The sequence below is a fragment of the Pseudoduganella albidiflava genome (genome assembly GCF_004322755.1).
Lineage (GTDB): Bacteria > Pseudomonadota > Gammaproteobacteria > Burkholderiales > Burkholderiaceae_D > Rugamonas > Rugamonas albidiflava.
Genome location: NZ_CP036401.1, coordinates 2,573,534 through 2,631,204, shown reverse-complemented (window position 1 = coordinate 2,631,204; position 57,671 = coordinate 2,573,534). Strand labels below are relative to the sequence as shown.

45 protein-coding genes and 1 pseudogene (1 of these 46 cut by a window edge) are annotated in these 57,671 nt (G+C 67.1%); 12 read left to right on the top strand and 34 right to left on the bottom strand.

What is annotated here, in order from left to right:
* From EYF70_RS11030 to EYF70_RS11005, 6 genes are all read right to left on the bottom strand, one after another.
* Nucleotides 1-490 carry the 5' end (the start) of a PEP-CTERM sorting domain-containing protein gene (locus tag EYF70_RS11030; protein ID WP_131145440.1) on the bottom strand. It extends 701 nt beyond the left edge of the window, so the window shows 490 of its 1,191 coding nt (coding positions 1-490); its start codon is at nt 488-490; the stop codon falls past the left edge of the window.
* A 38-nt stretch (nt 491-528) separates the two neighbouring features.
* Nucleotides 529-3,240, bottom strand: a complete 2,712-nt coding sequence (locus EYF70_RS11025) for a TonB-dependent receptor (RefSeq protein ID WP_131145439.1) — start codon at nt 3,238-3,240, stop codon at nt 529-531.
* 714 nt (nt 3,241-3,954) lie between these two features.
* Nucleotides 3,955-5,190: a cyanophycinase gene (locus EYF70_RS11020; protein WP_131145438.1), complete on the bottom strand. Its 1,236-nt coding sequence runs from the start codon at nt 5,188-5,190 to the stop codon at nt 3,955-3,957.
* A gap of 63 nt (nt 5,191-5,253) precedes the next feature.
* Nucleotides 5,254-5,871, bottom strand: a complete 618-nt coding sequence (locus tag EYF70_RS11015) for a PEP-CTERM sorting domain-containing protein (RefSeq protein ID WP_131145437.1) — start codon at nt 5,869-5,871, stop codon at nt 5,254-5,256.
* A gap of 393 nt (nt 5,872-6,264) precedes the next feature.
* The gene (locus EYF70_RS11010) at nt 6,265-6,828 is read right to left on the bottom strand and encodes an FxDxF family PEP-CTERM protein (protein WP_131145436.1); all 564 of its coding nucleotides are present in this window, start codon (nt 6,826-6,828) and stop codon (nt 6,265-6,267) included.
* A 12-nt stretch (nt 6,829-6,840) separates the two neighbouring features.
* Nucleotides 6,841-7,419, bottom strand: coding sequence for a PEP-CTERM sorting domain-containing protein (locus tag EYF70_RS11005; RefSeq protein WP_131145435.1), 579 nt, complete (start codon nt 7,417-7,419; stop codon nt 6,841-6,843).
* A gap of 462 nt (nt 7,420-7,881) precedes the next feature.
* On the opposite strand from EYF70_RS11005, the gene EYF70_RS11000 reads away from it, so the two are divergent.
* Nucleotides 7,882-8,484, top strand: coding sequence for a M23 family metallopeptidase (locus EYF70_RS11000; RefSeq protein ID WP_131145434.1), 603 nt, complete (start codon nt 7,882-7,884; stop codon nt 8,482-8,484).
* 102 nt (nt 8,485-8,586) lie between these two features.
* Here EYF70_RS11000 and EYF70_RS10995 read toward each other — a convergent pair whose 3' ends face one another.
* On the bottom strand, nt 8,587-9,480 hold the full coding sequence (locus EYF70_RS10995) for a LysR family transcriptional regulator (RefSeq protein WP_131145433.1): 894 nt from the start codon (nt 9,478-9,480) through the stop codon (nt 8,587-8,589).
* An 88-nt stretch (nt 9,481-9,568) separates the two neighbouring features.
* Here EYF70_RS10995 and EYF70_RS10990 point away from each other — a divergent pair, with 88 nt between their 5' ends.
* Nucleotides 9,569-10,369, top strand: a complete 801-nt coding sequence (locus EYF70_RS10990) for an NAD(P)H-dependent oxidoreductase (protein WP_131145432.1) — start codon at nt 9,569-9,571, stop codon at nt 10,367-10,369.
* 106 nt (nt 10,370-10,475) lie between these two features.
* A complete protein-coding gene (locus tag EYF70_RS10985; protein WP_131145431.1) occupies nt 10,476-10,697 on the top strand; it encodes a nuclear transport factor 2-like protein in 222 nt (73 codons plus the stop codon).
* Between the two features lie 214 nt (nt 10,698-10,911).
* Here EYF70_RS10985 and EYF70_RS31600 read toward each other — a convergent pair.
* Nucleotides 10,912-11,073, bottom strand: a pseudogene (locus EYF70_RS31600) (IS5/IS1182 family transposase); the annotation flags it as partial.
* A gap of 107 nt (nt 11,074-11,180) precedes the next feature.
* Between EYF70_RS31600 and EYF70_RS10980 the strand changes: the two are divergent.
* Nucleotides 11,181-11,636 (top strand): hypothetical protein, encoded by a 456-nt coding sequence (locus tag EYF70_RS10980; protein ID WP_131145430.1) that lies wholly within the window; start codon nt 11,181-11,183, stop codon nt 11,634-11,636.
* 695 nt (nt 11,637-12,331) lie between these two features.
* On the opposite strand, the gene EYF70_RS10970 is transcribed toward EYF70_RS10980, so the two are convergent.
* Genes EYF70_RS10970 through EYF70_RS10960 form a run of 3 tightly spaced genes read right to left on the bottom strand, consistent with a single transcriptional unit; the run spans nt 12,332 to nt 15,904 of the window.
* Entirely contained in the window at nt 12,332-12,949 is a 618-nt protein-coding gene (locus tag EYF70_RS10970) for a PqiC family protein (protein ID WP_131145428.1), read from the bottom strand.
* Nucleotides 12,946-14,562: a PqiB family protein gene (locus tag EYF70_RS10965; RefSeq protein WP_131145427.1), complete on the bottom strand. Its 1,617-nt coding sequence runs from the start codon at nt 14,560-14,562 to the stop codon at nt 12,946-12,948. The genes EYF70_RS10970 and EYF70_RS10965 overlap by 4 nt, the downstream gene beginning before the upstream one ends.
* Entirely contained in the window at nt 14,555-15,904 is a 1,350-nt protein-coding gene (locus EYF70_RS10960) for a paraquat-inducible protein A (RefSeq protein WP_229420812.1), read from the bottom strand. Before EYF70_RS10960 ends, EYF70_RS10965 begins: the two co-directional genes overlap by 8 nt.
* Nucleotides 15,905-16,161: 257 nt before the next feature.
* Here EYF70_RS10960 and EYF70_RS10955 point away from each other — a divergent pair, with 257 nt between their 5' ends.
* The 8 genes from EYF70_RS10955 to EYF70_RS10920 all read left to right on the top strand — a co-directional run bounded on the left by EYF70_RS10955 (nt 16,162) and on the right by EYF70_RS10920 (nt 31,345).
* Nucleotides 16,162-17,220: an AI-2E family transporter gene (locus tag EYF70_RS10955; RefSeq protein WP_131145425.1), complete on the top strand. Its 1,059-nt coding sequence runs from the start codon at nt 16,162-16,164 to the stop codon at nt 17,218-17,220.
* Between the two features lie 12 nt (nt 17,221-17,232).
* Complete coding sequence (locus EYF70_RS10950; RefSeq protein WP_131145424.1) at nt 17,233-21,627, top strand: DEAD/DEAH box helicase; 4,395 nt, start codon at nt 17,233-17,235, stop codon at nt 21,625-21,627.
* A gap of 217 nt (nt 21,628-21,844) precedes the next feature.
* Complete coding sequence (gene tssJ / locus EYF70_RS10945; protein WP_131145423.1) at nt 21,845-22,411, top strand: type VI secretion system lipoprotein TssJ; 567 nt, start codon at nt 21,845-21,847, stop codon at nt 22,409-22,411.
* Nucleotides 22,412-22,465: 54 nt separating this feature from the next.
* On the top strand, nt 22,466-23,851 hold the full coding sequence (tssK, locus tag EYF70_RS10940) for a type VI secretion system baseplate subunit TssK (protein ID WP_131145422.1): 1,386 nt from the start codon (nt 22,466-22,468) through the stop codon (nt 23,849-23,851).
* Nucleotides 23,848-25,182: a DotU family type VI secretion system protein gene (locus tag EYF70_RS10935; protein WP_131145421.1), complete on the top strand. Its 1,335-nt coding sequence runs from the start codon at nt 23,848-23,850 to the stop codon at nt 25,180-25,182. The genes tssK and EYF70_RS10935 overlap by 4 nt, the downstream gene beginning before the upstream one ends.
* A 3-nt stretch (nt 25,183-25,185) precedes the next feature.
* Entirely contained in the window at nt 25,186-28,857 is a 3,672-nt protein-coding gene (tssM, locus tag EYF70_RS10930; protein WP_131145420.1) for a type VI secretion system membrane subunit TssM, read from the top strand.
* Nucleotides 28,854-29,636, top strand: a complete 783-nt coding sequence (gene tagF / locus EYF70_RS31595; protein WP_229420811.1) for a type VI secretion system-associated protein TagF — start codon at nt 28,854-28,856, stop codon at nt 29,634-29,636. The genes tssM and tagF overlap by 4 nt, the downstream gene beginning before the upstream one ends.
* Nucleotides 29,633-31,345 (top strand): serine/threonine protein kinase, encoded by a 1,713-nt coding sequence (locus EYF70_RS10920; RefSeq protein ID WP_229420810.1) that lies wholly within the window; start codon nt 29,633-29,635, stop codon nt 31,343-31,345. The genes tagF and EYF70_RS10920 overlap by 4 nt, the downstream gene beginning before the upstream one ends.
* 449 nt (nt 31,346-31,794) lie before the next feature.
* On the opposite strand, the gene EYF70_RS10915 is transcribed toward EYF70_RS10920, so the two are convergent.
* The 23 genes from EYF70_RS10915 to tssA all read right to left on the bottom strand — a co-directional run bounded on the left by EYF70_RS10915 (nt 31,795) and on the right by tssA (nt 57,410).
* Nucleotides 31,795-32,841, bottom strand: coding sequence for an IS110 family RNA-guided transposase (locus tag EYF70_RS10915; protein ID WP_131145418.1), 1,047 nt, complete (start codon nt 32,839-32,841; stop codon nt 31,795-31,797).
* A gap of 227 nt (nt 32,842-33,068) precedes the next feature.
* Nucleotides 33,069-33,620: an OmpA family protein gene (locus tag EYF70_RS10910; protein WP_131145417.1), complete on the bottom strand. Its 552-nt coding sequence runs from the start codon at nt 33,618-33,620 to the stop codon at nt 33,069-33,071.
* A gap of 21 nt (nt 33,621-33,641) precedes the next feature.
* A complete protein-coding gene (locus EYF70_RS10905) occupies nt 33,642-34,433 on the bottom strand; it encodes a PP2C family protein-serine/threonine phosphatase (RefSeq protein WP_165497624.1) in 792 nt (263 codons plus the stop codon).
* Nucleotides 34,434-34,446: 13 nt separating this feature from the next.
* Complete coding sequence (tagH, locus tag EYF70_RS10900) at nt 34,447-36,507, bottom strand: type VI secretion system-associated FHA domain protein TagH (protein WP_131145415.1); 2,061 nt, start codon at nt 36,505-36,507, stop codon at nt 34,447-34,449.
* A 164-nt stretch (nt 36,508-36,671) separates the two neighbouring features.
* Complete coding sequence (locus EYF70_RS31045) at nt 36,672-36,830, bottom strand: hypothetical protein (RefSeq protein WP_165497623.1); 159 nt, start codon at nt 36,828-36,830, stop codon at nt 36,672-36,674.
* A 3-nt stretch (nt 36,831-36,833) separates the two neighbouring features.
* Nucleotides 36,834-38,099 carry a TIGR02270 family protein gene (locus EYF70_RS10895; protein WP_131145414.1) on the bottom strand — a complete coding sequence of 422 codons (1,266 nt, stop codon included), beginning with the start codon at nt 38,097-38,099 and terminating at the stop codon, nt 36,834-36,836.
* A 25-nt stretch (nt 38,100-38,124) separates the two neighbouring features.
* Nucleotides 38,125-38,940, bottom strand: a complete 816-nt coding sequence (locus EYF70_RS10890; protein WP_131145413.1) for a hypothetical protein — start codon at nt 38,938-38,940, stop codon at nt 38,125-38,127.
* Nucleotides 38,894-39,865, bottom strand: coding sequence for a type VI immunity family protein (locus EYF70_RS10885; protein ID WP_165497622.1), 972 nt, complete (start codon nt 39,863-39,865; stop codon nt 38,894-38,896). Before EYF70_RS10885 ends, EYF70_RS10890 begins: the two co-directional genes overlap by 47 nt.
* A 7-nt stretch (nt 39,866-39,872) precedes the next feature.
* Complete coding sequence (locus tag EYF70_RS10880; RefSeq protein ID WP_131145411.1) at nt 39,873-40,757, bottom strand: DUF4150 domain-containing protein; 885 nt, start codon at nt 40,755-40,757, stop codon at nt 39,873-39,875.
* 10 nt (nt 40,758-40,767) lie between these two features.
* Nucleotides 40,768-41,832 (bottom strand): beta-ketoacyl synthase N-terminal-like domain-containing protein, encoded by a 1,065-nt coding sequence (locus EYF70_RS10875; RefSeq protein ID WP_131145410.1) that lies wholly within the window; start codon nt 41,830-41,832, stop codon nt 40,768-40,770.
* 1 nt (nt 41,833) lies between these two features.
* Entirely contained in the window at nt 41,834-42,886 is a 1,053-nt protein-coding gene (locus EYF70_RS10870) for a DUF2169 family type VI secretion system accessory protein (protein ID WP_131145409.1), read from the bottom strand.
* A 9-nt stretch (nt 42,887-42,895) separates the two neighbouring features.
* Entirely contained in the window at nt 42,896-43,447 is a 552-nt protein-coding gene (locus tag EYF70_RS10865) for a DUF6484 domain-containing protein (protein WP_131145408.1), read from the bottom strand.
* A 13-nt stretch (nt 43,448-43,460) separates the two neighbouring features.
* Nucleotides 43,461-45,701, bottom strand: a complete 2,241-nt coding sequence (locus tag EYF70_RS10860) for a type VI secretion system Vgr family protein (RefSeq protein ID WP_131145407.1) — start codon at nt 45,699-45,701, stop codon at nt 43,461-43,463.
* 27 nt (nt 45,702-45,728) lie between these two features.
* Complete coding sequence (tssH, locus tag EYF70_RS10855; protein WP_131145406.1) at nt 45,729-48,572, bottom strand: type VI secretion system ATPase TssH; 2,844 nt, start codon at nt 48,570-48,572, stop codon at nt 45,729-45,731.
* Between the two features lie 14 nt (nt 48,573-48,586).
* The gene (gene tssG, locus EYF70_RS10850; protein WP_131145405.1) at nt 48,587-49,645 is read right to left on the bottom strand and encodes a type VI secretion system baseplate subunit TssG; all 1,059 of its coding nucleotides are present in this window, start codon (nt 49,643-49,645) and stop codon (nt 48,587-48,589) included.
* A complete protein-coding gene (tssF, locus tag EYF70_RS10845) occupies nt 49,621-51,537 on the bottom strand; it encodes a type VI secretion system baseplate subunit TssF (RefSeq protein ID WP_131145404.1) in 1,917 nt (638 codons plus the stop codon). The genes tssG and tssF overlap by 25 nt, the downstream gene beginning before the upstream one ends.
* Nucleotides 51,538-51,547: 10 nt before the next feature.
* Entirely contained in the window at nt 51,548-52,057 is a 510-nt protein-coding gene (gene tssE / locus EYF70_RS10840) for a type VI secretion system baseplate subunit TssE (protein WP_131145403.1), read from the bottom strand.
* A 3-nt stretch (nt 52,058-52,060) separates the two neighbouring features.
* Nucleotides 52,061-52,882 carry a type VI secretion system accessory protein TagJ gene (locus tag EYF70_RS10835; protein WP_131145402.1) on the bottom strand — a complete coding sequence of 274 codons (822 nt, stop codon included), beginning with the start codon at nt 52,880-52,882 and terminating at the stop codon, nt 52,061-52,063.
* A 115-nt stretch (nt 52,883-52,997) separates the two neighbouring features.
* The gene (locus tag EYF70_RS10830) at nt 52,998-53,489 is read right to left on the bottom strand and encodes an Hcp family type VI secretion system effector (protein ID WP_131145401.1); all 492 of its coding nucleotides are present in this window, start codon (nt 53,487-53,489) and stop codon (nt 52,998-53,000) included.
* Nucleotides 53,490-53,493: 4 nt separating this feature from the next.
* Entirely contained in the window at nt 53,494-53,979 is a 486-nt protein-coding gene (locus EYF70_RS10825; RefSeq protein WP_131145400.1) for an Hcp family type VI secretion system effector, read from the bottom strand.
* A gap of 45 nt (nt 53,980-54,024) precedes the next feature.
* Nucleotides 54,025-55,524 (bottom strand): type VI secretion system contractile sheath large subunit, encoded by a 1,500-nt coding sequence (gene tssC / locus EYF70_RS10820; protein ID WP_131145399.1) that lies wholly within the window; start codon nt 55,522-55,524, stop codon nt 54,025-54,027.
* A gap of 185 nt (nt 55,525-55,709) precedes the next feature.
* The gene (tssB, locus tag EYF70_RS10815; protein WP_131145398.1) at nt 55,710-56,249 is read right to left on the bottom strand and encodes a type VI secretion system contractile sheath small subunit; all 540 of its coding nucleotides are present in this window, start codon (nt 56,247-56,249) and stop codon (nt 55,710-55,712) included.
* Nucleotides 56,250-56,336: 87 nt separating this feature from the next.
* Entirely contained in the window at nt 56,337-57,410 is a 1,074-nt protein-coding gene (tssA, locus tag EYF70_RS10810; RefSeq protein ID WP_165497621.1) for a type VI secretion system protein TssA, read from the bottom strand.
* Nucleotides 57,411-57,671: the final 261 nt, after the last annotated feature.

Genomic DNA, 57,671 nt, shown 5'->3' with positions numbered 1-57,671 from the left:
CGGTCTTGCCATCGCCGGAGATATTCCAGCCGGAGCTGGCCGAGTTATCCAGGGTGCCGCCGATGCCGCCCAGTGTCGTCCACTGGCCGGTGCCGACCGAGTAGTAGCCCGCGTAGTTCAGGCCGTCGCTTCCGAAGGCAGAGCCGGAGATGCGTGATCCATCGGCCGACACGCTGGCCACCCCGCCTTGCCATGCCCCGCCGATGGACGTCACGCCGGTGGCAGCGGTCCACATGTAGTAAGAATCGTTGGCGACATAAGCGCCGATCACGCTGCCGTCGGCCGATGAACCCGAAACCGTGATGCCATACCCGAGATCCCAGAACTTCCCTGCCGCGTGAGCGCAAGGTGCGGTAACGCTACCAACAACAGCGGCTGCCGCGAGAGCAAAACGAACTGAAGCCTTCATGTGGTGAACCTCCATATCGATCGAGTCATGCTGGAATCGCCAGCTCGGGTAGGACAGCCAGACCCACTGCTGCTCGTGCAAATTCGCAACGAGCGACAGCGGGGCTGACCTGGTGCGGATTATTTGAACGAGTAGTCCAACGCGGCGTAGAACTGGCGTCCACGCGGATCGGTATAGCTGGGATCGTAGCCGACCGAGAAACTGAACAACTGGTTCGAGCGCGGTGGATTCTTGTCGAGCAGGTTCTTGATACCAGCCCGCAGCCTGAGCCCGGTGGTGATCCGATACGCGCCGGTCAGGTCCAGCAGGGAATAGTCCTTGACGCGATGGACCGACCCGTCGGCCAGCAGGTTCTGGTCGCGATAGCCGCTCAGGTAGGTTTGCTGCAAGGTGAGGTTGAGGGGCCCGCGTTCATAGTCCAGGCTCACCGTATGGCGCCAGCGCTGGACGATCTGGTCGTTGGTGTACACGCCCAGCGCGCTGATGTCGGGGCCGTCGTTCGCCTCGCGTGTCTTGTATTCGAAGACATACGTGCCGTTGAACCCGATGCCGAACCTGCCCACGTCGGTGGCCGGCAGGCGCCAGTTGATGCCCAGGTCGGCACCCGAGGTTTCCAGCGCGCCGATATTGCGCAGCCGCGAATCGATCGACAGGATCGGTCCCGGGATACCCGGCAAGGCCGGGTCGGGCTCGCCGCGGATGATGTAGGCGGCATTGCGCACCGGGTCGGTGAAGTACGAGCCTTCCGGCGAGACGATCACATCGGTCTTCTTGATGCGCCAGTAGTCCAGCGTGGTCGTGAGATCGCGGTACGGTTCGAGCACCAGCCCCACCGAAAACTGCTTCGATTCCTCGGGGCGCAGCGACGCCGAGCCGCCCCGGAGCTTATCCGGCTGCAAGCCGCAGTAATCGGGGTTGTCGGTGTTGTCGATCGCCCCGACCTGGATGCAGCCGAGCGGGTCGTTGTAGATGCCGTTGGCCTGGCCCAGCCGCACCGGTCCGTACAGGTCGGCAAGGGATGGCGCGCGGAAGCCGGTGCCGTACGAGCCGCGCAGTACCACCTGCTTCGTCGGATTCCAGCGGACCCCGATCTTGGGGTTGGTGGTCGAGCCCACGTCGTTGTAGCGGTCATGGCGCAGCGCCAGCTGCGCTTCCAGGCTTGCCAGCACAGGCAGGTTGAACTCGGCATACACGGCCTTGACATTGCGCCCGCCCGAGAACGGCGTGGCCTCGCCCTCGCCGCGGATTTCCCCGGCCGCCAGCAATGCCGAGGGCGTGAAGGCCATCTTCTCGCGGCGGTATTCAGCGCCGACCGCGACGGCAGCGTTGCCGCCAGCCATCGCGAACAGGTCGCGCGTGGCCTTGATATCGAACGAGTCGGTGGTGCCGCGCGAATGGCGTGCCAGGTCGTTGATCTTGGCCGCCGCCAGCAAGGCCTGGCCGTCGGGACCGGAGGGTCCGAAAGGATTGATGTTGCCGCTCGCGAACGCCGCGTCGAACAGCGAGGTCTTCACGTAACCGTCGACATATTTGTCGTCGACCTCGTTGACGCTGTGGTTGAGCGCCATGTCGTAGTCCCATCCCAGCGCGACGCCCTTGACGCCAGCGACCATGCGGGTGGCCGTCGCATCGATCTCGTTGGTGCGCGGCCCCCCTTCGGTCAGGCGCATGTTGACGACGAGCGGCGTCTTGTCGGTGGTGATCAGCGCATGGGGATAGTACTGCCCGGCCAGCGGATAGATCTCGCCCGAGACCGTCAATGCGCTGATGCGGTAGATGGTCGATGTCCTGTTGACGAGCAACTCGCCGTACAGGGTGGTGTCCTTGTCGAGCGCGAACTGGCCCCGGGTGAGCAGCGACGCGCGCTTCGACTCCGGGAAGAGTTCGGTGTCCTGCATGTAGTCGTACATGCAGGCCGCGGGCCCGACGAAGCTGTCCGGCGCATACACGGTGGCCGGCGGATTGCAGGTCGGCGCGCTGGGATTCAACCGCGGACCGGTGGCGGTGGTGCCATTCGCGCGCGTGCGGCGAACGTTCGCGGGAAAGGTATTCGAGCTGCCAGAGTCGAGATTGATATCGGGCTGGAAGGCCGAACCGATCCAGCTGCGCTGCGACGAGCGCAGGCTGCTGGTGTCCTGGTAATCGAGCACGGCCAGCACGTTGTAGCGATCGGTCGCCAGGTCGCCGATGCCGCCCGACAGGGTCGCCATCGCCTTGCGCGCGCCGCCGTGTTCGGTGTCGGCGTAGTAGGCGCTGGCGTCGACACCTTCGTAATTCCGGCGCGTAATGAAATTGATCACGCCGCCGATCGCATCGGTGCCGTAGATCGCCGAGGCACCGTCCTTGAGCACTTCGACCCGGTCGATCGCCGCCGACGGGATCGCGTTCAGGTCGACGCCGGCGTTGCCGCCAGGGGAGGCAAAGTTCGCCAGGCGCCGGCCATTGAGCAATACCAGCGTCGACGACACGCCGATGCCGCGCAAGTTGGCGCCATTGAAACCGCGCTGCCCGGCAATGTCGCTGAAACTGGCGCCGTCGGTCAGCGCGGCCGTGTTGGCGGACACTTTCGACAGCAGTTCGGCCGCCGTGGTGACGCCGCTCTTGTCGATATCGGCACGGGTAATCAGTTGCACCGGCAATGCGGTTTCGGCGTTGAGGCGCTTGATCGAAGAACCGGTGATTTCGACCCTTTGCATCGGTTGAACTTCCTGCGCGGCGGCCGGCAAGCCCAGGGAAGCCAGCAAGCCGGCGGTGGCGGTGACGCCGAAAGCCTGCAAAATACCGGCGGCGATACGCGTTGGAACCGGGCGGTTTCCGTACTGATATGACATTCAATCCCTCCAGGTGATTTCAATCGTAATGTTCTTGGATTTCCATTGCCTGCCACGAGTACCTTGACTGCCGGCGCGGGTCTTCGCCTCCACGGCGGCTCGCGGTTCCGGCGGCAATTAAAAGAAATATGTTCGCGACTAAAACGGGATTTGGCGAAGGCGGTCTCAAACGATGCGGGATCGGCCGCCGTTACCGGTGGCGATATATTCGCGAACGCTGGCGTCATGCGCGGTCATTCTCCGTGTCGATGTACAGGGATTCGCATCGATGTAGCCGATGAGCAGAGTTCCCGCTTTTACACTAGCGCGGACGGGACGAATGAGCAACGGATTTGGCGCGGATTGCCCCATCTTGCAAGCGATGTGTAAAAAATAATACATCTATGGAACGATACAGGTGGTGGATGAACGCTTCAGAATAAGCGCCCATGCGTGACCGAACCGTGGCGCGGCCTGGCATTTAATCGCGGTAATACGGACAGCCGCCAGGGTATTCAGAGCGCCAGCCAACGGTAATGCCGTTAAAATACGGCCACCCAAAGGCAAATTCCGGGGTCAGGAAGGAATGCCGGCATGCATGCCGGCATCGTTCCGCAGGCGCGAAGCAGGCTTCGCGAAACCCCTGCTACACCCCGCCGGGTCTGACCCCAGATCTTCGCTGTAGGGGTGAATGCATGCGCCTTCACATGCCAGCGTCGGTTTTCAAAGGAATTATTAATACCAGTCCGCAGGGGATAACACGCCGGAATTGACATCCAGATGTTTGTACAACGGCACGCCGGTCCAGTCGGTAAGATTGAAGACACCAGCCGGGTCGTCCAGCTTCCGTACCTCGACGGTGGAGACGGTCAGCGGTGTCTTGGGCTCGCATACACTTGGCGGAACGGAGGGGCGAACAAAGTACACGGCGCTTTCCGTCGTTGTCGAAGGGTTGGTGACCCGTTTCGCCGTGACAGGCTTGCCATCGCCATTCCCTTGCACCAGTAATGCGGTTTCGACGCTGATGCCGATTCCGCGCGCGGTCGCATTACCGCTGGAGGATGCGGGGAGGACACCGCCGGCGCAGCCGAAGGTTCCGCTCGCACTTTCTTTCGGTGCCACGATCCGTGAAATGAAGGTAATGAAGCGGCCCATGCGATCGCGGCTGTCGAAATGCGAATCGAAGATCAGGCTTGCCAGTGCAGGGGGTGCGATGAAGCCGCCTTGCAGGCTCAGGGGAGCCGGGTCGAAGGTTATATCCTTGTAGTACGGGTCCATCATCGACAGCTCCGACGTGGCGGACTTGTAGAGTGCGGAATAATCGAACTGGCCCAGCACCGCCAGCCCGGCGCTGGTACCGCCCAGCGGGACGTTTTTCGCCATCAGCGATTTCAAGGTCTGTTCGAGTGCCGTGCCTTTCCAGAAACGGATGTAATGACTCTGGTCGCCACCGGCGATAAAGACGACGTTGGCCCGGGCCAGGATGGCATTCACGGCCGGACTGTTGGCGGCCTTGATACTGGGGATCACCAGCGTTTCAACGGAGCTCAGGCCCAGCGAAGCGCCGCCCACCCACAGCTCGGCGATCGTCGTGGACGTCGTCAGGTTTTCGTCGCTGTAATAGATGTAGGGGTTGTAAGCTTCCGTGCCAGTGGCGCGGATCACCACGAACCGCCCACCTGTTCCCGGCTTGATGCCGGCCCGCTGGATCAGCCATCGAAAGGCGGGATCCACGTCGGGGCCGCCGCCCATGAGCACGAATGATGGCGTGGGAAGGACCGACGGTGCCGTGACCGGCGCATCGACATCACCCGTTGCGAAATAGGAATACAGCGGAATAGGTTGCGCGGTTTCGAATTTCGGCGCTGCCGATGCGGGAGCGGCAGGTAAAACCGCCGCCATCGCGAGCACGATGCCGCCGAGACTTGCAATGACCGGCTTGAGCGACTGGGAGAGAAGGCGTGTCAACATGATTCGAGCTCCGGTAATGGCTGATTGAGGGATTGCGCATGTTTTCAGCAACTGGCTCCAGGATCAGGCCAAAGCTGTTTTTACAGCGTGGCGCCGCTTGAGAGCGCTTGACACCACCAGCAAACCGCCCAGCACCATCGCATACGTGGAAGGCTCGGGTACTGGAGCAATACCGAAGGTCAGCGTGCCGGAGTTCCACACGCCTTCGGGCTCGTCGAATGCCAGATCCTTGAAGCCGTCGTGAAACTCCAGACGCAAGATGCCATCGGCACCCACGGCAAACACCTGGCCGATCTCTGCCAGATCCTGGAATCCGGCGTAATCCGTTGTGCCATCAAAATCGTCGCCATCACCGGGCGTGAATGTGACCCCGTATCCCGATGTGTCGCTGAAAGTGACCTGCATTTCGGACAGGTAGCTTCCGGCATAACTCGTCACGTTGACGTTCCATTCGAGACTGGTAATGGACGCTCCGGCTCCCACGTAGAAGTCACGGATAACGTTGCTCGTTGCGCCCCTCTCGTCGTTATTCAGGATGCCCGTGACATCCACCTGCAATTCTTGCATGGCAATACTCTGGCCAGCCACGGTGTCCGTATTGGCACTCATTGCTTGCGCCATACCAAAAATCATTGCCGCAGAGATTAGTAGTGAGTGCCGCACAGCCGTCATTTTTGTCATGATATTTTTCCACAAGTAAATACCACTGCACGCAGGAAAACACTCGACGGGAATATCGGCATCGAGCGTTCGAAAGGGTCAGCCTTAATCCGTTGCATGAGACAAGGCCAGTGTATCGCTAACTCGTGCTGGCGAATCGCTGAAGCCAAAGAAAATCCGGCAGCGATTTTCATTGCAGTGCAAAGCGAATCCTGAAGGCTCGTGAAAACTGCTTTAAGGTGGGAAATAACACGTAGCGGAACACAATGAGCATCTTCGGAAGCCGTGTAGAAACGGCGGCATAGGAAACCGCGCACGGCGGACATTGCGCCCGCCCTGTACAACACCATCATCGCCGCCACGGGCCAGTGAAACGCAGGCTGTTCGTGGCGGCTTCGCTGTGGACCGCCTGGGTTACGAAAGCTGCGCGGTGCGGCGGGCGCGGCGCCTTGCCAGCGCGCCAATGCCCGCCAGGCCACCCAGCAGCATCAGGCCGGCCGACGGTTCGGGCACGGGGCTGATATTGATGGCCCCCGGACCGCCGGCCGTGATGCTGAACTCCCCGAATTCGCCCATATAGCCGGTCACCACGAAGGTATAGTGCTTGCCGGGCTCCAGGAACGTCTGCATCGCGGAGAAATGGTAGAGATTGTCCGAGATGGTCATCAGGTTCGTACCCGGGTTAGCTGGGTCGAGCGAGCCGTTGTAGAGGAAGGTGATGCAGCTGAATTCGCAGCTCGTCAGGAACGAGTTTTCCCAATTGAACGGGCTTGGCCCGGGGCCGGTGACGACGTCGAAAGCCTGGTAAGCCACGGGCGTGGCCGATGGGTCGGGAGGGGTGCCCCACGGGGTGGGAGAAATGAACGTCGGGCCGAAACTCGTGTCGCCGGTGACCGTCACGATCTCGGCGGACGCGTGCTGGACGACGCCGGCCAGCAGCAGCGTGGCGGCGATCGTATTGCGGAGCATGTTTTTCATCGGTTCTCCTGGTCAGGCTGCGGTGTGGATGGATGCTCCGGCGCGGCGGCGCGCGGCGACACCGAGGCCGGCCAGGCCTGCGCCGAGCATCAGCCACGTCGATGGTTCCGGCACGGGATTGAGCGGGGTGATCTCGTACGCGCCGATGGCGGACACGGTCGTGCTGAAAAAGCCGAAGGTCGTGGCATCCTCGCCCGTGACGAGGATCGTGTAGTGCCCCTCTTCCAGCGGGCCGTGGAAGTATGCCGAGCTGTCGGACGCTCCATAGCCGTTCGCGAAGAGGAAATTGGCCGTGGGATCTGCCGGGTCGAACGTGCCGGTGTAGATGTACATCGAACAATCGAAGGCGCACGTGGTGGCGAAATTGATGTCGTCCAGGTACTCGAGGGCATGAACGTCGTAGGCCCGGTAGGTGGTGTCCGGAACCGGCTCGAAGAAGGGCCAGTTGCCGGGGCTCTCGTTGATCCGGTCCCAGGTCGGTCCGCCGGTCGTGTCGCCGGTGAAGGTGGTGATGGTGGCGCCGGCCTGTTGCGCGAAGCCGGCCAGCAAAGCGGCGCCGAGCAGCACGCGGCGCAGGATGGGTAGTGGCATTGAAGAAGTGCTCCTATCGTAAAGCCCGTGCTGGTCTCACGCTGGGCCGGCGATGCGTGGCTCGTGGCCATGCTGCCGGGCACAGACATGCCAGGACGAGATGGATCGATCGATGATAGCGCTAACACATTTAGCCCGACACCGGGTGAATTGCTGGCGGCGGCACGTCGCATCGAGCCGGTGCGACGTGCCGCCGCCTTCGTCCTCAAGGGTCGGAACCCCTGCACCGGCGGGGTCCTGATGAATTGCCGGCGCATGGTAAATAGTAAATCGGGATGCATGGATGAGGTTGAAGGATGATAGCGTTATCAAACAATCCATGTTCCCAGCCGCTTTTTCGTGTCTTTTTTGTCACAGTAGCGCACGCGTAACCGCCGGCCCGGCGGTAACCGGGCACGAAAACCCTGGGAACGCGGCGGCGCACCCCAATCTGGCGGTTATCTTCGACCAGACAAACGCCACATGCGAACGCTCCTGCTGACCCTCCTCGCTGCCGTGCTCCTCATGCTGGGCTACGAACTGGCGGCGCCGGCCATCGAGCGGGCCCTGTATCCGGTGCGCCTGGTGGCGATGCCGAAGCCGCGCACGCTCCCGGTACCGGTCGAGGGAGTACGGGCGCGTGCCTTGCGCGACACCTGGGGTGGCGCGCGGGGCGCGGGCCGCAAGCATGAAGGCATCGATATCTTTGCGCGGCGCGGCACGCCCGTGCTGTCGAGTACCGAGGGGATCGTCACCCAGGTGGGCACCAATAGCCTCGGCGGCCTGGTGGTGTGGGTGATAGGGCCGGGCGGCCAGCGCCATTACTACGCCCACCTCGACCGCTATGCGGACGTAAAAGAAGGCATGCGCATCCAGGCCGGGCGGGTGCTGGGCTATGTCGGCGATTCGGGCAACGCGAAAGGCACCCCGCCGCACCTGCACTACGGCGTGTACGACATCGGCGGCGCGATCAATCCCTATCCGCTGCTGCGCTGCGCACCAGCCGACATCGCGGCGGCGAGCGCGCAGGCGCCTGCCGAGGCACCGGATTGCCAGCGGCTGCCCGGCGGGCCAGGCAAAGCCTAGAGCGCGTGACAGAACTTCGGCCAGGGCGCGGCATGAGTCGCTCCGGCAGTGCGCGGTTTGAGTCGAGAAGTTTTCTCTGGGGGCTGCAGGCTACCCATCCCTTCATGCCAGCGTTGCGATGATTTCCCGCAACCACTGATGCGCAGGATCCCGATGAGAACGCTCATGCCAGCGCATGACCATGTCATAGCCGGGAACATCCAACGGCGGTTCGATAACCTGCAGTGCTTGCGTATTGCGCACCAGACGCGAGGGCAACATCGCCACGAGGTCGGTACTGGCCAGGACGGACAGCATGAGTAAAAAGTGTGGAACGGAAAGGACCACCTTGCGCTTCAAGCCGGCGTTGGCCAGCACATCGTCAGTCGCACCATGGAAGCCGCCGCGATCCGGAGACATCATGACATGCTCCAGTTCGCAGAACTCCGCTAGCGTCAGTCCCGGGCGTAAATGCGGATGCCCCACTCTACCGGCAAGCACATAGCGCTCTGCGAAGAGCTTGCGACGGCGCAGTCCGGGAGGAGAGCCTTCTTCAGTGTGGAAGGCGAGATCCACCTCCCCCTGTTCAGCTTGCTTAGCAATGTGTGACGGTACCAGGTCCAGTACTGCAAGCCGGGTTCCGGGCGCTGCCGCCCGGATAGCGGTCATCGCCGGTAGAAGGATGGTCGCCCCACTGGAGTCTGAAGCAGCGACGCGCCAGGTGTGTTCGGACTCGGCCGGGTTGAACGGGCGGCCCGGCGTCACTGCGCGCTCCAGCGATTCCAGCGCTTCGCGCAATGGCTGGCGCAACTCCTCAGCTCTCGCCGTGGCCTGCATTCCACGCGGACCAGGCAGCAGGAGCGGATCACCAAACATATCCCTGAGCTTAGCAAGGTGAACGCTGACGGAGGGCTGTGAATAGTTGAGGCGCCGGGCTGCGCGCGTGACATTCCGTTCAGTCAACAGCACGTCGAGCGTGACCAGCAGGTTCAAGTCGAGGCTCCTCAAATTAATCATCTTAATAGCTCGTATGTTGACAATTCATTTTCAATATACCTGAATCGAAATTAGTCTGTCCCCTTCTGCTTATGTTGAAAGACCAGTCATGAACATTCTTCTCATCCATGCACATCCGGAATCCAGGTCCCTGAACGGTGCGCTGAAAGATTTCGCCGTACAGCGCCTGCAAAGCGCTGGACACCACGTGCAATTGTCGGATTTGTACGGTATGCAATGGAAAGCCATTGTCGATGCCGCGGACACCACCCAACGGCTGTCCACGACCCGGTTCGATGTTGCCATGGAATCCAGGCATGCTTTCGAAAACGGCTTTCAAAGTGAAGACATCACCCGCGAGCAAGAGAAGCTGTTGTGGGCCGATGCGGTAATTTTTCAGTTCCCGCTTTGGTGGTATTCCATGCCGGCGATTTTGAAAGGCTGGATAGACCGGGTATATGCGTTCGGCTTCGCCTATGGCGTTGGCGAGCATTCCGTCACACACTGGGGAGATCGTTTTGGCGAGGGCACTTTAGCTGGAAAGCGGGCCATGCTCATGGTGACAGCAGGTGGTTGGGAATCACACTACGGTCCGCGTGGCATCAACGGTCCGATCAACGACATGCTCTACCCGATCCAGCACGGCATTCTGTTCTATCCGGGCTTCGACGTCCTGCCGCCGTTCGTGGTGTACCGAACCGGCAGCACCGATGAGAGCAGGTTTGCTCGCATCTGCGACGAACTCGGACAACGTCTCGATACTCTCTTCAGCGCGGATCCCATCGCGTTCCGTCCTCAGAACAAGGGCGATTACGATATCCCGGCGCTTACATTGCGGAGCGACATTCTCCCTGGGCAAACTGGTCTTTCAATACACCTCTCAGGCCGCAATGACAGGAATCTGAAGTAGCCACATAAGCTGCAGTGGACAACGCTCTGCCAATTCCGGGCAGGCAGAACACGCCCGACCGGCGAGCACCAGCCGTCCTGGCCCATCTTGCATCGAGGAAGTACTCATGAATATCACAGCAAACAAGAATCTCGTCAAACGCTTCCTCAGCCACTTTCAAAAAGGTGGCGTGAACGAGATTCTTGACATGATGAGTGATGACGCGACCTGGTGGGTCAACGGGAAACCGAACCGTCCGCTTTTTCCGGATTGCGCACGAAAGCAGAAATGCGGCCCGTATTCAACGATCTCTTTGCCTTTTTCGACGGCCGGCTCGCAATGCAGTTAAAGAGCTCAATTGGGGAGGGTGATATCGTCGCTGCGTAAGCTCGCTCGCTTGGAGAAACAAGAAGCGGGAGAGTATATGAGAACGAGTACCACATTCTGTTCCGGATTCGAGGCGGAAAAATCGCCGAAGTTCGGGAGTACACTGACCTGTTGCATACGGCAGAAGTCATGAATGGACAATATTCATCGACGCGGAGTACTGGTCAGCGCTCCAGTCACTCTTGGTACGCCTGACAAAACCTCTCAACGTATCTCCAACAGATGAGTAAGCACGCAAGCGAAAGAAAGGCCTGGTGAATGTCGGCCCGCTGTTCATGACGGATGCGCAGTCTGCGAAAACGGTGCAGCCATCCGTGGGCGCGTCCAACGATCCAACGCCATCGTGAAAAATTCACGGACTGCCATGACCGCCCATTGTCGATAAAAGCCGCCGATCCTATACTTAGGGTCCATACGACCCCGTTCATATAAGGCGCGTTCCCCCATGGCGTATCAGTTCGAATTCCGTCCCCATCACGGTTGGGGTCCTGTGGCCCTTGGTGCCAGTCGAGAGGAAGTGCGTGAGGCGATGCACGCTGCCGGATTTCCGTTGCGGTCGGTTCGCAGGGAACTTGATTATTACTGCACCAACTCGATTCAGGTTGAGTACACGGAAGGCCGCGCCAGCTTCATCGGTGTTTCCTATTCAGCTGAATATGACGCGTGTTACCGCGGTCGCCACGTTTTCGATATGCCAGCCAAGGAATTGTTCAAGTTGATAGCCTCCGGGGAGGAAGCGCCACACCGCTTCGACATTTCCAGTTACTTTTTCCCTGATCAGGTGATGACGCTCTGGGATGCTGATAGGCAATATGACCGGATCGGTGGTGAGAAACGTGTTGTGTGGGCGCAGGTCGGCATTGGCAATGCGGACTACGCCGCGTTCTGTATGGCTCGATGACTTTCAGCGGCGTCGTCCGTTGAAGCGGTGTCCGCAATTGGGGAGGATCCTTGGTGCAAGGCAAGGCAAACAGAGCAGTATCTTCTAGAAATCCGCTGGTTGGGGCCGATCTCTACTGACTCCGACGGACCGCTCCTGGCAGTAACTGGCCTACCGCGACCGGCCGGTTCCGCCCCATTGCAGACGTTGAGCGGCATCATTCAAGCAACCCAATCTCCAGCCGCGTTGTTCAGGTGCCAAACCAGTGATCTCGCATTTCGCTCAAGAATTCGGTCGTGATCGGAAATCCTTAGATTGATCCAATCACGGAGTCTATTCCGCAGACTGGGCAAAGCGCTGTCGTCCCCGAATCAAGCTGACCAGACTCTGGCGTTCCTTTTGGCCAATCAACCCAGTCCAGTATTTCGCTTGGCTCAAACCTCGCCAAGCAATGGAAACAGCCGCACTGGCTACTACGTGAAAGTTCTGCGCGATGCTGCGAGCTATGTTTGTGTGCGGCGATAACGTCAGGCATGGCAGACCTGTAAAAAAGGAGCATCAGAGGAGATTTGCAACGTCTGCTTCTGGCCGAAAGCAGCCGGTCGCAATGGCTCAGTGTACGAAGTTGTTGCTCTCAGGACAAGCGAGCGGTTTGTCAGGCGTTCTTGGTCAATGAGCGAGACGGCCGCACAGCGCGTTATGCGCGCCTTTATCCCTCAGCAACCGCCCTGCCCGCCGCCTTGCCCGCCACTCTCCCGATCCCGCACGCCGGCGGCGATCGCGTCCGCCAGCTTGCCAAGCGCCGCCCGGTGCGCCGCCACCACTCCCTCGTAGCCGGCGCCGGCCTCCTCGCGCAGCACGCTGCGGCAGGTCAGCACGGTAGCGCTGCCCACCTGCCGCACGCTCCACACGGCGTCGACCAGGGCGTAGCTGCCCGGCACGGATTCGAAGCGCTGCACGTTGGTGCTGATCCGGTACACCGCCGCGCCATCGGGCGCCGGCGTGCGGTAGACATCGATCGCGCCGAGCCGGGCCGTGACGCCCAGCGACAGCGCGCCGCCGATCTCGTCGGCCAGCGGGCCGGCCCAGCGGTGCTGGTCCAGCACCTCGACCCGCCCTTCCCCGCCGGCGCCGACGACGAGCTGGTTGCGCTGCACCTGCGCCGGGATGTTCACGGCCAGCATTTCGATGTACACCCTGGCCGCGGCAGGTGCCGGCGCTGGCGCTGGCGTGGCGCCGCCGGACAGCGTATAGAAATGGTCGGCCGGCGGTGCCGCGCAGCCGGCCAGCAATCCGGCCGCCAGCGCCAGGCAGGAAGCGAGGGGACGGTTCATTTTTTCTTCTCCTGCGGTTTGCCGCGAATCAGCGATTCCGGGTGGCGTTCGAGGTACTCGGCCAGCGCATCGATGGATTCCATCGTGCGCGTCACTTCCTGCAAGGTGCGGCGCAGGTCGGACTGCAGCGGCGCATCCTGCGCCAGCAGGCTTTCCGCGCTGGCAAAGGTTTTACGGGCCGAGGCCAGCGTCTCCGTCACTTCCGGCAGCACCTCGCCGTCGACGCGCTCGATCGTCGTTCCCAGCTTCTCGAGCGTAGTGTTGGCCTGCGCCAGCGTGCGGTTCAGGTTCGCGCCGATCTCGTCGAAGGGCACCTTGTCGAGCTTGCGGGCAATGCTCAGCAGCTGGCTTTGCAGCTCGTCCAGCGAGCCGGGCACGGTGGGCAGCACGAGCCGGTCCGGTTCCACCACCAGCGCCGCCTTCGGCGCGTTGGGGAAGAAGTCCAGCGCGATGTACAGCTGGTTGGTCAGCAGGCTGCCGGTGCGCAGCTGGCCGCGCAGCCCCCGTCCGATCATGCGCGCCATGGTGTCGTGGCCGGCCTGTACGTCGCCCGAGTAAGCATCCAGGAAGCGCTTGCCCAGCCGGCCCGGATACAGGTCGATCGTCACCGGCATGCGGAATACCCTGCGCACGCGGTCGAATTCCACGCCGACCGCGCGCACCTCGCCCAGCACGATGCCGCGGAAGTCGACCGGCGCGCCCGGCACCAGGCCACGCAGCGACTGGTCGAAGTACAGCACCGCCGCCACGGCCGGGCCATCGGGCGCGCGCAGTGCCGCGGCGCGGTCCTCGGCGAGGATGAAGCGGGTACCGGCTGGCGCCGCCGCCGCGGGCTTGCGCCCGTTGCCGGACTCGAAGGCGATGCCGCCCGTGGCCAGCGCGGCCAGCGATTGCGTATTCAGCTTGAAGCCGGCGGCGTCCAGCCGCAGGTCGACGCCGCTGGCATGCCACCAGCGCGTGTCCGTCCCGACGAACCCCACGTAGCGGTCTTCGACGAAGACGGACATGTCGATGCCGTCGCCTTCCCGGTCCAGTTCGAAGGCGGCCACCTGGCCCACGCGCAGGCGGCGGTAGTAGACGGGCGAACCGATGCCGACCGAACCCAGGCTGTCCGCATGCAGCCGGTATTCGCGCCCCTTCAGGCCGGGCGGCACGGCCGGCGGCGTGTCGAGCCCCTTGAAGACGCTGGTGGTGGTTTCCCTGCTGCCGGGCGCGGCGCCGATGTAGGGGCCGGACAGCAGCGTGCCCAGGCCCGACACGCCGCTGGCGCCGATCTGCGGGCGCACCACCCAGAAACGGGTGTCCTCGGCGGTGAAGCGCCGCGCCTCGCGCGCCATCTGGATCTTCGCGTCGACCCGGTTGGCATCCTCGCCCAGCGTGACGGCGACCACTTCGCCGATGTCGACATCCTTGTACTTGACCTTGGTCTTGCCCGCCTCCAGGCCTTCGCCGGTGGCGAAGCTGACGGTGATCGTCGGCCCGCGGCTGGTCATCCAGTTGACCACCTGCGTGGCGCCGATGACGGCCGCCAGCACCGGGATAAGCCAGATCAGCGAGGGCAGCCAGCGGCTGGGCCGGTCGACGGCGGGTGGCGGCAGGTCTTGCTCAGGCATGTAGTTCTCCGTTACTTTCTCCGTTATTTTCTCCGTCGGTTTCTCCGCCGATGCGGCCGCGGGGTACCTCGCTGTCGAGCGGGTCCCAGATCAGCCGCGGGTCGAAGCGGCTGGAAGCGATCATCGTCAGGATCACCACGCAGCCGAACGCCAGTGCGCCCGGGCCGGCCGTGATCACGGCCAGCGCCTGGAAGCGCACCAGCGCCACGGTCAGCGTGACGACAAAGATATCGAGCATCGACCAGCGGCCGATGAATTCCACCACCCGGTAGAGGCGGGTGCGGCCGGCCGGCGCCCAGCGCGATCCCCACTGCGCGGTGCCGGCCAGCAGCGCCAGCGCCAGCAGCTTCGACACCGGCACCAGCACGCTGGCCACGAAGATCACGATGGCCAGCCCGGGCGAGCCGGTGTTCCAGAACAGCGCCACGCCGCTCATGATCGTGTCGCCGCCGGTGCCGCCGAGCGATTCCGTGTACATCACGGGCAGGATGTTGGCCGGCACGTACAGCAGCGCGGCCGCGGCCAGCAGCGCCCAGGTCCACGTGATGCTGTTGGGGATGCGCCGGTGCAGCACGGCGCCGCAGCGGCGGCAATGGCGTCCCTCGCAGGCGCCGCCATTGAGCAGGCCGCACGCGTGGCAGTCGATCGGCTGGCGCGGGGCGGAGGCAGGTGCGGAAGCAGAAGCAGGGGCAGGAACGGAAGCCGGGGCCGTGTAACCATGCCGCGTGCCGAGCCGCTCGCCCAGCGCCCACAAGGCGCGCGGTTCGTAGCGCAGCGCCACCGCGCCCAGGATCGTCAGCGCGCCGAACGCGAACAGGCCGGGATGGGGTATCACCCGCGCCATGCTGGTCATCTTGATGGCGGTGACGAGGATGCCGATCATCAGCACTTCCGTCATCGCCCAGTGGCGCGCGCCCTGCACCACCCGCAGCAGCAGGTGAAAGCCGGGTACGCGGCGCCCGCGCAGCAGCCCGGCCGACACGTACAGCAGCGCGCCCAGTTCCAGCGCGGGAAACGCCACCACGAAAAAGAACACCATGGCGGCGATCACCTCCATCCGTTCGTTCCACAGCACGCCGATGGCCTGCAGCAGCGTGGCGCCCGAGGTCAGGCCATTCATTTCCAGTTCGACGATGGGAAAGCACTGCGCGATCAGGTACACCAGCACGGCGCCGAGCGTGACGGCCACCATCGATGCGGGCGTCGGTGCCGGCCCGGTCGCGTACCAGCGGTACAGCACGTTGCCGCAACGGGTGCAGCGGGCCCGCTGGCCATCGGCCAGTGGCCGCCAGCAGTGCAGCGCGCCGCAATCGTGACAGCTGACCGGCTCCCCTTCCGTCACGGCCGCCTCCATGCGGCGGCCGCGCCGGACGGCGAGGGGGCAAGCGGTGTGTCGTCACATGGCAGCATCGGTTCTCCGGGCACGGCGGACAGTCGCATCTTGTCATTATGACCAGAGGAAGGGAAGCCAATGCGCACGATTGGCGCGCCCGTCGCATGCCGCCGACGGAAAGCTTGTCCGTTCGGCTATGATGGGGCCACCCCGCATTCAGCTCGCGCGAAACTTCCAAAAAAAATAATCAGCCATCAATACAAGTCATGAAGCGATACACTCTGCCGCAATCCTCGTTCCTGCTCCTCCTCGGCATCGTCACGCTGGCGTTCTTCTGGATCCTGCTGCCGTTCTCCGGCGCCGTGTTCTGGGGCGTGGTGTTCGCGATCGTCTTCGCGCCGCTGTATGCCGCGCTGCTGAACGCGCTAGGCAACCGGCCCAATTCCGCCGCGCTGCTGGCACTGCTGCTGATCGTCCTGATGGTGATCATGCCGCTGGCGATGATCGCCGCCTCGATGGTGGACCAGGCATCGGCCGTGTACACCATGATCAACACGGGCCAGATCGATTTCAACGTGATGTTCCAGCGCGTGATCGCCGCCCTGCCCACCTGGGCCATCTCGGTGCTCGAGCGCTTCGAGCTGACCAATATCGCCATGCTGCAGGAGAAGCTGACGGCCGGTGCCGCGCAGATCAGCCAGGCGACGGCGCGCTATGCGATCAATTTCGGCAGCAAGGCCTTGGACTTCCTGGTCAGCATCACGGTGATGCTGTACCTGCTGTTCTTCCTGTTCCGCGACGGGCGCACGCTGTCGGCCCGCATCAAGCGCGCGGTGCCGCTGGCTTCGCGCTACAAGAAGCCCCTGTTCGACAATTTCATCACCGTGATCCGCGCCACCGTCAAGGGCAACGTGCTGGTGGCCATGGCGCAGGGCGCGCTGGGCGGCGCGATCTTCTGGTTCCTCGACGTGCCGGGCCCGCTGCTGTGGGCCGTGGTGATGGCCTTCCTGTCGCTGCTGCCGGCGGTCGGCGCCGCCATCATCTGGGGCCCGGTGGCGATCTATTTCCTGATCACCGGCTCGCTGTGGCAAGGCATCGTGCTGGCGCTGTACGGCGTGCTGGTGATCGGCCTGGTCGACAACGTGCTGCGCCCGATCCTGGTCGGCAAGGATACCAAGCTGCCCGACTACATCGTGCTGCTGTCGACCATCGGCGGCATGGCGCTGTTCGGCCTGAACGGCTTCGTGATCGGTCCCGTGATCGCGGCGCTGTTCATCGCCGCGTGGGACCTGTTCGCGAACGCGGACGAATTCCACGGCGAGTAAGCCGGCACGCCGATGGCATCGAGGTCGCGCACGCGCCACGACTTCCACCCCGCGGTCGCCGCGTGGTTCGCCGCGGCTTTTCCGAACGGCGCCACCGAGGCGCAGCGGCGCGCCTGGCCGCTGATCGCCGCCGGCAAGACCACGCTCATCGCCGCGCCCACGGGGTCCGGGAAGACGCTCACCGCGTTCCTGGCCGCGATCGATGCGCTGGTGCGCGAAAGCAGCGAAACCCCGCTGCCGGATGAAACCCGGGTGCTGTACGTCTCGCCGCTGAAAGCGCTGTCGAACGATATCCGCGTCAACCTGCTGGCGCCGCTGGAAGGCATCGACCGCGAACTCGCGGCGCTGGGCCTGCCGCCGCACGGCATCCGCAGCGCCGTGCGCACCGGCGATACGCCGCAGGCCGAACGCAATGCCGCGCGCAAGCGGCCGCCGCACATCCTCGTCTCCACCCCCGAGTCGCTGTACGTGCTGCTGGGTTCGGACAGCGGCCGGGCCATGCTGTCGACCGTGCGCACGGTGATCGTCGACGAGATCCACGCGGTGGCCGGCAGCAAGCGGGGCAGCCACCTGTCGCTGAGTCTGGAGCGGTTGGCCGCGTTGCGCGCAGAAGGGCCCGGGGCGGCGCATGCCGTGCCGCCGGTGCGGGTCGGCCTGTCGGCCACGCAGAAGCCCCTGCACACCGTGGCGCAATTCCTGGCCGGCGCCGGCCGCCCCTGCGCGGTGGTCGACGTGGGCCACGTGCGGGCGCGCGACCTGGGCCTGGAACTGCCGCCCGTGCCGCTCGAAGCGGTCATGCCGAACGACGTGTGGGAGCGCGTCTACGACCGGCTGGCCGAACTGTCGGTGCTGCACCGGACCACGCTGGTCTTCGTCAACACGCGGCGCATGGCCGAACGGATGGCGCGCCACCTGGCCGACCGGCTGGGTGCGGGGCACGTGGCGGCCCACCACGGCAGCCTGGCCAAGGAATTCCGCCTGGACGCCGAGCAGCGGCTGAAACGGGGCGAGTTGCGCATGCTGGTGGCCACCGCTTCGCTGGAACTGGGCATCGACATCGGCGACGTCGACCTGGTCTGCCAGATCGGCTCGCCGCGCAGCATCGCCGCCTTCCTGCAGCGGGTCGGGCGCTCCGGCCACCACGTGGGCGGCTTGCCGAAAGGCCGGCTGTTCCCCACCTCGCGCGACGACCTGGTCGAGTGCACCGCCCTGCTCGATTGCGTGCGGCGCGACGAACTCGATACGCTGCACGTGCCGCTCTCCCCGCTGGACGTGCTGGCCCAGCAGGTCGTGGCCGAGGTGGGCGGCCGCGAGTGGCACGAGGATGCCCTGTTCGCCCTGGTGCGGGGGGCGATGCCGTATGCGGCGCTGGCGCGGGAAAGTTTCGACGCCGTGCTGCGCATGCTCACCGAAGGCTTCCACAGCCGCCAGGGCGTGCGCGGCGCCTACCTGCACCGCGACGCCGTCAGCGGCACGGTGCGGGCCCGGCGCGGCGGGCGGCTGACGGCCGTCACCTCCGGCGGCGCGATCCCCGACAATGCCGACTTCACGGTGCTGCTGGAACCAGGCGGCCAGAATGTCGGCACGGTGCACGAGGACTTCGCCGTGGAAAGCCTGGCCGGCGACGTGTTCCAGCTCGGCAATACGTCCTACCGGATCGTGCGGGTGGAGGCCGGCAAGGTGCGCGTGGAGGATGCCCATGGCGCCGCGCCCAACATCCCGTTCTGGCTGGGCGAGGCGCCGGGCCGCAGCGATGAGCTGTCGATCGGCGTGGCGCGGCTGCGCGGCGAGATCGATCGCCTGCTGGGAGAGCGCGACGACGGCGACGAAGCGCTGGCGCACGCCATCGGCTGGCTGGTCGAACACCTGGGCCTGGGCGACGACGCGGCGCGCCAGGTGGTCGAATACCTGGCCCGTGCCCGCGCGGCGCTGACGGCGCTGCCCACCCGCGACACGCTAGTGATGGAACGCTTCTTCGACGAATCGGGCGGCATGCAGCTGGTGCTGCATGCGCCGTACGGCAGCCGCATCAACCGGGCCTGGGGGCTGGCCCTGCGCAAGCGCTTCTGCCGCACCTTCAACTTCGAATTGCAGGCCGCGGCCACCGAGGATGCGATCGTGCTGTCGCTGTCCGAAAGCCACAGTTTTCCGCTGGAGGAAGTGTGGCGCTACCTGCGTCCGGCGACGGCCGAGCATGTGCTCGTGCAGGCGCTGCTCGATGCGCCGCTGTTCAACGTGCGCTGGCGCTGGAACGCGACGACGGCGCTGGCCCTGCCCCGCTTCGCCGGCGGGCGCAAGGTGGCGCCGCAGCTGATGCGGATGAAGAGCGACGACATGCTGGCCGCCGTGTTCCCGGACGGCGCCGCGTGCCTGGAAAACATCGTCGGCGAGCGTGAACTGCCCAGCCACCCGCTGGTCGACCAGACGCTGGACGACTGCCTGCACGAAGCGATGGACAGCGAAGGCTGGCTGGCGCTGCTGCGGCGGATCGAGGCGGGCGAGGTGCGGCTGCTGTCGCGCGACCTGCCGGCGCCGTCGCCGCTGGCAATGGAAATCCTCAACGCCCGCCCCTATGCCTTCCTCGACGATGCGCCGCTGGAAGAGCGCCGTACCCAGGCGGTGCTGAACCGCCGCTGGACCGATCCGGCGTCCACCGACGACCTGGGCGCCCTCGATGCCGGCGCCATCGACGCGGTGGCGCAGGAAGCCTGGCCGCGGGTGCGCGACAGCGACAAGGCGGGCGACGAGATGCACGAGGCGCTGGTGGCGCTGGCCTGCGTCACGCGTGCGGAGGCGGCCGCCAACGAAGGCTGGGAAGCATGGCTGGCGGCGCTGGTGGCCGGCGGGCGTGCCACCCGGCTGCAAGGCGGCGGCGCCGACTTTTATGTGGCGCTGGAACGGCTGGCCTGCCTGCGGGCCGCCTATCCGGAAGCCGTGGCGACGCCGCCGCTGGCGATGCCGGAGCGCCTGGCGCGCAACGGCGACGACGCGTGGACGCGCGATGCGGCGCTGGTGGAACTGCTGCGCGCCCGCCTGTCCGGCTTCGGGCCGCAACCGGTGGCCGCCATCGCCGCGTCGCTGGCCCTGCCGGACAGCACGGTGGCGGTGGCGCTGGCGGAGCTGGAGAGCGAAGGCTACGTGATGCGCGGCCGCTTCACGCCCGGCGCGGCGGGCGAGGAATGGTGCGAACGGCACCTGCTGGCACGCATCCACCGCTATACCATCAAGAGCCTGCGGCGCGAGATCGAACCGGTGGAGCGGCAGGATTTCATGCGTTTCCTGTTCGAGTGGCAGCATGTGAGCGACGACACGCGCCTGCAGGGCAGCGACGCGCTGCCGCAGGCGCTGGCCCAGCTGGAAGGATTCGAGGCGGCGGCCGGCGCCTGGGAAAGCGAGCTGCTGGCGACGCGGGTGAAGGATTATCCGATGACCTGGCTCGACGATCTGTGCCGCGCCGGCCGCATCGTGTGGACGCGTGTCGGCGCGCCGTCCAGCGCCAGCGGCGGCCCGGTGCGCGGCACGCCGCTGGTGCTGCTGCCGCGGCGGCAACTGGCGCTGTGGCACGCGCTGCCGGCGGTGGCCAGCGAGGTGCAGGTGTCCTCGCGCGCCATGCGCGTGCTCGATGCGCTGCGCGGCCATGGCGCGATGTTCTTCGATGAGCTGGCCCACGATGCGCGGCTGCTGCCGGCCGAACTGGAGGATGCGCTGGGCGAACTGGTGGCCACCGGCCTTGTCAACGCCGACAGCTATGCCGGCCTGCGCGCGATGCTGGCGCCGGCCAGCAAACGCAACACGCTGGACCGGCGGCGCCGCCGCGGCGCCGGGCCGACCATGGAAGAAGCGGGCCGCTGGGCGCTGGTGCGCCGCGCCGACGGCGTGACGGTCACCGAGCGCGGCTCCACCGCCGCGCCGGCGCCGCGGCCGGCACCGTCACGCCGCCCGCGCACGGAACCGGCCACGCTGGAACACATCGCGATGACGCTGCTGCGCCGCTACGGCGTGATGTTCTGGCACCTGCTGGAACGCGAACCGGGATGGCTGCCGGCGTGGCGCGAGCTGCTGCCGGTCTACCACCGGCTCGAAGCGCGCGGCGAGATCCGCGGCGGGCGCTTCGTGGCCGGCCTGTCCGGCGAACAGTTCGCGCTGCCCGAGGCGATCCCGCTGCTGCGCGAGATGCGGCGCCGGCCGCACGACGGCGGCCTGGTACTGGTGTCGGGTGCCGATCCACTGAACCTGTGCGGCATCCTGCTGCCCGGCGACAAAGTGCCCGCGCTGGCCGGCAACCGCGTGCTGTTCCGCGATGGCTTGCCGGTGGCGACGCTGGTGGCCGGCAAGTTCGCTTACCGGGAATCGCCCGCGCCGGCGGAACGCGAACTGCTGCACACCCGGCTGCTCGGCCGCAACTGAGCGGCGCTGCCCGCCGGTGTGGCATTTCCGGCCACACCCCGATCCGCAACGGGCATTCCGCTCGTATAATCATTCACGGGCTGGATCTCTGCAAGCCCTCATGACCTCATGTGCCGCCAGGTGCCTCCCAGGTGCCGCCATGCGCGCCCATGCGCATGCATGCGTCCCTTGCGGCTTCCATGAGCGCAGTTCCTGATGTCGGCGACAGGAGAACACGATGGCCAGGCACCCGCATCTCCCCACTGCCGCGCCCGGCGCGCCGCCCGGGCGGCGACGTGATTCGCAACGCGGCTCGCTCTTCAATTCGCTGACTCGTGCGTTGCCTGCATTCTCCGCCGCGCTGCTGGCCGTTCTCCTGTCCGCCTGCGCGGGCGCGCCGAAGGCCGAGCCGCCGGCGCCGCCGACCGTGATCCAGGCCACCATCGCCGTGGCGGCCGACGCCAATCCCGATGCCGGCGGCCGCGCCTCGCCCGTCGTCGTCCGCCTGTTCGAACTGAAGACCCTGGCCGCGTTCGAGAAGGCGGATTTCTTTTCGCTGTTTGAAAAAGGTAGGGAAACGCTGGGCGCCGACCTGCTCGCAGACGAGGAATTCGTACTGCAGCCGGGCGAAAGCAGGCGCTTCGAACGGCGGCTGCAGGATGGCGCGCTGCACGTGGCGGTGGTGGCCGGCTTCCGCGACCTCGACCGGTCGGCGTGGCGCGGCAGCATCGCCGTGCGTGCCCGCGCCACCACGCCCGTCGCCATCGGCGTGCAGCAGCGCCGCATCACGATCTCGGACAAGTAGCGGGCCCCGGCCCGCCCTACCCAGCATGCAAGCCTGGAGACAAGGATCAGCACCATGTCGTGGGAAAGCAAAGTCATCTGGTCGGAAGGCATGTTCCTGCAACCCCAGCACTTTCAGCAGCATGACCGCTACCTCGAAAGGCTGATCGAAGCCCGGGCCCGCCCCACGCTGCCCTACGGCTGGGGTTTCACGCGGCTCGAACTCGACGAAACGGCGCTGGCGCTGGGCAAGGTGGCGCTGGCCTCGGCCAGCGGCCTGTTCCCGGATGGCACGCCGTTCGACTTTCCGTTCACCCATCCGGCCCCGGCGCCGCTCGATATCCCGGCCGATGCGCGCGACCAGCCGGTGGTGCTGGCCGTGCCCCTGTGCCGGCGCGGCGGCCGGGAATCCGACTACCACGCGGCCAGGCACAACGGCGCCAACCATGGCACGAACCACAATACTACCGCGGACGGCCTGGCGCGCTTCAGTGTCGGCATCGTCGAGGTGGACGACAGCACGGCGCAGGGAGCCGTGCCCATCGAAGTGGGCCAGTTGCAGCTGCGCCTGCTGCTGGGGAAGGATGCCACGGATGCCTACGCGTGCCTGGGCGCGGTGCGGGTGACCGAACGGCGGGCCGACAACGCGCTGCAGCTGGACCGGCAGTACATCGCGCCGGCGCTGGCGCTGCAGGCCAGCGGCACGCTGTCCAGCTACTGCGACGAAGTGCATGGCCTGCTGCACCAGCGCGGCAACGAACTGGGCACCCAACTCGGGCAGCCGGGCCGCGGCGGCGTGGCCGAAATCGCCGACTTCCTGCTGCTGCAGACGGTCAACCGCTACCAGCCGCTATTTGCGCACCTGCGCCAGGTGCCGGCGCTGCATCCGGAACGGCTGTTCGCCGCCATGCTGGGCCTGGCCGGCGACCTGGCCACGTTCAGCCGCGCGGACCGCCGTCCCCCTGCCTATCCCGAATACCGGCACGACGACCTGCGGTACTCGTTCACGCCGCTGATGGCGGACTTGCGGGCCTCGCTGTCGATGGTGCTGCAACGGAGCGCGATCGCCATCGAACTGCAGGACCGCAAGTACGGCGTGCGCCTGGCCGTGCTGCCCGACCGCGGCCTGCTGAAAAGCGCCAGCTTCGTGCTGGCGGTGAATGCGCAGATGCCGTCCGAAACACTGCGCACGCGCTTCCCGAGCCACGTGAAGATCGGCCCCGTCGAACGGATTCGCGATCTCGTCAACCTGGCCCTGCCGGGTATCGCCCTGCGCTCGATGCCGGTGGCGCCGCGCCAGATTCCCTACCACGCGGGCTTCAACTACTTCGAGCTGGAGCGCAGCGGCGAATTATGGGGCCAGCTGGAGCACTCCGGCGGGCTGGCCATGCACATCGCCGGGGATTTTCCCGGCCTGGAACTGGAATTCTGGGGAATCTGGGAAGGTAAGGGGCGATCATGAGCCAGGACGATCCATTCGCGTTGCCGGACTCCGAGCATACCGTGGTGATACCCACGCCGGGCGGCCGGGCGCATGCGCAGGCGGCACGGCAGCGCGCCGGCGCCCGCCCGGGCGCCGCGGCGGCCGGGGTGGCCGGCGCCGGCTACGTGCCGCCGGCCGAGGTGTCCGGCCTCAATCCGCTGGTGGCCGCCGCCAATCCACTGCTGGGCGTGGTGCCGCAACTGCGCGCCACGCTGCAGCATCCGGATCCGGCCGGCGTGCGGGAATTCCTCGCGCAGCAGGTGCGGGAATTCGAGCGGCGCGCCAGGGCGGCCGGCATCCCCATGGAACAGGTGATCGCGGCGCGCTATGCGCTGTGCACGCTGCTCGACGAGGCGGCGGCCTCCACCCCGTGGGGCGGCTCCGGCAGCTGGGCCAGGGACAGCCTGCTGGTCACCTTCCACAACGAGGCATGGGGCGGCGAGAAATTCTTCCAGCTGCTGGCGAAGGTGGCGGAAACACCGGACCAGCACCGCGACCTGCTGGAACTGATGTACGTCTGCCTGGCGCTGGGCCTGGAGGGCCGCTACCGGGTGCTGGACAATGGCCGCGCGCAGCTGGAAGCCCTGCGCGAACGGCTGGCCCTGCTGCTGCGCAAGGTGCGCGGCGAATACGAACGCGACCTGTCCCCGCGCTGGCAGGGCGTGGCCGTGCAAAGCAAGGCGCTGCTGGCCGCGCTGCCCCTGTGGGCCGCGCTGGGCGTGCTCGGCCTGGCCATGCTGGGCGCCTACCTGGGCTTCAGCTATTTCCTGAACGCGCGCTCCGACCCGGTATTCACCAGCATCCTGGCGCTGGAGGCCAGGCCGGACCCGGTGGCGGTAGCCGCCCTGCCCGCCCTCGCCCCCGCGCCTGCCCCGGCGCCCCGCCTTGCCGGCTTCCTGCGCCCTGAAATCGAGCAGGCCCTGGTCGCCGTGCGCGACGAACAGGGCCGCAGCGTGGTGACGCTGCGCGGCGACGGCCTGTTCGCGCCCGGCAGCGCCACCGTGTCGGCGCCCTACCACGCCGTGCTGGACCGCATCGCCGCCGCGCTGAAGGCCGTGCCGGGTTCCGTGCAGGTGATCGGCTATACGGACAACCAGCCGATCCGCTCGGCGCGTTTCCCGTCGAACTGGCACCTGTCGCAGGAACGGGCGCGCACGGTGGCCGGGCTGATCGCCGACAAGGCGCCGCCGGCGGGCCGCTACAGCGCCGAAGGCCAGGCCGACGCCCGGCCGGTCGGCGACAACGCCACCGCCGAAGGCCGCGCGCGCAACCGCCGCGTGGAAATCGTGCTGGTCCCGGCCGGGAACTGAGCCATGAAAAGCCTGCTATCCCTGCTGCTGCACCGCCGCGTGACCACCGGGCTGGGCCTGGCCGCCTTCGCACTGCTGATCTGGCATGTCGGGCCGCTGGTCGCCATCGCCGGCTACCGGCCGCTGGAACCGGCCCGCATCCGGCTGGCGCTGATCTGCCTCGTCGTGCTGGTCTACGTGGGCAAGGCGCTGTGGAAACTGTGGCAGGCCCGGCGCGCCAATGCCAGCCTGATGAACGGGTTGCTGCAGCAGGCACCGGCCGCCGCCAGCCCCGGCGACACCATGGCCGCCGAGGAACTGGCCACGCTGCGCAAGCGTTTCGAGGGCGCGGTAGACGTGCTGCGCAAGGCACGCCTCACCGGCAAGCCCGGCGCACCGGGGCGCTGGCTGGCCAGCCTGGGCCGGCAATGGGTCTACGAACTGCCCTGGTATATCCTGATCGGCGCGCCCGGCTCGGGCAAGACCACCGCCCTGGTGCATTCGGGCCTGCAATTCCCCCTGAGCGGGCAATTCGGCCGCGAAGCGATCCGCGGCGTGGGCGGCACGCGCAACTGCGACTGGTGGTTTACCGACGAAGCCGTGCTGCTGGACACGGCCGGCCGCTACACCACGCAGGAAAGCGACCAGAAGACGGACAGCGCGGCGTGGACCGGCTTCCTGCAGTTGCTGAAGAAGTACCGCGTGCGACGGCCGATCAACGGCGCGCTGCTGACGCTGAGCGTGCCGGACCTGCTGGGCCAGTCGCCGGACGAGCGGGCCGCCCACCTGGCCACGCTGCGCAAGCGCCTGCACGAACTGCACGAGGAGCTCGACATCCGCTTTCCCCTGTACCTGCTGGTGACCAAGCTCGACCTGCTGCCCGGCTTCATGGAATTCTTCGGCGAGCTGGGCAAGGAAGACCGCGCCCAGGTGTGGGGCATGACCTTCCCGATCCGCGACGCGGCCGGGAAAGACGCCACCAAGGGTGCGGCGCGGGATGCGGGAAAGCCCGATGGCGGGCGCGATGGCATGGCTGATGGCGGGAATGCGGCGGCGCCCGATTTCGGCAACGAATTCGCCGCGCTGGAGGCACGCCTCAACGCCCGCCTGGTCGACCGCATGCAGGCCGAACGGGACCCGCAGAAACGCGCGCAGCTCTATCTGTTCCCCCAGCAGTTCGCGGCGCTGAAGGGCACGCTGGGCGAATTCGTCGACGGGATCGTCAGCGATTCGCGTTTCGCCGAACGGCCGCTGCTGCGCGGCGTGTACTTCACCAGCGGCACCCAGGAAGGCAGCCCGATCGACCGCATGCTGGGCGGCGTGGGGCGCGCCCTGCAACTGGACCGCAAGATGCTGCCGCCGCAGTCGCCCACCGGCAAGAGCTTCTTCATCACGCGCCTGCTAAAAGACGTGGTGTTCCAGGAAGCGGGGCTGGCCGGCACCAACCTGCGCCGCGAACGGCGCCGCGCACTGGTGCAACTGGGCGCGCTCGCGGTGGCCGCCCTGCTGGCCGCCGGCATGATCGTGGCGTGGGCGGTCAGCTACGCGGGCAACCGCGCCTACGTGGCCGGCGTGCAGGAGCGCCTCGATGCGATCGCGCAGCAGGTGCGGGCGCTGGAAGCCAACCGCAGCGCCGACGTGGTGGAACTGCTGCCGGTGCTACGCACGGTGCGCGACCTGGCCAACGTGCCCGGCCAGGCGCCGGGCGAAGCCCCGTTCGCGATGGGCGCGGGCCTGTACCAGGGCGACAAGCTGGCGTCCGCCGCGCAGACGGCCTACCGCAACCTGTTGCGCGACGTGTTCCTGGCGCGCCTGGAAGCGCGCGTGCGCCAGCAGCTGCAGGGCGCCGGCGGCAACCCGGAACTGCTGTACGAGGCGCTGAAGGCCTACATCATGCTGCACGAACCGCGCCATTTCCAGGGAGCGGCGCTGAAAGCCTTCATCACGGCCGACTGGGAAAGCACGCTGCCGCGCAGCGTGACGCTGGAGCAGCGCCGCGAGCTGGAAGCGCACCTGGACGCGCTGCTTGCCGGCGAACGGCCGACGGCGCCGCAACCGGCGGACCAGCAGCTGATCGCCAGCGCGCGCGAGGCCGTGGCCCGCACGCCGCTGGCGGTGCGCATCTACAACCGCATCAAGCGCGGCGGCGCCGGTGCCGACCTGCCGGAATTCACGGTGGCGGGGGCCGCCGGCCCGGCCGCGCCGCTGGTATTCGCACGTGCCAGCGGGCAGCCACTGACCAGCGGCGTTCCCGGCCTGTACAGCGTGAATGGCTACCGCAACGCGTTCCTGAAGGAGGCCGCGCGCGTGACCGGCCAGCTGGCCGACGAGGAAGGCTGGGTGCTCGGCCTGGCCGAGAAGGACCGCCGCTTCACCGATCCCGCGCAGCGCGCTGGCCAGCTCGACGAAGTGCGCCGCCTGTACCTGGAAGACTATGCGCGCATCTGGCGCGCCTTCGTCGACGATATCAAGCTGGTGCGCGCCGGCAGCCTGCAGGGCAGCATCCAGACGGCGCGCGTGCTGTCGATGCCGGACTCGCCGCTGCCGGCGCTGCTGCGCGCCGTCGTGCGCGAGGTCACGCTGGTGCAGGGCGACGCGGCGGACAAGAGCATCGCCGACAAGGCCGGCGACACGGTCGAGAGCACCCGCAAGGAACTGATGAAACTGTTCGGCAGCGAAGCCGTCAAGCCCGCCGCCGCCCGGGAGACTCAGCCCGAACGCATCGTCGACGACCGCTTCGACGACCTGCGCCGATTGGTCGCCAGCGCCGGTCCGGGCCAGCCGGCGCCGATCGATGCCACGACTTCCCTCATCAACGAGCTGTACACGCTGCTGACGGCCACCGAAGCGGCGCTGAAGGGCGCCAACACGCCGCCGCCCAGCGATGTGCCGAACAAGGTCAAGGCCCAGGGCGGGCTGATGCCGGAACCGGTGCGCTCGATCCTGCTCACGCTGGCCTCGGGCAGCGCCAGCCAGGCCCTGGGCATGACGCGCAGTAACCTGAACCAGGCGATGGGCGCCACGCTGGGCGAGTTCTGCAACAACGCGGTGACGGGCCGCTACCCGTTCACCAAGGGCAGCCCGCGCGACGTGACCCAGGACGACTTCAGCCGCCTGTTCGCGCCGGGCGGCATGATCGACGAGTTTTTCCAGAAGAACCTGGCGCAGTACGTGAACACGAACACGCGGCCGTGGAGTTTCCGTTCGGTGGGCGATGCCACGATGGGCGGCTCGTCCGGCGCGCTGCTCCAGTTCCAGCGCGCCCAGGTGATCCGCGACGTGTTCTTCCGGGGTGGCGCGGCCGCCGGCATGCGGCTGGAACTGAAGCCGGTGATGATGGACGCGTCGATCACGCAGTTCACGCTCGATGTCGATGGCCAGCTGGTGAAGTACAGCCATGGCCCGCAGGTGCCGGCCCAGGTGCAGTGGCCCGGCCCGCGCGGCAGCACGCAGGTGCGGCTGCAGGTGACGCCGCCCAGCGCGGCCGGCGCCTCGGGCCGCACCTATGAAGGGGCCTGGGCGCTGTTCCGCCTGTTCGACCAGGCCCAGGTGGATGGCACGGGCCAGCCCGAGAAGTTCATCGCCACCTTCAACGTGGACGGGCGCCGCACCCAGTTCGAGGTACTGACCAGCAGCGTGCGCAATCCGTTCCGCCTGGCCGAACTGGAACAGTTCCGCTGCCCGGGTGTGCTGTGACGCTGGCCCCCGCCCTGGTCGCCGGCTGGTACGGCAAGCTGCCGGCGCTGGGCGATTTCGCCTCGCGCCGTTTGCCGCCGGCCTTCATCGGCCCCTGGGACGCGTGGCTGCAGCGCGGCATCGCGTCCAGCCGCGCCACCCTGGGCGATCGCTGGCTCGACGTCTACCTGAACGGCCCCCTGTGGAACTTCGCGCTGTTGCCGGGCGTGTGCGGGGGCAGCGCCTGGCTGGGCACGATCATGCCGAGTGTCGACAAGGTGGGCCGCCATTTCCCGCTGACGATCGCCCTCGCGGTGCCGCCGCATGCGGGCATCCTGCGAACCGTCGCAGCGGCGCGCGAGTGGTTCGCCGCCATCGACCGCGCCGCGCTGGCCTGCCTGGACATCCACTGCCTGCCGGAACAGCTTGAAACGCGGCTGGCCGAAGTGCCCTTCCCGGCCCTGCCCGCCATCGACGAGCGCGCCGGCGACGGGCTGGCGGCGTGGCTGGCGGCCAGGGCCGCGGGCACGCTGGTGCTGCACCTGCCGGCCGGCGTATCGGCCGCGGACGTGCTCGGCGCCGCGGCGCGCCCCGGCGGGGTGGATGGTTCATGTTCTGCCGAGGCTGCCGATGGAGCCGATGGAGCCGATGCCGCCCGTGCCGCCGATGCCGCCGGCAGGAGTCTCTGGTGGAGCGACACCACCACCAGCGACGCCACCCGGCTGCTGGGTTTCCACGGCTTGCCGGCCGGCGACCAGTTCACCCTTCTGCTGGACGATGCGGACGGGCCGCCGCCATGAACGAGGACCGGGACGGGGATCGCACCATCATGCCGGCCGCCGTGCCGCTGGTGATCCTGGAAAGCGCCAACAATGCGCTGCCCTCCGGTACCCGGCTGGCCGAGTTCGAGATCGCCGGCCTCATCGGCCAGGGCGGCTTCGGCATCGTCTACCAGGCCTACGACCACTCGCTGCAGCGCACCGTGGCGCTGAAGGAATACATGCCATCGGCCCTGGCGGCGCACGCCGGCACCGCGCAGGTCACGCTGAAGTCGCCCCGGCATGTCGACACGTTCCAGGCGGGCTTGCGCAGTTTCGTCAACGAAGCCCGCCTGCTGGCCGCGTTCGACCACCCCGCGCTCGTCAAGGTCTACCGGTTCTGGGAGGATAACGGCACCGCCTACATGGTGATGCCCCTGTACCGGGGCGCCACCCTGAAGCAGGTATTGCGCGACCGCGCGGCGCCGCCGGACGAAGCCTGGCTGCGCGCCCTGCTGGCGCCGTTGCTCGACGCCCTGGAACTGCTGCACCAGGAACAGTGCTACCACCGCGATATCGCGCCGGACAATATCCTGATCCTCGACGATGGCCGCCCGCTGCTGCTCGACTTCGGCGCCGCCCGGCGCGCGATCGCCGGCAAGGTCGACGCGTTCACCGTGATCCTGAAGCGCGACTACGCGCCCGTGGAGCAGTACGCCGACATCCCGTCGATGACGCAGGGCCCCTGGACCGACCTCTATGCGCTGGCCTCCGTGGTGTACCTGGCCATCACGGGCAAGCCGCCCATGCCGGCCGTGTCGCGCATGATCGACGACCCGCATGTGCCGCTGGGCCGTGCGGCGGCCGGCCGCTACAGCCCGCAACTGCTGGCCGCCATCGACCACGCGCTGGCCGTGAAGCCGGAAGACCGGCCACAAAGCGTTGCCGAACTGCGCAAACTGCTGGGGCTGTCGAGCGGGAACGACGAGGGTTCGCGGCGTGGGAAACCGCCGCCCGCCTCCGCCTGGCACCACCTGCGCCTGGGCGGCCTGGTCCTGGCCGGCGCCGCGGCCATCGGGCTCGGCACCAGCCTGCTCGCCGACCGGGACGGCCCGGTGATGCCCGCCCCGCAGCCCGAGGCTGAGCGCGCCCCGCCTGCCGCCACGCCTTCGCCAACCGCATCGGCACCTGCTGACCCTGCTTCCGCAGCGCCGGCGGCGCCGCAGCCATTCGACCCGGTGCGGGCGCTCGACGAAGTGTTCGAAGCCCGCAACCGCGACCATGCGGTAACGATCTCGATCGAACGGGCGCAGGTGCGCATCGGCGTCGATCCGCTGCGCTTCGCCATCCGTTCGTCACGACCGGGATATGTGTACCTGCTGATGGTGGGCACGGACCGCGCGCAGTTCTGGCTGCTGTTCCCGAACAGCCTCGATGCCGACAACCGCATCGCGGCCGGCAGCGAGCTGGCGCTGCCGCGGGCCACGTGGCGCATGACCGCCGCCGGGCCGCCCGGCACCAACCAGTTCGTCGCCATCGTGTCCGACCGGCCGCGCGACTTCCGTGGCGCCGGCCTGAAGGTCCTGACGCCGTTCAGCGAATTCGACCTCGGCACCGCCAGCAACGGTGCCCGCGTGCCCGGCACGGCAAGCCCGCTGTTCGCCGGCACCGCGCAGTGCGATGGCGTGCCGGCCGCACAGTGTTCCCCGTCGTACGGCGCCGCGGTGTTCTCGATTGCGGAGATTCAGTGAAGTGGTATTGCTTGCATTCACCCCAACAGCGAAGGGCTGGGGTCAGGAGGGAGTGCTGGCCTGCAGGCCAGCACTGTTCCGCAGGCGCGAAGCATGCTTCGCGAAACCCCTGCGTCACCCCGGCGGGGCGTAGTCGGGGTTTCAAGGAGCATCGCTCCTTGCCGACGTAGCGATACTGGCCTGCAAGCCAGTATTCCTATATGGACGCCTCCCTTTTGCAAGGTAAATTTAGCTAGGTCAGACGAGAAAGTTGCAGTCCTATATCCGGCCTTGAGTGCGGCGAGCCGCGGGCCTCGATGAACTCCGCTACCCCATCCCTCATCCTCCCTGCGGACTTGATGTCCTTGGAGTACGCCAGGTTTAAAGGGGTACGGTCTAACCAGTCTGTCATCGCTATCTCTACCGATCGCAACCTGTGGCGTGTGAGTTGGTTCCAGCGTTCGTGCTGTTCATATCGTCGTTGTCATTCCTGGGCGGATGCTGATGTGGTCCTTATCATAGGTCCGTTCGTGGGCTAATACAGCCCAGATAGTGCGGGCTATCTTGTTCGCTAGCGCGACCGTAACGACATTGGACGGTCGTCGCTGGCAAATGCCCTGCAACCACTTGCTTGGTTCCTTGGCGTGATACAGAACGGATCGGGCGCCATGGATCAACAGCATCCGCAAGTAGGAATCACCTCGCTTGCTGATGCCTAGCAGTCGGACTTTTCCTCCTGTCCCGGTCTGGGCCGGTACCAGGCCGATCCAGGCGGCGAATTCACGCCCAGACCGGAATGCTTTGGCATCGCCCATCGTTGCCACTGCCGCCGTCGCCGTCAGCACCCCCACGCCGGGAATTTGCGCAATCGCTTGCGCAGCACGGTCTTGACGCATCCAAGCCCTGAGCCTTGCTTCAATCCTGGCAATCCGTTCAGTAAGCTTGGCGATCTCCTCCCATTGCTCGCGCAAGGTGTCGATGAAGAACGATGGCAAACGTTCCGCTAACCGCGCCAAGGCGGCCTTCAGACCAGCGTCGAACGCTGCCTGGCCAACAGCGAAGGTCTCGCCGTGTTCGCCCACCAAGCCACGCAATTCATTGCACTGTGCAATGCGGCTCTTCACCAACTGCTGGCGTATCCGATGTAGGGCAATCACTGCTTGCTGTTCTTCTGTTTTCACGGCCACAGCTTTCACGCCAGGTTGCTGGGCCGCCATCCAGATAGCGCGGGCATCGGCGACATCGTTCTTATTGCCGGGAACAAACGCCTTCACCATTTTCGGTCGCATCAGCTTGACCTCGTGCCCAAGCTCCTTGAGCTTGCGCGCCCAGTGCTGCGAGCCCCCGCATGCTTCCATGCCGACCACGCATGGTTCCCGATTCACGAACCATGCAAGAAATTTCGGACGCTTGAGCTGCTGACAGATCAATTCGCCCGACTGTTTGTCGACCGTGTACAGCTGGAAGACATTCTTGGCCGTATCTACCCCGACCACCGGTTTTGGCGTAGCATTCATGATGTGGATCCTCCGACTTGCCTCGAAAGTACTGCGCTTTCACTCTAGGGCACTTTGATGCCGTTGGCGCGCGAGGATCCACCTTTCCACCACATTCCCCGCATCACGTTTGCCTATCGGTACCCAGAGTCTTGGCGGGAGGCGTCCATTTCATTCTCCTCCCTGACCCCGGAATTTGCACCTGGGGTGAACTTACGCGAAAGCCATTGGTCTTCCGACACCACCATCTACCGGTCCAGGTTCACGATCGTCACCCGGCGGTTTTCCGGCGCGGCGGGCACGGTCTTGTTCATCAACTCGCTGGCGCCCTTGCCCACCGCCTGCAGGCGTCCATCGTCGATCCCGCCGTTCTTGACCAGGTATTCCCGCACCGATTCCGCGCGCGCCTGCGACAGTTGCTGGTTGGCCGCGGGTGCGCCGCGCGGATCGGCGTGGCCCTCGATGGCAAAGCGGAACGGCGCCAGCTTCGCCGAGCCCAGCGCCTGGCCGACCACGCCGAGCGATTGCCTGGCCTGCTGCGTCAGGCGCGCCGAGTTGGTTTCAAACGTGATCAGCAGCGACGCGCTGGGCCGCTTCGGCGCAGCGCCTTCCGCTTCGACGCGGATGCTGCGCGTCCTGGCCGGGGCGGCCGGCGCGAGCGCGTCGACCAGCGCCGCTTCGGTGACGTCCTGCGGGTTCATGACCTTGTCTTCCTGTGCGTTGCCCGGTAACGCCAGGAACAGCAGCGCCAGCAGCGACGCCGCCAGTACCGCATGCTTCGAATGCTCGTGCGCTTTCATGTCCGACTCCTTTGCCGCCCGTCATGGCGGCGCCTCGGGTTGCCCCTGCTTCTCGTGCGCGTGCTCCTGGTGCGCGTGCTCCTGGCATGCCACCACCAGCGCCGAATAATTGTCCTGGCCTTCGCTGCCCTCCGAAATCACGCGGCTCTCCAGTTGCCTCAGCCAGGCTTCGCCCGACGCGGCAAGCGACAGCGCGCCCTCCATGTGCAATTCATCGACATACTCCCAGAAGCCATCCGTGCACAGCAGGAAAATGTCGCCGTCGCGCAGGGCGAACGCGGCATCCTCAATGCGTGGTTCGAATTCCGCGCCATCGCCCAGCGCCGCCAGCAGCAGGTTGCGCTGCGGCGCGCCGCGCAAGTCCTCCGATTGCAGGTAGCCGGCATCCACCATGCTTTGCAGCACGCTGTGGTCGCGCGTCTGCAGGATGATGCGCCGGTCGCGAAAGCAGTACAGGCGGGTGTCGCCGATATGCCCCCAGATCGCCGTGCCGCGCGCCGGGTCGACCGCCAGCACGACGACCGTGGCGCGCATCCGCGCATACTGCGGCGATTGCTGCTGCATGGCGACGATCGCGCTGTTGGCCCGCCGCAGCGCTTCGGCGATGCCGCCGGCGCTGCAATCGGGGCGCTGGCGGAACCAGGCGAGGATTTCGGCCACCGCCAGTTTCGACGCGACGGCACCGCCCGCATGGCCGCCGGCGCCGTCCGACATCACGCAGCAGCACGCGCTTTCGTTCGACCAGAAGCCGTACGCATCCTCGTTGACGGGCCGCCCGCCGGGCTTGGACAACACGGTGATCTTGAGTTCCATGATCGCTTTCGCGCTAGCGGCCGCCCTCGTCGCCCCGCGCCAGCTTGTCGAGCTGGGCTTCATAGGCGTTCAGGAAGGCCTTGCCAAACCACGCATGGAAATCGTCTTCCGCCTCACGCGTGAGCTCGGAATACATTTCCGCATACAGATCCCACAGCTTCGCCTTGCGGTTGGCCGGCAGCAGCGTATCGACCAGGCTCTTGCCGCTCAGGCGGCGCTCCAGCTGCGCCGGATCGAAGCGCTGCAGCACGCCGGCCAGCGCGGCGCGCATGCCCGCCATGAACGCGAACTGGTGGGCGCGCAGGTCGTCGTGGGCATCCTTCATCGCCACCAGCGGCGGCATGAAACCCTGGCCGCGCGGGGCCAGCAGGTGCGTCAGCGCCACTTCCACGTTCGGCGAAAATTTCAGTGGATTGTTCTCGCGCGTGACGATCATCGTCATCTCGGCATGGATCTCGCGCTTGATGACGGCACGCGACAGCAGCAGGTCCAGGGTGCCCTGGGTCGCCTCGCGCAGCAGCTGGCCGAAGGTGTGCATCATCTGCGGCGTGAGCGGGCCCCGCACGTCGAGGTCGGGCACGCCGGCGCCGGCCAGGAAGGCGCGCAACAGCTCGGCGCTGTCCGCCTGGGCGTCCCCGGCAGGCTGCGCGCCGGCCGCCGGCTGCGCGACATATTCCGATGGCACGGCGGCGGATGGCGGGACGGCCGGAGCCGGCCGCATCGCGGGACCTGGCGGCATCGCATCCGCAGGCGGTACGCCCTGGCCCGCCTGCGGATGCGGAGCCTGTTGCAAGTTCGGAGCCGCGTGCGGATGCGGGTCCGCCCGCGGATGCACGATCGGCTGAGGATGGGCAAGCGGCTGTGCCGGGACGGCCGCGCGCGCGCCGCCGGATGGCTGAGCCGTGGCGGCAGGCCCGGCAGCCAGGGCCGGCGGCTCCGGCGCAAGCGCGGGGGCTGGCCCGGTACTGGACGTTTCCGTCTCCGGCGCCCGGGCCTTCCTGGCCGGCGACTGGACGATCATCGTCTTGATGCCGTCGCCACCCGGCAGCTCGTCCGGCGCATTCCACGAGACGACCATGTTGCCGCCGTCCGCCGGGCCCGCGGGCTGGACCGGCTCGATCCGCTGCGCGGCCGGCGGCGTGAAGGCGCTGCGGATTTCCGGTGCGTCGTCGCGCTGGCTGGCCGGCGCCGGCTTCGGTGCCGGCACCGCGCCGATCGCCACCAGCGGGTCCACGCTTGCCGCACCGGATCCGTTTGCGCCGCCGGGCGCCAGCGGATGGCCGTCGGGGAACAGCTCGCTGCCGGCGGCGGGACCGAGGTCGTAGAACTGGTTGATATCGGTCCGTGCGGCCTGGCCGAGCCCGAGGTCGAAATCGTCCGGCAGGGGCTGGCGCGGATCCGGCGCGGGCGCGCGCGGCACCAGTTCGGAGAAACTGAAGTCGTCCGGGATGCCCCCGGCGCCCGGCGCATGCGCGAAACCGCCCGATGGCGGCGCTGGGGAAAAGCCGCCCGATGGCGGCGATGCGGGGCTGTCGAACAGGCCGAGCGGGTCGTCTTTCGGCACCCCCGCCGGCCGGGGCTCCATGACCCGCATCGCCGGCATGGCCGATGGAGGGCCCGCGGGCAGGTTCGGCGGCAGCGATGGGGACATGACAGGGGACAGGACGGGAGACCCGGCGGGAGGCGCGGCGGGAAGCACGGCTGGAGATTTGGGGGCGAGCCCGGCATGCGGCGCCGCAGGAGGCACGACAGGCGAGACGCGCGCATCGGCAACCGCCAGCGTATAGCCGCCGATGCGCAGTTCGTCGCCGTCGGCCAGCGTGGCTTCGTTGCCATGGCCGAGCGGCCGGTCGTTGACGAAGACGGGCGACGCGTTGCTCAGGTCACGGATGACATGGCGGCCATTGCGGAACAGGACCATCGCATGCATGCGCGACACGTAGCGGTCCGGATCGGGCAAGACCAGCGCATTGCCGTCGGCGCGGCCGATGACACCGCCCAGTTCGCCGAACTCGCCGGCCAGCGGCACGTCGGTGGCCTGGCCGTTGTAGGAAACTGCCTTGATCGTCAACATCAGCGCTCCCACGATCTGCCTGCGTTGGTTCCATGTAATGTGCCGGATTAATGTGCAGGATGACACTTGGCTTCACGGCATTACGGGCAATGATCAGCACTCAAATTCTAGCAGGGTGGCGCTGCAATCTTCTCCACCATGCGCGCAAATAACAGAGTCGCGCATCACTGGAGCCACAGCCACGCGCTGGTCGCGCCGAACAGCGCCGCGACCAGCAGCCACGTCTTGCTGGCCGGCCGCAATCCGCCATCCCGCAGCAGCCGCGCGGCCGCCGCGGCGAGGAATACCACGGTCAGCACGGCGAACACGAGGCGGGCGGGCATGCGTCAGCCCATCGCGTTCAGCCAGCGCGCCTGCCGCCACGCCGGCGCCGCTGTCTGGAACAGCTTCGTGCCGGGCTGCAGCAGGCACAGGTACTCGGCCGCGGCGATGCGCTGGCGCTGCGCGCCGTCGCGCAGCACGCCCCGGCAGTGCGCCACCGCCGGCGGCTGGCCCATGAAGTAGCGCACGCCAGGGGCAAAGCGCTTGCCGTTCGTTCCCCACCATGCGCCGACCGCGGCGCCGTCGGGCCACGGCAAGCCTTCGTCGTCGTCCATCGCCACGTCGTCGTCGTCCGGATCGTCGCTGGGGCCTGCGGCGGCGGCGCCGGGCGGCGGGCGGTCGAGGGCAAGCGCGGCAATGTCCACCCCGGCAATGGTGGCGAACGCTTCGCCGGCCAGGCGGGCCAGCGGCGGCTCATCCATCAGCCGGATCAGCCAGGGCACGTACGCCACGTCGCCGCAGACGCCGGCGCCTTGCACCAGCAGCCGCCGGTCCGGCAGCGCCGGTGCCACCGCCTTCAGCCAGGCATTGGCATCCGGCAGGGCCAGTACTTTCAGCAGCAGGCGAAATGCACGGGTGCCGGCGCCGGTCCGCTCCAGGGCGCCGGCCTGCAGCGCGGCGGCTGCCTGCGCGGGTTTGCCGAGCAGCGCGACCGACCTGGCCGCCCACAGCCGGCAAGCCGGGTCGCCATCCCGCAGCGCCGCCGCGCATGCCGGCAGCGCATCGGTGCGTCCGCCCTCCCCGGCCATCCGCAACGCGCGGGCGCGCACCTGCGCATCGGCGTGCGCCAGCGCCGTATCAAGCACATTGCCGCAGTCCACCTGGTGCATCCCACATGCCGCCAGGCCGATGGCGTGCCGGAACGCGTCATCCGAACGCAGCAGCGGCGCGATGGTGCCCTTCAGCCGCTGCCCCGAAACCCAGCCGAATCCTGCGGCCAGCGCGGGCCGCAGCGGCGCGGCCCCTTCCGCCAGCGCGAACAGCGTGGCCAGGTGTGCCGCATGCCCGCTGTCGAGCGCCAGGACCGCGGCGACGAACATGCCGCCCGCGCCTTCTGCCAGCACGGCGTTCATGGATAGCGCCTGCGCGTGTCCGCCCGCCACGGCCAGCCCGTCGAGATGCGCGGCCAGGCGTTCATCGAAGCGGCCCAGCTCGCGCAAGCCGACGTGCGGGGCGTTGACGAATGCCGCGCGGCGCGCGAACAGCAGCACGGCTTCCTCGGCGTGCTGCGCGACGATGTGCGGGAGTGGCTGTTCCGAAATCGCATGCATGGCTGGTTCGCTGTCCCGGGCGGCGTCAGTCGACGGATATTCCGGCCAGCGTGCGCGGCTGCCAGTCGAACGCGCACACCATGTTGGCGAGAATTCCCCAGGCACATTCGCTGGCCATGAACCGATCCACGGAGACTTCGATGGTCACCGGATCGAAATGGCTGACGAAACCCGCAATCGAATCGGTCACCGCCGGATGACCGACCGGCATGGCGAACGCTCCCGCTTCGAGCAGCGCGTACCAGGGCTGCACCCACGCGGCGAACCGCGTGACCTGGTCCGGGAACAGGCGGTTGTCCACCTCGACGAGGCAGCGGCGCACCTTGGAGAAATCGGTGTCCTCGAAGGCCAGCAGCGCGGTGGCGCGCGCACCAGGGACGGGATAGGCCACCTCCTCGTTGTCCTCGTCCGGCCAGTCGGGTTGCACCGGCTGGGCATTGGCATGCTCCATGTCCACGACCTGGATCGAGTCGACCAGCACCTTTTCCGACCGCAGCCTGGCGACCATGCCGCGCAACAGCTGGAAGGCACGTTCGTCGACGTTGCAGAGCTGTAGCTGCTGGCGCGCGCATGCCGCCGATGACAGCACGGCGGGCCCCAGGACCGCCATGGTGCCGGGGCCGGCCGGGCCGCTACCCGAAAAGGCGCCGCGCATCGCCGCGTCGGCCAGTGGCTGCATGGCATCCGATACGGCCTGCAGGTCGGCCACGCCCGGCGGCCGGGCGAACTGGTAGCTGACGGCCGCGCGCGACGTCGCGGCACTCATTCCCTGCAGCACCAGTACCGGCAGCATTTCATGCGTCGGCGAGGCGGTGGAACCATGCTTCGGTGCGGTCGACATAATCGGTTTCAAGGTTGAACGAGGGCGAGCGTTTCGCGGCACGGTCGATCCACGGTGCCAGCAGGCCGTAGATTTTCTGGTAGTGCGCGAGCGGTTCGCGCCGGTTCCGGTCGCCCAGGATGGGTGCCTCGCCAGCCTTCAGGACAATCCCGTTGGGCAGGTCGATCAACGCCACCTCGGCCGGCAAGGCCTTGCGCAGTGCCGCCTTGCCGCCGAGCTGGTCGAGGATTTCCGGCCCCAGCGCGGTCAGCCAGCCCACGCCCTTGACACCGTCGCTGCCCACGGCGAGCGCGTCGTCCACCATGCGCGGGATGTCCAGCGCGCGAAAGCGCATGCCCATTGCCCATGCATGCGTCTGCGCCTCTTCTTCCTCGTAGCGCGAGGTGTTCATGCCGAAGCCCGCCAGGGCCGAGCGGAACTCGATGGCCGAGCAGGTTTCGACGAAGACCTCCAGCAGCGTTGCGGCGTCGCACACGGCGGGGTCCAGCGACATCGCGACGACCCTGGCATCGTCGTCCGAATGGTCCGGGTAGGCCGGCTCGGTGCCGTACACGTGGAAACTGTCGCGCGGCGCATCGTTCGGCGATTCGGTCGCTTGCAGGTCCAGGCTGATGAACTCGCGTGGCGGCGCGCCCGGCTGCAGCCACGTGGCCAGCATGTCGAACGTGGCCTTGCTCGCCTTCTTGTGACGGTTCATGTTTTCCGTCGCATAGTATGGCGGCAGGTCGCGCTGGTAGAGCCGCAGGTAGCGGTCATACGCTGACAGCACGCCCTTGGGCTGCTGCGACAGCAGCTTGTTGGTGTACACCGACATCGTGTAGCCCAGCGCAACGAGGCGCACGTCTTCGGCGAGTTCGATGATGGCCTGTGCGCCCGTGATATCGCCGGCCGCCGGCGTGGCGTTCTTCGTCCCTGTCCTGGTCATTGTTCCTCTACCTTTTCTTGTAAGTGCATTTGCAGTCGCCCCTCTTTTTTGCCGCATCGCGCGGGGTCATGGCGTCCACCTTCTTCACGCCGGGGATTTTCTTGTAGTCGGTCCGTTCCTTCTGGGTCATCATCTGCGCGGAAGTCTTGGTCAGGTCCGATTCCCATTTGCCTTTCAGCGGCGCCGGCACCGTTTTCTTGCACGGGAACTTGGCGTCGATGATGCGGTCGCCGAACATGACATCGGGAATCAGCGTTCGCTTGCCTGGCCTGGGAAAGCGCGGCGACGCCTTGATCCCGGCCTTCTTCGCCGCCTTCGACGTGCGCAGCGCATGCATCACGCAGGAATGCTTGGTCACGCTCAGGCTGCGACAATCCTTGCCTTCATCCTTGTGGTCGCGCTTCTTGTAGCTGGCCGTGTCGCAGCAGTGGATCGCGCAGGCGATCATCTGGATGTCCGTCAGGCCGGCCGGGATGACGGGAATCTGAAATGCTCCCGCGATATCGACCGTGTTTTCGTGGTTCTGGAATTTCTTGTCCGTCAGCCGGCAGGCATTCTTGCCATCCATCTTGACATCGAACGAATACAGGATCCACGTCGACTCCTTCATGAACGTGCTGGACTTCACGCCGCCCGCCACGCCGGGATTGTCGCCGTTCGACAGCGAGAATTCCGAACCCTTGATGGCGATCATCATGCCGCCGTCGGCCTTCACCGTGGTGGTGCCCTTGGCCAGCGTGATCGATTGCGAAATGTTCGGATACGGGATCGGCACCGGGCCGCCCGGCGTCGGTGTCTTGCACACATCGGGGATGGTCGCAACCGACACGCCATTGCTGCCCTTGTGCACCAGCGAGTTCGATGCGCCGTTGACCTTGATCGTTACCGGCATGGCGTCCCCCTCATTGCCAGCCCGTCGCCATCAGCGCGGCCGCGCGCTCGCCGCCCTCCGCGCTGGCCCACGTGAACGCCAGCTTGCCGCGCGCATAGCCCTTGGCGCCGGCGATGGCGGCCAATGCGAGATGCAGCGGCGCGCCGGCGGCGCCCACGTCGCCCCAGCAGTCGGCGGGAGCGATGAAGTCCGACACCGATACAAACGCTTCCTTCGTGCGCACGGCCGTGAACGCATACTCGTCGGCGCGGTAAGGCTCGCCGTTCATGTCGCAATAGACGTCCGAGATCGCGCCATCGCCGCCGGACAGTGGCGCGAGCGCCTGGCGAAACGCCTGTGTCAGCCCGGCGCCGGTGCACACGGTGCGGGTCTTGATCCGGCAGGCTTCCATGCCCGCGCCGAGCGACAGGATCCTGCCGAGCGAGCCGCAGCCCAGGCGTGCCGCCACCGGGCGCCGCATCGCCAGCACGGCTCCCGCCCCTTCTCCGGGCACGAAACCCCACGCGTTGTTCAGCTTGCCGGCGCCGTGCAGCTGCCCGCAGTGCTCCAGCCACTCCAGCGTTTCCGCCTCCAGGTAGGAGTCGACCCCGGCCACCACGCAGGCGTCCAGCGCGCCCTGGTGAAGCAGCCTGGCCGCGGCGCCCAGCGCCAGCAGGCCTGCCGCGTGACCGGCCGGGAACACTTCGATGCCCGCCAGCCGGTCGCCGAAGGCTGCGCGCACCGCCGCCACCAGCGCCACCCGCACGTCCGCATCCAGCCCCGGCCTCGGTGCCGGCAGACCCAGCACGAGCCCCGTGCGCACCGGTTCCGCGCCTTCCGGCAGGTCCGTCACCGGCGACAGCGCCTGCGCGACCGCGGGCAGCAGCAACGCGGCAAGGCGCGCGGCGCCCGACAATCCCGGGTCCAGCCAGGGCGCCAGCGCCGCGCGCATCGGCTCGCCCGCGCGATCGATCATCCACGGGTGCTCGACAAAGCCGCTGATGCCGGCCCGCACGGCCGCGGCGCTGGCCCACGCGTCGCGGCCCACGGCGGTGGCCGCGCCGGGCGCGGCAATATGGATGGGTTCGCCGTTCACGTCAGCCCACCGCGAACCCGACCGGCGCGCCGGGCCGCCCGCCGGCGCTCAGGTCGTCCTTCAGCGTGACCGTGGTGCGCTCCAGCAGCTGCACCTTGAAGTGGCATGGCAGCGCCGAATGCCAGACCAGCGAGACGCGGGGAAATTCCGGTTCGATGATGACCGTGTGCAGGTTGCGCACCGTGTGGACTTCGCTGCTGCCATCGAAGAAGCGGGTTTCAAAACCCAGGCGCACCTTCGGCAGGGCGAACTGCAGGCGCCCGTGCGGCGACAGATTGACCAGCGCGACCGGCTCGCCCCCTTTCAGGAATTGCGCCGCCTGCTGGTCGCGCGGCGCGCACTGGTAGAAGCGCTCGTCGAAGTCGGCCGGCGGCAGCGGTTGCCGTTCGCGCATCCAGGCATCGTCGTAGGTGCCCGCGAACGCCGCGCGCGGCTGCCAGTGGCCGGCGAACGCGCCGAAGCCGGCCGGTTCCGGCCGGTCGTCCCAGGCGGCGATCAGGCTGTCCGGGAATTCCACGTTGGGCGCGGCCATGCCGGCCAGGTGCTCTTTCGCGGCGGCGAATCCGCAACCAACGGGGTTGCGCCAGTCCCAGTCCCGGTCGGGCCGCGCCGATTTGCTGTCGAGGCCGCCATAGGCGCGCTCGTACACGATGGGCATCACCGTGAACGGTTCCGGCTCGGACAGGCGCCCGCCGGCCCAGTGGCGGTCGCCGAAGATGCGCACGACCTTCTGCAGCGGGCCGACACGGAAGCCGGCATCGCACTGCGTCACGGGCTGGCCGCCGGGGGCATGCGCGTTGCCCACCACGATGATGTCGGTGGTCTTCTTGGCGAGCACCAGGTCGGCCTCGTAGCGGATGCTGCTCATGGCCGCCTCGCCATGGTATTCAGGAATGCGCAGCACGGGCGGCTGGATGGCCGATACCGCCGTGGTGCCGTCCGGGGCGATGTCGAAGGTGGCCTTGACGGCGACCAGCCAGACCTCGGCGCCGTCGCGGTCGCGCGCCCAGCCACGTTCCGCCGCGAAAGGAGTGCTGTTCTCGAGCTGCCACATGCGCGACTCCTAGTTGATGTCGACGGCTGCACCCTTGATCTTGTTGCAGCCGGTGGAGCGGCTGACGATGTAGTTGCCCTTGATGATCACCTTGCCCGCGCGCGTGAGCGTGATGCTGGCGTCGCCGCAGCGCAGCACGACTTCCCGCTCGGCGCGGATTTCCACGCGCTCGCCATCGCACCACGCCACGTTTCCCGGCTCCGCGGCCGGCGCGGGTTCAGCGCCGCGCTCATGCTGGATGACGCCCAGGATCAGCGGCCGCTCCGGCAGCCCGCCTTCCAGCACGGCCACCACTTCGGCGCCCACTTCGAGGCGGCGCAGCGGCACGGTGCTGCGTGCCCTCACCACATGGCCGGGCAGGCCGGCGATGCCGGCGACCAGCGGCTGGTCGTCCAGGTCGAAGCCGACGAAGCGCACCAGCACGACGGGCAGCTGCATCTGCGCGGGCGGCACCGGAGTCGCTGGCGCCTGCGGCCCGGCCACCGCAGGCCTGGAAGCGCCCTGCGCCCCTTCCCCGCCATCGGCAACGATCGGATCGAACGGGTCTGCCGCGAAGTCCATGGATACCCCTTTGTCAGTTGATGGCGACCTTGCTGCCCTTGATGACCACATTGCTGCTGGCCTTGACGCCGATCTTGCCCGATCCCTCGACCGTGATGTTCTTGCCCTTGATGAGCACCGAGCCATCCTTCTTCATCGTGATGCTGGCGGCGCCTGTCTTGATCGTCACCGAGTCGCCCGCTTCGATGACGAGGTTCTTGCCGACGTTGAGCACATCGTCCTTGCCGACCTGGGCGGAACGGCCCTTGCCGACCGACGACGACTGGTCGCCGCCGATGTCCTCGCTCATGTCGGTGCCCACGCTGACCGTCTGCCCGGCCCCCACGCTGAGCGACTGCGCGGCGCCCACGCTCACCGCCTGCACCGCGCCGACCGTGACCAGCTGCGCCGCGCCCACCGTGACTTCCTGCGCGCCGCCCACCGTAATGGTCTCGTTGACGCCCACCGTGTGGGTGCGCTGCAGCGCCACGGTCGCCGTTTCACTGGCGCCCACCGAGATCGTGCGGTTGGCGCCGATCGTGATCGTTTCGTTGGCGCCCACGGTTTCCGTGCGGTTCACGCCGATCACGATCGTTTCGTTGCTGCCCACCTGTTCGCTGCGGTGCACGCCGATCGCGATGGTTTCGTTATTGCCCACCGTTTCGGTGCGGTCGTGCTTCACCTGCGTGGTTTCATCGTGGTCGATGGCCTTGCGCCGGTCGTGGCCCACCCAGTGCGTTTCATCGTTTTCCACCTCGATATCCTGGTTCTTCTCGGCGTGCAGGTACACCTGTTCTGCGCCCTTCTTATCCTCGAAGCGCAGTTCGTTCGCGTTGGCGGCCGTGCCGCCTTTCGACGAGCGGCTGAGGATCCCCGTCTGCGTCATGTTGGCCGGCAGCGCGTAGGGCGGCATCTGCTCGGCGTTGTACACCCGGCCGGTGATGATCGGGCGATCCGGATCGCCTTCGAGGAAATCGACGATCACTTCCTGGCCGATGCGCGGGATCGCCACCATGCCCCAGTTCTTGCCCGCCCAAGGGTGCGAAGGGCGAATCCAGCACGAGCTGTTCTCGTCCTTCTTGCCATAACGGTCCCAGTGGAACTGCACTTTCACGCGGCCATAGCTGTCGGTATAGATTTCATCGCCGGCCGGGCCCACCACCACGGCTGTCTGCGGCCCCTGCACGAACGGCTTGCGGGTGGTGCGCGCGGGACGGAACTGCTGCCGGCTGCCCAGCGCCGTGAAGGCGCAGCTGTAGGTGGCCCCCGGATGCGCGCTGTCGAACGATTCGAACTCGTTCGATGCCAGCTGGTGCGTGGCGGCGATGACGAGGTACTCGCCATCCTGGTCGGCACGCGCCTGCCCGTTCAGCGTGAACAGGTGCCCCACGCGCAGGCCGCGCGCATTGGTTTCGCCGCGCGCCTGGTCGAACCGGGTCTGGCATTCGTCGAGCCGGCAGCGCACCGCCTGGTCGCCCTCCGCCGCCTGCACATATTCACCCGGGTAGTCGTAGATCTCGTAATCGCCCAGCACATGCTGGCGGCGGATCCGCGTCGAGACCGCCAGGTCCACGCTGGGGCGCTCGAAGTCGTAGTCTTCCAGCGCGTAGTTGCCGGCCTGGATTTCTCGGGCATGGTGCCACTGGCTGATGTATTCCTTCTCGGGCCGCACCACGCGCTCGGCCGCGATGAAATCCAGCGTTTCGCAGCCGGCCGCGCTGCCGTGCGCGCTGATGGCGTCGACCAGCACCAGCGTGTGGCGCCCTTCCCGGTGCGTGAAGTAGTAATAGATGCCCTCCTGCTCCATCAGGCGGCTGACGAAATTGAAGTCCGTTTCGCGGTATTGCACGCAATACGTCCACTTGCGGTAAGTCTCGGTCAGGCTGAAGGTCACGTCCGCCACGCCGTGGTCGCTGAACACCTGGCGCAGGATCTCGGGCACGGTCACTTCCTGGAAGATACGGCAGTCCGCCGTGCGCGTGAGGAACCACAGCCAGGGGCGCACGGTCGCGCGGTACAGGTGATAGCGGCCGTGGCTGCCGGCCTGGGCGAAGCGGGTGACATAGCCGTTGAAGTGGCGCACGCTGTCGTCGAGCTGCTCGAGCATGACCGTGACGTTCTTGCCGAGGATCTGGTCGATGTCGATATCGCCGCGCTCGCCCAGCAGCTCGATGTCGAACTCGCTCAGGCGCGACAATTCCTCGCGCGCCTGCATGCGGTGGAACAGCAGCGCGCCCTCGCCCAGCGGTGTCACGATTTCCATCGTCCTGCGCATGCCGAACTCCCCCTTGCCGTTCATCGCTCAGTCGAACCGGTAGACAAACTCGCCATCCTGCACGCCCACTTCCACCCGCCGCACCGGGTTGCCGCCCATGATGCCGAGCAGGAATTGCTCGCTGATCTTCGGCAGCATCGTATTGGTGAGCAGCGCGTCGATCACCCGGGCGCCGCTTTCCAGCTCGTTGCAGCGGCTGGCGATCAGGCCCACCACCGCGTCGTCGCAGGTGAATGGCACATGGTGCTGTTCGGCGATGCGGGTGCGGATGCGGCCCAGCTGCAGGCGGATGATGTTGGCCAGCATCTCGTCCGACAGCGGAAAATACGGGATCACGACGAGGCGGCCCAGCAACGCCGCCGGGAACACCTTCAGCAGCGGTTCGCGCAGCGCCTCGGCAATGCCGGACGGCGCCGGCATCAATTCCGGATCCTTGCACAGTTTCATGATCAGTTCGCTGCCCACGTTCGAGGTCAGCAGGATCAGCGTGTTCTTGAAGTCGATGTAGCGGCCTTCGCCGTCTTCCATCCAGCCCTTGTCGAAGACCTGGAAGAACAGTTCATGCACATCCGGATGGGCTTTTTCCACTTCGTCGAGCAGCACCACGCTGTAGGGCTTGCGGCGCACCGCCTCGGTCAGGATGCCGCCTTCGCCATAGCCCACGTAGCCCGGCGGCGCGCCCTTCAGCGTGGACACCGTGTGCGCTTCCTGGAACTCGCTCATGTTGATGGTGATGATGTTCTGCTCGCCGCCGTACAGCGCCTCGGCCAGCGCCAGGCCCGTCTCGGTCTTGCCCACGCCGGACGGCCCGCACAGCATGAACACGCCCACCGGCCGGTTCGGATTGTCGAGCCGGGCGCGCGACGTCTGCACGCGGCGGGCGATCATGTCGAGCCCGTGCCGCTGGCCGATCACGCGTTCGCCCAGCGTATCCGCCAGTTTCAATACGGCCGCGACTTCGTTCTTGACCATGCGCCCGACGGGGATGCCGGTCCAGTCGGCCACCACGCCGGACACCGCCAGCGCATCGACGGAGGGCATGATCAGCGGAGATTCGCCCTGCAGTTCGCGCAGCTGCCCTTGCAGGCCGTGCAGCTCGGCCAGCAGTCCGGCGCGGGTTTCGGGCGTCATCGGCGTCATGGACGTCATGGCCGCCGCCGACGCCGCGCCTTCCCCGCTTTGCGCCACGCTTCCCGGCACGCCTGCTGCCAGGCTTCCCGCGATACTCCCCGGCGCACTGCCTGCCACGCTTCCGGTGACGCTTCCCGCCGGGCTGGCCGCCACGGCAGGTCCCGCCGGCGCCAGCGTTGCCGCTCCGCCATCCACTTCCGCGCCGCCGGCACGCAGCTGCCGGCGCAGCGCCAGCACCTGGTCGACCAGCGCCTTCTCGCTGGCCCAGCGCGTTTCCAGCGCCTGGTACCGCTCTTTTTCCGCGTCCAGGCGACCCTGTGCGGCGTTGCGGCGCTCGCCGACATCGATGCCGACCGCTTCCTCGCGGCCGATGATGCCCAGTTCGACGTCGAGTGCGGCAATGCGCCGCCCGCTGTCTTCCACCTCGGCCGGCGTGGCATGCTGGCTGACGGCCACCCGCGCGCACGTGGTGTCGAGCAGGCTGACGGCCTTGTCAGGCAACTGCCGCGCCGGGATATAGCGGTGCGACAGGCGCACAGCCGCTTCGATCGCCTCGTCGAGCACCTGCACGCGGTGGTGTTTTTCCAGCGTCATCGCGACGCCGCGCAGCATCAGGATGGCTTTCTCCTCGTCCGGTTCGGCGACCTGCACCAGCTGGAAGCGGCGCGTCAGCGCCGGGTCCTTCTCGAAATACTTCTTGTATTCGGTCCAGGTGGTGGCGCCGATGGTGCGCAGCGTGCCGCGCGCCAGCGCCGGCTTGAGCAGGTTGGCCGCGTCGCCCGTGCCTTCCGCGCCGCCGGCGCCGATCAGCGTGTGCGCCTCGTCGATGAACAGGATGATGGGCTTCGGCGCGCTCTGCACTTCATCGATCACCTGGCGCAGCCGGTTCTCGAATTCGCCCTTCATGCTGGCGCCGGCCTGCAGCAGGCCGATGTCCAGCGTGTACAGCGACACCTCCTTCAGCGCGGGCGGCACGTCGCCGCCGGCGATCCGGGCGGCGAAGCCTTCCACCACCGCCGTCTTGCCGACCCCGGCCTCGCCGGTCAGGATCGGATTGTTCTGGCGGCGCCGCATCAGGATATCGATGATCTGGCGCACCTCCTCGTCGCGCCCCGTCACCGGATCGAGTTCGCCATTCCTGGCGCGCGCGGTCAGGTCGACGGCGAAGCGCTTCAGGGCTTCTTGCTTGCCGAGCTGCGCCGGTGCCATGGCGCCGCCGGGCCGGCCGGGCGCGGCGTGGGCGTCGGCCACCGGCGCCACCGCTTCGGGCGAGCCGGCCAGGATTTTCGCGAACTCCTCGGTCAGCGTGTCCAGCTTGACGCGCTCGAACTGCGGCGAGATGGCCACCAGCGTGTTGCGCAGCGATGGCGTCTTCAGCATGCCCACCACCAGGTGCCCGGTGCGCACCTGCGTTTCACCGAACATCAGCGTGCCGTAGACCCAGGCGCGCTCGACCGCGTTCTCGATGTGGGTGGACAGGTCGCTGATCGATGTGGAGCCGCGCGGCAGGCGGTCCAGCGCGGCGGTGATGTCGGCCGCCAGGCGCGACGGATTCATGTCGAAGTGGCGGGCGATGCGCTGCAGGTCGGAATCCTGCGCCTGCAGGATCTGCAGCAGCCAGTGCTCCAGTTCCACATAGGGATTGCCGCGCAGCTTGCACAGCACGGTAGCGCTTTCGATGGCCTTGTAGGCCAGGCTGTCCAGCTTGCCGAACAGGGCGACGCGGCTGATGTCTGCCATGATGTTTCCTTTCTTCAGGCGGCGTGCGCCGCCATGTTCGCTGCGGTGCGCTCCATGTCGATGACCAGGTGGCCCGCATCCGCCGCGTGGGGCTGCCGGCCGAGCCAGGTGGTCCAGCCCAGCCGCCCGAAGCGGCCCGGGCGGGCCTGCGGCACCTGCTCGCGCCGCAGCACGAGGCGCACATCCCACGCGAGTTCCACGTTCAGGTACTGGCGCACCCACGCCAGCAGGCGCGGATGGGCCGTGCCGCCCGGCAGGAAGCTCTCGTATTGCGCCAGGGTCAGCGGGCCCAGGCGCAGGCGGAACTTGTGCTGGCGGTCCCACACCCGGCTGCCCAGCACGGCGCCGGTGCCCAGCCCATGGTGCTGCCCCCGGCCACCCCGCCCGGCGGCGGCGCCCAGCCGCGTACATTCCTCTCGCGGCAACGCCATCCAGTGGCCGACAAACGGTTCAAGCTCGACGGGCAGGCGGAAATAGCCGGCCAGCAGCGCCACCAGCCCGTCGCCGTTGCGCACCTGCCGCGCCAGCAGCCCGGCATGGAACAGCTTGGCGAAGTCCTCCACGGCATCGCGGTCGCGCAGCGTGGCGTCGCCCAGCCCGCACAGCGCGCCCAGGTGGAAGGAAAACCGGTCGTCGCGCGGGCGGTCGAGGTTCACCGTGGGCTGGCCATTCGCCCAGGCGCGGTAGAACAGCGCCAGGAAACGGTGGTGGAAAATGTCCAGGAAGCTCGCCAGCGTGGCATCGTCGCCATGGCGCAGGCGCTCGCTGGCGAACTCCGTCAGGTGCAGCGGCAGCGGCCCGCTGGGACCGAGCAGGCCGAAGAAGCGCACCTGCAGCCGCGGCGCCACCGCGCCCGGCGGCGTGCCGAACGACGACAGCGTGGCCGGTGCGAAGGTCAGCGCCGGTTCCTGCGCCAGGCGCACCGGCTCGTCCGCCGGGCGCAGCGCCGTGCCGAGGCGCGGCAGGTGCGGGAACAGGCACTCGATCCGGCGCATGGCGTGGAAGAAGTCGACCCGGTAAGGCGCCTGGGCCAGCGACTGGAAGAATGTCAGATGATCGGCCTGGTCCCGCATCGCGGCGCTCCGTGGAAGATTTCGCCGCGCGCGGTGGAGCGCAGCACGGTTTCGGTAAAGGCATTGATGGAGGCGTGGCGGGCGAAGAATTCGGCCATCACGCTGCCGAACAGGTAGGCGCTGCCGCCCTGGAAGCCCATTTCATCGACTTCCAGGTCGATGCGGATGCCGCGGCCGAACGCGATCGGGCCGCCACCGGGCAGGCGCCGCACGGTGGCGGCCGCGCGCACGGCACGCAGCGCGTCGATCTGGCTGCGCATGCCGTGCTCGCTCCCGGCCGCATACAGCCCCAGCATCTGGCGCAGCACCGCCGCACTATCGTTTCCGTCCCCTTTGTGCCGGCCCCCCTTGTTTTCGGTTCCCCTGTTCTCGCCGACATCGAGCAGCGACAGGTAGTTGAGCGACAGGTGGCTGATGAAGCGCCACGCCGCAGCGCCGTCCCAGGTGGGCGAATAGGGTTTCGACGGCCCCCTCACGCAGCGGATCGCCGTGACGGGCGCGGCGATGTCCAGCGAAAAGTCGGACTCGCCGGCGCCGAGCGGCAGTTGCAGCGGCAGGTCGCGGTTGGTGCACAAGGTGGCAACGGACAGCTGCCGCAGGCTGTGGCGGTGCGGCGCCTCGGCGGGATCGACCAGCGAGATGAAGACTTCGCTGCCGACATAGCTGGAGCGGAAGCCGTTGCGCTTTTGCGCTTCCGACGGCAGCCGCGGCTCGCGCAGCACGGTGAAATAGGCCTGGTCCGCCGCGTTCTCGTGGCAGGCCGAATAGATCGGCGCGAAACGCTGTTCGCTGTCGGCTCCCACGCCATGGCCGACCACGCCGCTCACTTCGTACACTTCGTAGTCCATGGGCCGCGTGCGGTCCGGCACCACGTGGTATTCATGGCTGGCGTCGCCCAGGTGGATGCGGTCCGCACGGCGCGGGAACAGGTTGATCGCGGGGGCGCAGAACAGCGAAAAGCTGGCACGGTCGACCACGCTCTCCAAGCCCGCATCGCCCCGCTCGAACAGCAGCACGATCTCGAGCTCGTTGCCGGCGCAGCGCCGCACCGCCGGGCCGATGCCTTGCAGGTCCATGAACAGGAAGCGCTGCGGGAAGGCGAAATATTCGTGCAGCAGCCGGTAGCCCTGGAACGAGCGCAGGCCGACCGGCAGCAGTGCCTCCTCGTCCCGGCAGCCCACCGGGGCGACATGCGTGGCATCGAGGAAGTCATGCCAGGGCCAGGGCCGCGCCGCCGGCGCCACCAGCACGCCCGCGCAGGCACCGAGGCACAGTTCATGCAGCTTGCCGGCGATGTCGTCGCTGCCCGAGAAAAACAGCCGCAACTCGTCCAGCCCGAGCTGGTTGAACGCGAGGCCGGCGCTGGTGCGCAGGCGCAGGCGCACGCCGCCCTTGATGCGCTGGGCGACCGGCAGCGAGGTCAGGGGCAGATCGGGGGCGTAGGTAAAATAGCGGGCGTCGGCCAGCTCGATGGGCCACAGGCGGACATCGTGCGCGGTGCGGAACTCGCACGGCGCCGTGTCATGCTTGCCGGGCGCGCTGCGCAGCGCACTGCCGCGCGGGATCACGACGCCTTGCGCGAGGTTCGGCTCGTCCGGCTGGGGCTGGAAGCGCGCGATCATCATCGATGGCGTGGGCGCCAGGTAGTTCGGATAGACGATTTCCTGCAAACGCTGGGTAAAGCGGGGAAATTCCGCGTCCAGCTTCAGCTGCACCCGCGCCGCCAGGAAGCCCACGCCTTCCAGCAGCCGCTCGACATACGGATCGGCGACCTCGATGCCATCCATGCCCAGGCGCCCGGCAATCTTGGGGAACTGGCGCGAGAATTCAGCGCCCATTTCCCGCAGGTGCTGGAGTTCCTGGTTGTAGTAGCGGAGCAGGCGGGGGTCCATCGGCGAGCCCTCAGGCGCCCTTGCCCAGGTCGCGGATCTCGACCGCCCCGGTTTCCAGGTCCACGTCCGTGCGCAACAGCAGTTCCAGCGGTACCGGCTGCGCCCATAACTGGCCCCGGATGCGGATGCTCACGATATTGTGCTGGTCCAGCATCGCGGCGCCGGCCAGCGCTTCCACCTGCAGCGAGGCGGGCGTGATGCGCGGCTCGAAGTCGAGGATCGCCTGCCGGATATTGCGCTCGATGCCCGGCAGGTCCAGCGTGGACGCGGTTTCGCCGGACAGCGCCGGCAAGCCGAAGTTCAGCACGGAGCGCTGCGCGTAGGGATGCCCCGCCAGCTCGGCGTTGCCGGGCCGTACCGAGTTGAACAGCCAGCCCAGGTCGCGCAGCACGGCCTCGCGCAGTTGCGCCTTGCTCAGTACGCGGCCCTCGCGCGATTCCTGCTTGCGGTGCGGCTCGCGGTCGACCAGCCGGTCGAGCAGTGACGGCTGCAGCCTTTCCTGGGCGGTGAGCTCGGCCATGGCTCAGTCCTCTCCCGCCGCGCCTTCCGGCAGCGCGTCGAACACGATGCGGCGGATATCCATCAGTGGTGTTTCGCCGGCGTCGGTGACGAACATGCGCTGCCCCAGGCCATGGAACGTGCCGGGCGCGGCCTCGTGCCAGGCGGTTTTGCGGCTGAGCAGCAGCAGGCCGTCGTCGCCCAGTGCCGGGTAGCGGGTGGGTATCAGGCCGACCGTCTCGCCGCCATTGGCGAAACGCAGGTGCGCCGGCATCCATACGGCGTCGCGCAGGTCTTCCGGAGCCTCGATGGCGATCTCGCTGAAGCGGGTGAACGGCACCCAGTAATACTTGCCGTCGATGATCGCTTCGAGCACGGGGCCCAGGCGCGAATCGCCGTCCGCGATCCACGCGAACGGCGTACCGTCGATGGTGCCGCCGGATGGGGCGGCTTCGTCGTACGCGCGGCGGCGCAGCGCGGCGGCGCCTTCCTGCCGGCCCTGCCCCGCCATCAGCAGCGATTCGATGAGCAGGGCCAGCCACTGTTCGGGCTGGCCCAGGACCATCGGCGCGGCGCCGCCTTCGAAGACCCGGGCGCGCTGCACCTCGCACCGGACCGCCGCGCCGTACATTTCCCGCATCGCCAGCGCGGACGCGTCGAGCTCGGCAGCAACGCCCAGTTGGGTGAGCGCGCGCTCCCACTGCCCCAGCACGGCAAGGAGCTGGAACAGGAAGATGCGCAGCTTCGGATCGCCCGGCGCATTGCGCACCAGTGCCTGCAGTTGCTGCAGCGCCATGCCGGGATCGCCGTCGCGCAGGCTTTCCTCGGCCGCCGCGAGCCCGTTCATGGCTGCCCCGGGTTACCTGCCGCCCGCCCGGCTCGTTGCCGCGTTTTCCGCCGCGTTCTCTGCCGCGCCTGCTGTTGTGCTTGCTGCTGCGTTTGCTGCTGCGTTTGCTGATCCATCACTGGCCTTCGTAGAGATCCATCTCGAACGAGGTGATGCCGCGCGCTGCGCCGTCGGCGCCCTGCGGCAGGTATTCCACGGCAAGCTTGCTGAAGGCGATGCTGACCTCCTCGTTCAGCTCGGGGATGCCCGCGAACGTGCCGGACGCCGTGGCGATGGCCGTGATCCGGGCCTTTTCCAGGCGGATCCGCAGGTACTCCACCGCTTCGGGGCCGCCCGCCTTGCGCACGGTCAGCACCACTTCCTTCAGCAATTCGTTGCTGCGCAGCGCCGACATCAGCGCCGTGGTGGCACGGTCGACCCGCTTGACCGCCTTCAGTTCCTGCACGGTTGTCTTGCCGGCGGCCTGGCCATGGATGAAATTGCCCTGCATTCCCCATGACCAGCCCAGCAGGTCGATTTCGTCGCGGTGCGACGCATCCTGTGCTTCCCCCTTGATGGCGCCCTGCCGGGCGCCATCGATCTTGAGGAACATGTCGCCGAGAGCCATGCCATCAGACCTTGGCGTTCTCCGCGATGTGCCACGCGGCCTCGATTGCGGCATCGCCGGAGCCGTCCTCCTTCTGCGGGAAGTATTCCAGCTTGAACTCGGCGAAGTTGAGCGTCACGTTCTCGGTCAGCTTGTCCTCGCCGCCACTGCCGCCGGTGCTGACCGAGGAGACCAGCACCTTCTTCAGCGTGAGCTTCAGGTATTCCAGCGGCGCATCGCCGCCCGCCTTGCGCACCACCAGGGTGGCTTCCTTGTAGTGCTTGCCGCTGCAGGTCGCCATTACCAGGTTCGGCGACGCCTTGTCGACGTACTTCGTCAGCGACAGGTCCTGCACGCTGGCCTTGCCCGAACCGCCGCCCTGCGCGGTATGCATGGTGCCCGACTGGGCCAGCCCCCAGCTCCACGCCAGCACATCGATTTCTTCCTTGTGCTTGCTGTCACGGGACTCGCCCTTGACATCGTCCAGCTTCAAAAACATATCGACAGCCATGGTCATCTCCTTTTCATCACCCCTTCAGAACATCGGGCCGCCGGCTCATGCGGCTTTCTCCGACGGCAGCTTTGATACCAGACTCAGTGACACGGTCAGCCCCTCCAGCTGATAATGCGGACGCAGCGAAAACTTCGACGTGTAATAGCCGGGATTGCCCTCCACTTCCTGGACCACCACCTCGGCGGCGGCCAGCGGCTTGCGGGCTTTCACCAGCTCGGAGGAATGCGCCGGATCGCCATCGACATACTTCATGATCCAGTTCTGCAGAAAGCGCTGCATGTCGTCGCGTTCCTTGAACGTGCCGACCTTGTCGCGCACGATGCACTTCAGGTAGTGGGCGAAGCGGCAGCATGCGAACAGGTACGGCAGGCGCGCGGCCAGCCGGGCATTCGCGGTTGCGTCCGGGTCGTCGTATTCGAAAGGCTTCTGCAGCGACTGCGCACCGATGAACGCGGCAAAGTCCGAATTCTTGCGGTGCACCAGCGGCATGAAGCCATTCTTCGCCAGCTCCGCCTCGCGGCGGTCGCTGATCGCGATTTCGGTCGGGCATTTCATGTCGACGCCGCCGTCGTCGGTGGGGAAGGTATGCGTGGGGAGGCCCTCGACCGCGCCGCCCGCTTCCACGCCGCGGATCCGCGAACACCAGCCGTACAGCTTGAACGAGCGGTTGATGTTGGTCGCCATCGCATAGGCGGCGTTGGACCAGGTATACCTGCTGTGGTCGGCGGCGCCGGTATCTTCCTCGAAGTCGAATTCCTCTACCGGGGAGGTCTTGGCGCCGTAGGGCAGGCGCGCCAGGAAACGTGGCATGGCCAGGCCGATGTAGCGGGCATCGTCGGATTCGCGCAGCGAACGCCACGAGGCATACGACGGCGTGGAAAAGATCTTCGTGAGATCGCGCGGATTGGCCAGTTCCTGCCACGAGTCCATCTGCATCACCGTCGGGGAAGCACCCGCGATGAAGGGCGCGTGGGCGGCCGCCGAGATCTTCGCCATCTCGGCAAGCAGTTCCACGTCCGGCGGGCTGTGGTCGAACGCATAGTCGCCCACCAGGCAGGCGAACGGTTCGCCGCCGAACACGCCGTATTCTTCCTCGTAGACCTTCTTGAACAGCGGGCTCTGGTCCCAGCTCATGCCCTTGTAGCGCTTCAGGGTCTTGCCCAGGTCGTTCTTGGAGATGTTCATCACGCGGATCTTCAGCATCTCGTCCGTTTCCGTGTTGTTCACCAGGTAGTGCAGGCCGCGCCAGCTGCCCTCGAGTTTCTGCAAATCGGGATGGTGCAGGATCAGGTTGACCTGCTCGGTCAGCTTCTTGTCGAGCTCGGCAATCAGCTGGCCGATCGCCTTCAGCGCATCGCTGCTGATCTGCTGGGTCTGCGACAGCGCCAGTTCGGCCAGCGTGCGCACGGCATGCTCGACGGCGCGCGTGTCTTCCGGGCTCTTGGGCCGGAAGTCTTTTTGCAGCAGCGAGGCGAAGTCGTCACCGTCGAGCGTGACGCCTTCGAACTGCTGCTGCTTGGCGAGTTGTTCGGTTTCAGCCATTTCCTGGGCTCCCAATTGGTTGTGACAGGCGACGAGGTGCAAGCAAACAATATGGCCGATCAGCGATGAGTCTGGTCAGCGACGCGGCTGGTCGGCGATGCTGCGGGTAGGCGATGCTTCTGTTCGGCGATGACGCTGGTCGTAACGGACGACGGGCCGGGCGGTGGCCGTTGGCGCGCCGCCGCTCAGGGTGGCGTGCCGTCCGGCGCGCCGGCCGCCGCCTCGCCCGCCGCGGGCGGCTTCGGGCTGGCCGCAAGCGACTTCAGCAAATCGGGGTTGTTCAGCACCTTCGCGATCAGTTCTTCCGCCTTGGTCTTGCCATCCATGAAGGTCATCAGGTTCGACAGCTGCTGGCGCGCTTCCAGCAATTCCTTCAGGCCGTCCGTCTTGCGCGCGATGGCGCCCGGCGAGAAATCGTCCATGCTCTGGAAGGTGATGTCGACGCTGATATTGCCGTCGCCGGTCAGCGCGTTCGGCACCTGGAAGGCCACGCGCGGCGCGATCGCCTTCATGCGGCTGTTGAAATTGTCGACATCGACTTCCAGGAAGCCCCGCTCCGGCACGGGCGGCAGCGCTTCCTTCGGCTTGCCGGACAGGTCCGCCAGCACGCCCATCACGAACGGCAACTGGATCGCCTTCTCGGCCCCGTACAGTTCGACGTCGTATTCGATCTGCACGCGCGGCGCCCGGTTGCGGGCGATGAATTTCTGACTGCTGTCTGCCATGATCGATTTCTCCCGGATGAACAATCGGACAGCCTGCGGCAGGCCATGGTCCGTTCCTGCGATCGCCGGCGCTGCACGCCCGGCGGCTTACTTGGCATCGCCCTTCTTCAGGCCGGCGATGTCTTCAATACGGTTCAGGCTGTCGGGCGCGAGTTCGCGGATGATGTCGACGAAGCTCTTGTTCAGCATGCGCTGGCCGCGCCGGATGAACAGGGGTGCGGGATTGCCGGGTTCGGTACGCTCGAAGAAGCTGCAAATGCTGTCGAGCTGCCGAATGGCTTCCTCGCGGTTGAGGACTTCGCCATGCCAGCCATGGCCATTCGCCGCCCCGCCCTGGGCGCCATTCGGGGCCGTGCCATTCATGGGCGTACCATTCATGGGCGTACCATCCGCGGACGTGCCTTGCACATGCATTCCCTGGCCGGCCGCCGATGTGCCGATGGCGCTTTCGCACAGCGGCGCGACACCCGCCAGCGTGTCGACCAGCGCAGCCAGGTTGAGCGTCACGTCCGGCTCTTCCTTGCCCTGCACCAGCCGCACGATGGCCCTGGCCAGCCGCAGGCTCGTGACGACGCCTTGCAGGTTGGCGCGGTTCTTGTCCACCGACGCCGCTATCGCGGCGGCGATACCGGCGATGGCGCGCACGGTTTCGCCCTGGGCCGGCGGCTGCTTGCCCGCCGCGACCAGTGCTTCGCGCACGGTCACGCGCACCAGCGGCGCGCCGGGCACCAGCCAGGCGTTGCGCACATCGCGCACCAGCCCGCCGTGATCGGCCAGGGTGGCCAGTACGTTCATGCGCACGTGGGGGTCGTGCTCGCCGTCGATCGCCAGCGGCGGATGGACACCATCCCAGTAACGGTCGAGCAGCCCGTGCACCAGTGCCAGTCCCTCCGCCAGTCCGGCGAGCTGGGCGGTGCGCACCAGCGCCCTCGTCAGCAGCACGGCAACCCGCAGGTCCTTGGTGGACTTGAAGAGTTCCACGGAGCGGTCGCGCACCGCCGACCAGTCGGGCTCTTCCGCGGGAACGACGACATCGCCCAGCCGCTGCTCGCCCTTGCCGGCGGCAAAACGCTCGAGCTCGTCGATCGGCTCGTATTCGAGGTAGGGGCCGCAGGGCGACGGGCCCTCGACCGGGGCCAGCAGGGCGTCCACATCAAGCACAAAGAACTCCTTCGCGTTTGACAGAATGTCCGCAGGGTTGCATCCATGCCGGTCCGGGGCGGGCGCCGCGGACCGGGGCCGTTGCGTTGGCGGCCGTCGATGCTTGCGAAGGGCGGACTCTTCGTGATGTGACTGAGGTGACGCGCGTGCCTGCTTTGCCTGCTTGCTTGCTTGCCTGCTTGCCTGCTTGCTTGCTTGCTTGCCTGCTTGCTTGCTTGCCTGCGTTGCTCGGAAGGCGCTTAACGGTGGCTTTCCGCACGC

Bases quoted from the DNA above. Each gene is read 5' to 3' on its own strand.
- EYF70_RS11025 (WP_131145439.1), bottom strand. From the start codon at position 3,240: ATGTCATATCAGTACGGAAACCGCCCGGTTCCAACGCGTATCGCCGCC.
- EYF70_RS11020 (WP_131145438.1), bottom strand. From the start codon at position 5,190: ATGTTGACACGCCTTCTCTCCCAGTCGCTCAAGCCGGTCATTGCAAGT.
- EYF70_RS11015 (WP_131145437.1), bottom strand. From the start codon at position 5,871: ATGACAAAAATGACGGCTGTGCGGCACTCACTACTAATCTCTGCGGCA.
- EYF70_RS11010 (WP_131145436.1), bottom strand. From the start codon at position 6,828: ATGAAAAACATGCTCCGCAATACGATCGCCGCCACGCTGCTGCTGGCC.
- EYF70_RS11005 (WP_131145435.1), bottom strand. From the start codon at position 7,419: ATGCCACTACCCATCCTGCGCCGCGTGCTGCTCGGCGCCGCTTTGCTG.
- EYF70_RS11000 (WP_131145434.1), top strand. From the start codon at position 7,882: ATGCGAACGCTCCTGCTGACCCTCCTCGCTGCCGTGCTCCTCATGCTG.
- EYF70_RS10995 (WP_131145433.1), bottom strand. From the start codon at position 9,480: ATGATTAATTTGAGGAGCCTCGACTTGAACCTGCTGGTCACGCTCGAC.
- EYF70_RS10990 (WP_131145432.1), top strand. From the start codon at position 9,569: ATGAACATTCTTCTCATCCATGCACATCCGGAATCCAGGTCCCTGAAC.
- EYF70_RS10985 (WP_131145431.1), top strand. From the start codon at position 10,476: ATGAATATCACAGCAAACAAGAATCTCGTCAAACGCTTCCTCAGCCAC.
- EYF70_RS10980 (WP_131145430.1), top strand. From the start codon at position 11,181: ATGGCGTATCAGTTCGAATTCCGTCCCCATCACGGTTGGGGTCCTGTG.
- EYF70_RS10970 (WP_131145428.1), bottom strand. From the start codon at position 12,949: ATGAACCGTCCCCTCGCTTCCTGCCTGGCGCTGGCGGCCGGATTGCTG.
- EYF70_RS10965 (WP_131145427.1), bottom strand. From the start codon at position 14,562: ATGCCTGAGCAAGACCTGCCGCCACCCGCCGTCGACCGGCCCAGCCGC.
- EYF70_RS10955 (WP_131145425.1), top strand. From the start codon at position 16,162: ATGAAGCGATACACTCTGCCGCAATCCTCGTTCCTGCTCCTCCTCGGC.
- EYF70_RS10950 (WP_131145424.1), top strand. From the start codon at position 17,233: ATGGCATCGAGGTCGCGCACGCGCCACGACTTCCACCCCGCGGTCGCC.
- tssJ (WP_131145423.1), top strand. From the start codon at position 21,845: ATGGCCAGGCACCCGCATCTCCCCACTGCCGCGCCCGGCGCGCCGCCC.
- tssK (WP_131145422.1), top strand. From the start codon at position 22,466: ATGTCGTGGGAAAGCAAAGTCATCTGGTCGGAAGGCATGTTCCTGCAA.
- EYF70_RS10935 (WP_131145421.1), top strand. From the start codon at position 23,848: ATGAGCCAGGACGATCCATTCGCGTTGCCGGACTCCGAGCATACCGTG.
- tssM (WP_131145420.1), top strand. From the start codon at position 25,186: ATGAAAAGCCTGCTATCCCTGCTGCTGCACCGCCGCGTGACCACCGGG.
- EYF70_RS10920 (WP_229420810.1), top strand. From the start codon at position 29,633: ATGAACGAGGACCGGGACGGGGATCGCACCATCATGCCGGCCGCCGTG.
- EYF70_RS10915 (WP_131145418.1), bottom strand. From the start codon at position 32,841: ATGAATGCTACGCCAAAACCGGTGGTCGGGGTAGATACGGCCAAGAAT.
- EYF70_RS10910 (WP_131145417.1), bottom strand. From the start codon at position 33,620: ATGAAAGCGCACGAGCATTCGAAGCATGCGGTACTGGCGGCGTCGCTG.
- EYF70_RS10905 (WP_165497624.1), bottom strand. From the start codon at position 34,433: ATGGAACTCAAGATCACCGTGTTGTCCAAGCCCGGCGGGCGGCCCGTC.
- tagH (WP_131145415.1), bottom strand. From the start codon at position 36,507: ATGTTGACGATCAAGGCAGTTTCCTACAACGGCCAGGCCACCGACGTG.
- EYF70_RS31045 (WP_165497623.1), bottom strand. From the start codon at position 36,830: ATGCCCGCCCGCCTCGTGTTCGCCGTGCTGACCGTGGTATTCCTCGCC.
- EYF70_RS10895 (WP_131145414.1), bottom strand. From the start codon at position 38,099: ATGCATGCGATTTCGGAACAGCCACTCCCGCACATCGTCGCGCAGCAC.
- EYF70_RS10890 (WP_131145413.1), bottom strand. From the start codon at position 38,940: ATGTCGACCGCACCGAAGCATGGTTCCACCGCCTCGCCGACGCATGAA.
- EYF70_RS10885 (WP_165497622.1), bottom strand. From the start codon at position 39,865: ATGACCAGGACAGGGACGAAGAACGCCACGCCGGCGGCCGGCGATATC.
- EYF70_RS10880 (WP_131145411.1), bottom strand. From the start codon at position 40,757: ATGCCGGTAACGATCAAGGTCAACGGCGCATCGAACTCGCTGGTGCAC.
- EYF70_RS10870 (WP_131145409.1), bottom strand. From the start codon at position 42,886: ATGTGGCAGCTCGAGAACAGCACTCCTTTCGCGGCGGAACGTGGCTGG.
- EYF70_RS10865 (WP_131145408.1), bottom strand. From the start codon at position 43,447: ATGGACTTCGCGGCAGACCCGTTCGATCCGATCGTTGCCGATGGCGGG.
- EYF70_RS10860 (WP_131145407.1), bottom strand. From the start codon at position 45,701: ATGCGCAGGACGATGGAAATCGTGACACCGCTGGGCGAGGGCGCGCTG.
- tssH (WP_131145406.1), bottom strand. From the start codon at position 48,572: ATGGCAGACATCAGCCGCGTCGCCCTGTTCGGCAAGCTGGACAGCCTG.
- tssG (WP_131145405.1), bottom strand. From the start codon at position 49,645: ATGCGGGACCAGGCCGATCATCTGACATTCTTCCAGTCGCTGGCCCAG.
- tssF (WP_131145404.1), bottom strand. From the start codon at position 51,537: ATGGACCCCCGCCTGCTCCGCTACTACAACCAGGAACTCCAGCACCTG.
- tssE (WP_131145403.1), bottom strand. From the start codon at position 52,057: ATGGCCGAGCTCACCGCCCAGGAAAGGCTGCAGCCGTCACTGCTCGAC.
- EYF70_RS10835 (WP_131145402.1), bottom strand. From the start codon at position 52,882: ATGAACGGGCTCGCGGCGGCCGAGGAAAGCCTGCGCGACGGCGATCCC.
- EYF70_RS10830 (WP_131145401.1), bottom strand. From the start codon at position 53,489: ATGGCTCTCGGCGACATGTTCCTCAAGATCGATGGCGCCCGGCAGGGC.
- EYF70_RS10825 (WP_131145400.1), bottom strand. From the start codon at position 53,979: ATGGCTGTCGATATGTTTTTGAAGCTGGACGATGTCAAGGGCGAGTCC.
- tssC (WP_131145399.1), bottom strand. From the start codon at position 55,524: ATGGCTGAAACCGAACAACTCGCCAAGCAGCAGCAGTTCGAAGGCGTC.
- tssB (WP_131145398.1), bottom strand. From the start codon at position 56,249: ATGGCAGACAGCAGTCAGAAATTCATCGCCCGCAACCGGGCGCCGCGC.